Origin of the sequence: Rhodobacter capsulatus SB 1003 (assembly GCF_000021865.1) — a bacterium.
GTDB classification, from domain to species: Bacteria; Pseudomonadota; Alphaproteobacteria; order Rhodobacterales; family Rhodobacteraceae; genus Rhodobacter; species Rhodobacter capsulatus_B.
Genome location: NC_014034.1, coordinates 1280981 through 1337172 on the forward strand (window position 1 = coordinate 1280981; position 56192 = coordinate 1337172).

The window sequence follows — 56192 nt, forward strand, 5'->3', positions numbered from 1 at the left end:
GGTCGCGGGGCTTGTCGAATTCCCCGTCGCGCTGATGGGCGCGATTGCCGAGGACTTCCTGCATCTGCCGCCCGAGGTGCTGCAAACCTCGATGCGCGAACATCAGAAGTTCTTCTCGGTTCGAAGCCCTAAAACCGGCCGGATCGAGGGCTTTGTGACCGTCGCCAACCGCGAAACCGCGGATCATGGCGCGACGATCCTCAAGGGCAACCTGAAGGTGCTGTCGGCGCGGCTGTCGGACGCGCGCTTCTTCTGGGAACACGACCTGCGGGTGGTGAAGACCGAGGGGCTGGAGGGCATGGGCGCCGGGCTGGCGAACGTGACCTTCCACAACAAGCTCGGCTCGCAAAAGGCCCGGATCGACCGCATCGCTGCCCTGGCGCGCGAGATTGCGCCGCTTGTGAAGGCCGACCCGGATCAGGCCGAAAAAGCCGCGCTGGTGGTGAAATCCGATCTGCGCTCGGCCATGGTCGGGGAATTCCCGGAACTGCAGGGGCTGATGGGCAGCTATTACGCCCGCGCGCAGGGCCTGCCCGAGGAGATCGCCACGGCCTGCAAGGGCCATTACTCGCCGCTCGGTCCGTCGGACGCCGTGCCGTCGGAGCCGGTGACAGTGGCGGTGGCGCTGGCGGACAAGATCGACACGCTGACCGGCTTCTGGGCGATCGACGAGAAACCCACGGGCTCGAAAGACCCCTTCGCGCTCCGCCGCGCCGCGCTGGGCGTGATCCGGCTGGTGCTGGGGAATGGGCTGCGGATGGGGTTGGAGCGTGTAATCAGCAAGATTTTCACTCAACGAGCGAACATCGCAACGCTTGGAGATTGGGTGCGAGAAACCGAGCTGGAGCAAGAAGAGACCAAATCGGCGCTGTATGAGGCCCTTATAAATGAAGATTTGGCTTCTTACGCAGAAGGACACGAAGCGAAGCTGGCCGAGCTAGCCTCGTCGTTCTTTGGGGGTGTTAAGCCCACTCCCAGCAAGCATCATGGGCAAGCTCGTCAATCCTCGTCCGACCTCCTCTCCTTCTTCCATGACCGTCTCAAGGTCTTCCTGAAGGACGAGGGCATCCGCCACGATGTCATCGACGCCGTTCTGGCCATGCCCGGCAATGACGACCTGACGCTGGTGGTGAAACGGGCCGAGGCGCTCAGCGCCTTCCTCAAGACCGAGGACGGGACCAACCTCATTCAGGGCTTCAAGCGCGCCAACAACATCCTGACCCAGGCCGAGGCCAAGGATGGGGTCGAATACAGCTTCGGCGCCGATGTGAAATTCGCCGAAGTGGACGCGGAACGCGCCCTTTTCGCCGCGCTCGATGCCGCCGAAGCGGCGCTCGCCCCGGCGATGCAGTCCGAGGATTTCGCCACGGCCATGGCCGAAATGGCGAAGCTGCGCGCCCCCATCGACGCCTTCTTCACCGCGGTGCAGATCAACGCCGAAAACCCGATCGTGCGGCGCAACCGGCTCAACCTGCTCTCGCGCATCCGGCAGATCTGCCAAAGCGTCGCCGATCTGACGAAACTCGACGGCTGATTTCATCTTGCCCAAAATACCTCCGCCGGAGGCTCCTCCGGCGGCGACAGGCACGAAGGTCTGACAGACGCGCCCCAAGGTCACGCTTGCGCCTGTCACAATTCGGCCTATCCTGCTGACGTCAGGGAATTGCCGCAATGCAGAAAATCGCCGACTTCTCCGAGTTCGTGAAACTCTCTCCCGCCGCGCCGGTGCAGGCCACCCGGCACGGCTGGCGGGCGAAATGTCTGCAACGGCTGATCCGGCTTGACCTGCCGGTGCCCACCACCGTCGCCCTGCCGGTCGAAACCGTGCGCGCCATCGCCGCCGGGCAGATGCCCGACACCGGCCGCATCGCCGCCGTCTTCGGCAGTGATTTCCTGGTCTCCGTCCGATCCTCCCCGGAAAATCCCGAATGGGGCGGGCCGGGCACGGTGCTGAATGTCGGCATGAATGACGCGATGCATGCGCGGCTTTCCGACAGCCACGGGCGCGAGGCCGCCGATGCGCTTTATCTGCGCTTCGTGCAAAGCTACGCCACCCATGTCGCGCGGCTTGACCCCGACATGTTCCACGCCGGGCCGGGCGAAGGCGCGCTGGCCGCCGCGCTTTCGGCCTATCACGCCGAAACCGACGAGCCCTTTCCGCAGGACCCCGCCCGGCAGCTGGCCGAGGTGCTGCGCTCGATGGCGCGGGCCTGGGAAGGCACGACGGCGCGGCTCTTGCGCCAGGCCAAGGGGGCGCCGCCCGATGCGGTGCTGGGCCTTCTGGTGCAGCGCATGGCCTTGGGGATCGGGCCGGGGATTTCCGGCTCCGGCACGATGCAGTTTGTCGACAGCGTCACCGGGGCGCCGCGGATCATGGGGCGGTTTCGCGGCCAGTCACAGGGGCGCGCGATTTCCGATGACACGCTGTTTCTGACCCGCGATCCGCGCGGGCTCTCGCTCGAGGAACTCGCGCCCGAGATTTTCGCGGTGCTCTGCGGCTATGGCTCTGCCTGCCGGGCGCGGCTGCGCGAGGAAATGCAGCTGGAATTCGCCATTGAAGGCGGGCGGATTTCGGTGATCGACACGGTGCGGGTGGCGCGCTCGGCCCGGGCGACGGTGAAGATCGCGGTGGCTTTGGCCGAGGACGGGATCATCACCCGCGAAGATGCGCTCTTGCGGGTCGAACCCCGGGCGCTGACGGAACTGCTGCATTATCAGGTCGATCCGCGGGCGCCGCGCGACCGTTTTGCCCGTGGCATCGCGGCCAGCCCCGGCGCCGCCGTGGGCCGGATCGTCTTCACCGCCGCCGCCGCCCAGGCCAGCGCCGCCCGCGGCGAGCCCTGTATCCTTGTGCGCCGCGAAACCGGGCCCGAGGATATCCGCGGCATGCATGCGGCCGTGGCCGTGCTGACCGAACGCGGCGGCATGACCAGCCACGCCGCGGTGATCGCCCGCGGTCTCGGGCTGCCCTGCATCGTCGGCTGCACCGAGGTCCATATCAATTCCCGCGACCGCAGTTTGCGCGGCCCCGATGGCCGGACCTTCCTTGAGGGCGAGCTGATCACCGTCGATGGCAGCAATGGCGAGGTGCTGGCGGGCACGGCGGAAATGCTGGAACCGGCGCTGGATGACGGGTTCCGCACGCTCTTGCGCTGGGCCGAGACGGTCTGCGACATCGGCATTCGCGCCAATGCCGACACGCCCGACGATGCCCGCACGGCGCGGATGTTTGACGCCGACGGCATCGGGCTATGCCGGACCGAGCACATGTTCTTTGACGAAGACCGGCTGACGGTGATGCGCGAGATGATCTTTGCCGATACGCCGAATGACCGGCGGGTGGCGCTCGATCGTCTGCTGCCGATGCAACGCGCGGATTTCATTGCGCTTTTCGACATCATGGCGGGGCTGCCCGTCTGCATCCGGCTGTTCGATCCGCCGCTGCACGAATTCCTGCCGCATGACCGCGAGGGGATGCGCGAGCTGGCCGAGGCGCTGGACCGGCCGCTCTCCGAGGTCACGCGGCGCGTCGAGGCTTTGTCGGAATTCAACCCGATGCTGGGGATGCGCGGCGTGCGTCTGGGCGTCACCGTGCCGGAAATCTACGACATGCAGGCCCGCGCGATCTTTGAAGCCACGGTCGAGGCCAGCCGCCGCGGTGCTCCGGTGGTGCCCGAGGTGATGATCCCGCTTGTGTCCGCCGCGCGCGAGGTCGAGATCGTCAAGACCCGCATCGATGCCGTCGCCAGCGCCGTGCGCACCGAGATGAAGGCCGATTTCGCCTATCGTCTGGGGGTGATGGTGGAAACCCCGCGGGCCGCGCTGCGGGCGGGCGAGATCGCGCAACATACGCATTTCCTGTCCTTCGGCACCAACGACCTGACGCAGATGACCTATGGGCTGTCGCGCGACGATGCGGGCCGGTTCATGTCGACCTATGTCAACCAGCATGTCTATGCCGAGGACCCCTTCCACATCCTCGATGTCGAAGGGGTGGGGGAACTTCTGCTCATGGGGGCCTCGCGGGGCAGGGCGGCGCGGCATGACGTGACGATCTCGGTCTGCGGCGAACATGGCGGCAACCCCGAATCAATCGCCTTCTGCCGGGCCGCCGGATTCGATTACGTGTCCTGTTCACCTTTCAGGGTGCCGGTTGCCCGGCTGGCAGGCGCACATTTCGCGCTTCTGGCGCCGCGGAATCGATTCTGACGCAAAATGTTGCGTGAATTTAGGGTTAACAGAACAAAAGCTCTGGCGTTTTTCCTGCGTTACCTTTAGTCGCATTCAGTAACCCGAGGGGTGAGTCGTGCCCCTCTCTTGCGCGGATTTCCGCCGCTTTCGCGGTGGAACTGGTCCGCGTGCTTTCGTGTGGTGGACAAATCCTGCCCGGCTGGGCTATGCCCGTGCCGTCGCGGCCCCGGGCCGGGGCGATTGTCCTTATCGAAAGAAGATCATGTCAGTGCTGAAAAGCTGGACGGGGGGGATGCTCATCCTCCTGGCCCTCGCCGGAGGCTCGCGTGCCGAAACGACGGTAAGCCAGTCGAACGATCCCACGGCGGTTGCCGAGCAGGGGCTGATGCAGCTGCTGTTTCAGGAGCGGGTCGGTCTGCAATCGGTGCCGGCCGACCGGGTGGCGGCGATCACTGCCGCGCCGGTGCCGCGCAGCTGGCCTTGGCAACGGGAAAAGGCCGTCGTGGCCCCCGCGGCGATCAACGCAAGCTGGCTGGCGCTGCAGCCCCGCGCGCGCGGCGATGCGCAATTCGAATGTCTGGCCCAGACGATCTATCACGAGGCCCGCGGCGAGACCCTGCAGGGTCAGGTGGCGGTGGCCGAGGTGGTGCTGAACCGGCTGGACGATCCGCGGTTTCCGAAGACGATCTGCGGTGTGGTCGGGCAGGGCGGGCGCGGCGGCTGCGCCTTCAGCTGGACCTGTGACGGGCGCCCGGATCAGGCGGCCGACCGCGAGGCCTGGGATCAGGCGGCGAAAATCGCCCGGGCGATGATCGATGGCGCGCCGCGGCGGCTGACCGATGGCGCCACCTTCTTCCACACCGTCGGCGTGCGTCCGACCTGGACGCGCAGCTATCAGCGCACCGCGAAAATCGGGGCGCATACGTTCTACCGCCGCCCGCTGCAGACCGCGGCGGTCCGCTGAGGTCGCAACCGCATGCGCGCATGACGTTTCGGGGTGGGCTTCGGTTTGCCCCGTTTCTATATCTGGGGGCGAAAGGTGGCCTTCATGCACTCCGACACGTCTCTTGCCTTCGCCCATCCCGAAGAGCGCGCGCTGGCCTCGGCGCCCGCCGATCCGCGCGACCGGATCAGCCTGCGCGACCATGTCGTGCTGGCCGATATCGGCGCCTTTCAGCAGGAACGCGGCCATGGCCAGCGGCTGAATTTCAATGTCGTGGTCGAGGTGACGCCGGAAACCGGCCCGCTTGAAGACGATGTGGACCGCATCCTGTCTTATGACCGCATCACCGAGGCGATTGCCGCGGAATTGGCGGCGGAACGGCTCAACCTGCTGGAAACGCTGGCGGAACGGGTGGCAGAGCGGATCCTGGCGCAGCCCCGCGCGATGCGGGTTTTCGTGCGGATCGAGAAGCTGGACCGCGGCCCCGGGGCGCTTGGGGTGGAAATCGTGCGCGCGCGGGCCTCGGTGCCGGTGAAGGCGCTTGATGACGAGGCGACGCTGCATCCGGTCGTGGCCTTCCTCTCGAATGACGTCATCGCGGCGCCGGATCTGGCGGCGCGGCTTGACCGGCTGGCGGCCTCGGGGGCGCCGGTGATTCTGGCGGTGGGCATGCCCGCCGTGCCCCCGCCCGAGACCGGGCACCGGCCGACGCAGCGGCGCATCGATCTGCTCGCGATCGAGCAGAACGCCTGGGTGCTGGCGGCGCGCGATCCGCGCTGCGTGGTGGTGGCGACCCGAACCGAGATCGACTGGGCGATGCGGCGCGGCCAGATGCTGGTCTGGGCGCCCTCGAAGATCGTTCTGGATGCCGTCGATGGCCCCAAGGGCGCCGTGCGCGACACCGGCACGCTGATCCTGTGGCTGGCCGAACAGATGGCGGCGACCCGGCTCGAGCTTCACGGGGATGTTTCAGCCCCGGCGGGAAGTCGCGTGCCGGTTGTTGCGATCGACCGTTAAGCATCGCTTCACCTTGCCAAGCGGCGGCTCTTTGGCGAAGAGAGACGCATGAAGATCTTTTATCGCCCGATTGCCCAGACCGATGCCCTGCGTCCTGCGGGGTCGCTGCCGCTGGCAGGCGGCTGGTGCTGGTTCACCCATGCCGAGGCGCTGACGCGCGCGGGCTCGCAAGGGCTTGTGCCGGCCTCGGACATCCCGTCCGAGCTGCTGGAGCGGCTGACCGCGCCGCGCCCGGCCCTGGCCGGGGTGGGCTTTGACCGCCCCTCGGTCATGGGGATCCTGAACGTGACTCCCGACAGCTTTTCCGATGGCGGCCGGTTCGACGCGCCCGAGGCGGCGCTGGCCCAGGCGCAGGCCCTGGCGGCCGCGGGGGCCGACATTCTGGACATCGGCGGCGAGTCGACCCGCCCCGGCGCGGCGGAAGTGCCTGTCGCGGAAGAGATTTCCCGCACCGCCCCGGTGATTGCGGCGCTGCGCGCGCAGGGCTTCGCGCTGCCCGTTTCCATCGACACCCGCAAGGCCCCGGTGGCCGCGGCAGCCGTGGCGGCGGGGGCGGGGCTGGTGAACGATGTTTCCGCGATGCTTTTCGATCCGGCGATGGCCGCGACGGTGGCGGGATCGGGGGCGGCCCTGTGCCTGATGCATGCGCAGGGCACGCCCGCGACGATGCAGGCCGAGCCGCGCTATGACGATGTGCTGCTGGACGTCTACGACCATCTGGAGGCGCGCTTGCTGGCCGCCGAGGCGGCGGGGATCGACCGCGCCCGGGTGCTGCTGGACCCCGGCATCGGCTTTGGCAAGACCGTCGCGCATAATCTGGCGCTCTTGCGCGGGCTCTCGCTCTTTCACGGTCTGGGCTGCCCGATCCTGCTGGGCGTCTCGCGCAAGCGCTTCATCGGCACCATCGCGGGGGTCGATCAGGCCGATGCCCGCGCGCCCGGCACGCTCTCTGTGACGCTGGCGGGGCTGATGCAGGGGGTGCAGATGCACCGGGTGCACGATGTTGCGGAAGTTTCTCAGGGAATTCGACTTTTCGATGCCATCACAAGGGGTTATACGCCATGACGCGGAAACTTTTCGGCACTGACGGGGTGCGGGGCGAGGCCAACAGCTGGCCGATGACGGCCGAGATGGCGCTGAAACTGGGCGCGGCAGCGGGGCGGTATTTCCGCCGCGACGGCCGCAACGGGCATCGGGTGGTGATCGGCAAGGACACCCGGCTTTCGGGCTACATGCTGGAAAACGCGCTGACGGCGGGGCTGACCTCGACCGGGATGAACGTGCTGCTCCTCGGCCCGGTGCCGACGCCCGCGGTGGGCTATCTGACGCGCTCGATGCGGGCGGATCTGGGGATCATGATCTCGGCCAGCCACAACCCGGCAAAGGACAACGGAATCAAGTTCTTCGGCCCCGATGGCTTCAAGCTGTCGGACGAGGCCGAGCTGGAGATCGAGGCGCTGGTGGCGGGCGAGATCCGCCTGGCGCAGCCGATGAACATTGGCCGGGCGAAGCGGATCGACGACGGGCTGGGGCGCTATGTCGAATATGCCAAGACCACCTTTCCGGCGCGCGACCGGCTGGCCGGGCTGAAAGTGGTGATCGATTGCGCCCATGGCGCCGCCTACAAGGCTGCGCCGCAGGTGCTGTGGGAGCTGGGCTGCGAGGTGATCGAGATCGGCACCAAGCCCAACGGTCTGAACATCAACGACAAATGCGGCTCGACCCACACCCGGGCCGCGGCCGAGGCGGTGGTGGCGCATGGGGCGGATCTGGGGATCTCGCTTGATGGCGATGCCGACCGGGTGATGATCCTGGACGAGAACGGGCTGGTGGCCGATGGCGATCAGATCATGGCGCTCTTTGCGGCGCGTTGGGCCGAGGCGGGGCTTTTGCGCGGCGGCGCGCTGGTGGCCACGGTGATGTCGAACCTGGGGCTGGAGCGCTTCCTGACCGGGCGGGGGCTGGCGCTGGAGCGCACGGCCGTCGGCGATCGCTATGTGGTCGAGCGGATGCGCGCGGGCGGTTTCAACCTGGGCGGCGAGCAATCGGGCCATATCGTGATGACCGATTATGCGACGACGGGCGACGGTCTGATGGCCGGGCTGCAGTTTCTGGCGGCGATGGCCGAGACCGGAAAGCCCGCCTCGGAGCTGACGCGGCAATTCGAGACCGTGCCGCAGATGTTGAAAAACGTAAAGTTCAAGGCCGGTCAGGCGCCGCTTGACAACGAAAATGTTCGAAAAGTGATCGCCGAGGCCGAGGGCAAGATCGCCGGTCAGGGCCGGATCCTGATCCGCAAATCCGGGACCGAGCCGCTCATTCGGGTGATGGCCGAATGCGAGGATGCCGGGCTTCTGACGGAAACGGTCGAGGGGATCGTGGCGGCGGTGGAACAGGCCACCGCCTGAGGATCACAGCATGACGGCCGTGCCGAGCCCGCAAAGCGCGATCGCGGCCGTCAGCACCAGCCCCGCGACCGGATAGCCGCCGCGAACGCCGATCCGCAACAGCGCCTGCAGCACGCCCAGCGTCCAAAGCCCGTAAAGCCCGGCGACAAGGCGAAAGAGCGGCCGCAGGCCCCCGGGCGCCTGCGCGTAGATCAGCCCGCCCAGCAGCACCACGGCGGGCACGACAAACAGCATCACGCCGAAAAGCCCAAGCCAGAATGTGTCGCCAAATTCAAGCCTTGCACCGAAAAGATCGGCAAACCAGCCGGGGGTGAAGATCTTGGCGCGCTCGACCGCCAGCGCCGCAAGCTGCTTTTCGTTCAATTCGCTCATCGGGCTCTCCTTTGGCCCAAGCCTGAACGAAAAAGGGGCGCCCCGCAAGGCGCCCCCCGTGTTCCCTTGCGCAAGGCTCAGTTGCGCGAGCGATCGACCATCTTGCCCTTGGCGATCCAGGGCATCATCGCGCGCAGCTTCGCGCCGACCTGCTCGATCTGATGCTCGTCGTTGATGCGACGGGTGGCCTTGAAGAAGGGCTGGCCGACGGCGTTTTCCTGCATGAAATCCCGCACGAATTTGCCGGTCTGGATGTCGGTCAGCACGGCTTTCATCCGGGCTTTCGTCTCGTCATAGGGCAGGATGCGGGGGCCCGAAACATATTCGCCATATTCGGCGGTGTTCGAGATCGAATAGTTCATGTTCGCGATGCCGCCTTCGTAGATCAGGTCCACGATCAGCTTCACTTCGTGCAGGCATTCGAAATAGGCCATTTCCGGCTCGTAACCGGCTTCGACCAGGGTTTCAAAGCCCATGCGGATCAGCTCGACCAGACCGCCGCAGAGCACGGCTTGTTCGCCGAACAGGTCGGTTTCGCATTCCTGACGGAAGTTCGTCTCGATGATGCCCGAACGGCCGCCGCCGATGGCCGAGCAGTAGGACAGCGCGATGTCCTGCGCCTTGCCGGTCGCGTCATTGTGGACGGCAAACAGGCAGGGCACGCCGCCGCCCTTGGTGTATTCGCCGCGCACGGTGTGGCCCGGGCCTTTCGGCGCCATCATGATCACGTCGATGCCCGGCTTCGGCTCGATCAGGCCGAAATGCACGTTCAGACCGTGGGCAAAGGCGATCGCCGCGCCTTCGCGCAGGTTGTCATGCACGTATTTCTTGTAGGTCTCGGCCTGCAGCTCGTCGGGCATGGTGAACATGATCACGTCGCACCAGGCGGCGGCTTCGGCGATCCCCATCACCTTGAGGCCCTCGCCTTCGGCTTTCTTCGCCGAGGGCGAGCCCTCGCGCAGCGCGACGACGACGTTTTTCGCCCCCGAATCGCGCAGGTTCAGCGCATGGGCGTGGCCCTGCGAGCCGTAGCCCAGAATGGCAACTTTCTTGTCCTTGATCAGGTTCACATCGCAGTCGCGATCATAAAACACGCGCATGGCGTTCCTCCAGTTGTGATGGGGGCAGCATAGGCGGTTTGGGGTGATTGCGCATTCAAACTGCGGGGAATATGGATGATGTGAATAAAGATCATGCGTCATAAAATCAAAAACGGAAAAAATCATGCAGGTGGACGATATCGACCGGCGGATCTTGCGGCAGATGCAGGCCGAGCCCGGAGTGGCGCGCGCAGATCTGGCGGAACGGGCCGGGGTGACGGCGGCAAGCCTGTGGCGACGGATCGAACGCATGCGCGAGGCGGGCATCATCCGCGCCGAGGAAGCGGTGATCGACTGGCGCAAACTGGGCTGGGAGATCGAGGTCTCGGTCCGCTTCACGCTGGACAAGACCCAGCCCGGGTTTTTCGACGAATTCCTCGACGCCGCGCGCAAGGTGCCGGAAGTCATTGAAATTCAGACTTTTCTGGGGCAGGTCGATGTGCGGCTGAACGTCATCGCCCGCGACATGGCGCATTATCAGGAGATCTACCGCCAACGCATCCTGGCGCTGCCGCATATCGCCGACACCGATGCCTTGATGCTGATTTCGACGCTGAAGGATACGGCGGAGCTGCCGCTGTGATCGCGCTCGATGACATTGACCGGGCGTTTTTGCGGGCGCTTTCCGAGGATGCGACGCTGGGCGCGGGCGAGCTTGGCCGCCGCTTCGGGCTGTCGCAGCCTGCGGCCTGGCGGCGGGTGAAGCGGCTCGAGGAGGGGGGGGTGATCGCCGGGCGGCGGCTGGTGCTGGACCGCCAGGCGCTCGGTTTTGGCGTCACCGTGTTTCTGGGCATCAAGCTGGCCACCAAGGGGCGGATTTCCTTCGAGGATTTCGAGCGCGCCGTGCAGGCGATCCCTGAGGTGCAGGTGGTGCAGCATGTTCTTGGCCGCTTCGATTACCGGCTGCGGGTCGGCGCGCGCGACATTGCCGATTTCGAACGCGTGCTGCGCCGCCGCATCATGACCCTGCCCGGGGTCGGGCAGATCGAAGCCAATGTGATGCTGTCCGAGGAACGCCGTCCGGGGCCGCTGGGCTGATTTTCGAAGCGCTGAATTTGCGGGCAAGATGGCGCGGATTTGTGCGGGACCGGGCTGGCCGCGATCTTGCTGGCGCCGCGCCTCTGTCCCGACATGGACGCGCGCCCGCGCCGGGCGTTTGCTGCGGTCATGTTCGACTCTGCGACCAAGCCCCGTCTTCAACGCAGCCATGGCCAGGCGGCCGTGGCCTTCGAGGGCGCGCGTCTGAAGGGTCTTGTGCAGCGCGGCTCCGCCAAAGCGCTGCTGCCGCATGTCCGCGGCGTGCCGGAGGTGGTGTTTCTGAACACCTCGGGCGGGCTGACGGCGGGGGATACGCTGCGCTATGGGCTTGATCTGGACGCAGGCGCCAAGGTCGTGGCGACGACGCAGGCGGCCGAACGTGCCTATCGGGCCGAGGGGGAAGCTGCCCGGGTAAGCGTGGCGCATCGGGTGGGGCAGGGCGGCTGGCTGGATTGGCTGCCGCAGGAAACGATCCTGTTCGACCGCGCCCGGCTGCACCGCGAGACCACGGTGGATCTGGCCGAGGATGCCGGGTGCCTGCTGCTGGAAGCGGTGGTCCTGGGTCGGGCCGCGATGGGCGAGACCCTGCATGATTTGCATTTTTCCGACATGCGTCGGATCAACAGGTCTGGAAAGCCCGTCTTTCTTGAGCCCTTCTTGCAGAATTCGAACCTCCTTGCGAAGGGGCCGCGAGGCGCGCTGCTGGGGTCCGCGCGCGCCTTTGCGACGCTGGCTCTTTGCGCGCAGGGCGCCGAAGATGCGGTGGGCCCGGCCCGCGCCGCGCTGACGGTGCCCGGCGTTCAGGCGGCGGCCTCCGGCTTTGATGGCAAATGCGTGGTGCGTCTGCTGGCCGAGGATGGCTGGCCGCTGCGCCAACAGATCCTGCAACTGATGGGCGCTTTGCGACGGGGGGCCCCCCCGCCGCGCGTCTGGCAAACCTGAGGGGACAAGATGAACCTGAGCCCGCGTGAAAAGGAAAAGCTGCTCGTCAGCCTCGCCGCCATGGTGGCGCGCAACCGGCTGGCGCGCGGGGTGAAGCTGAACCACCCCGAAGCCATTGCGATCATTTCCGATTTCGTCGTCGAAGGCGCGCGCGAGGGGCGCAGCGTCGCCGATCTGATGGAGGCGGGCGCCCAGGTCATCACCCGCGATCAGTGCATGGAGGGGATCGCCGAAATGATCCACTCGATCCAGGTCGAGGCGACCTTCCCCGACGGCACCAAGCTTGTCACCGTCCATCACCCGATCCGCTGAGGTAAGTCCATGATTCCCGGAGAAATTTTCCCCGCCGAGGGGGACATTGAACTGAATGCGGGCGCCGCGACGATCACGCTCATGGTGGCCAATACCGGCGACCGCCCGGTGCAGGTGGGCTCGCATTATCATTTTGCCGAGACGAACCCGGGCCTGGTCTTCGACCGCACCGCCGCCCGGGGCTATCGTCTTGATATCGCAGCCGGAACCGCCGTCCGTTTCGAGCCCGGACAATCGCGCGAAGTGCAGCTTGTGCCGCTTTCCGGTGCCCGCCGTGTCTTCGGCTTCAACGCCAAAGTGATGGGAGAGCTCTGATGCCGCGCCTGATTTCCCGCGCCACCTATGCCGACATGTTCGGCCCGACGACCGGCGACAAGGTCCGGCTGGCAGATACCGACTTGATCATCGAGGTTGAAAAAGATCTCACAACCTACGGAGAAGAGGTGAAATTCGGCGGCGGCAAGGTGATCCGCGACGGCATGGGGCAATCGCAAATCCCGCGGTCGGGGGGGGCGATGGACACCGTCATCACCAATGCGCTGATCGTCGATCACACGGGCATCTACAAGGCCGATGTCGGTCTGCGCGATGGACGGATCGCGGGGATCGGCAAGGCGGGCAACCCCGACACCCAGCCGGGCGTCACGCTGATCATCGGGCCCGGCACGGAAGTCATTGCAGGCGAAGGCAAAATCCTGACCGCGGGCGGAATCGACACGCATATTCACTTCATCTGCCCGCAGCAGATCGAAGATGCCCTTGCCTCCGGCATCACCACGATGCTGGGCGGCGGCACCGGCCCGGCGCATGGGACGCTGGCCACCACCTGCACGCCGGGGCCCTGGCATATCTCGCGCATGCTGCAAAGTTTCGAGGCCTTCCCGATGAACCTCGCCCTGGCCGGCAAGGGCAATGCAAGCCTGCCCGAAGGCCTGGTCGAGCAGGTCAAGGCGGGGGCTTGTGCCTTGAAATTGCACGAGGATTGGGGCACCACCCCGGCCGCGATCGACTGCTGTCTGACGGTGGCGGAGGACATGGACGTGCAGGTGATGATCCACACCGACACGCTCAATGAATCGGGCTTCGTCGAAAACACGCTCGCGGCCTTCAAGGGGCGCACCATCCATGCCTTCCACACCGAGGGGGCGGGGGGCGGGCACGCGCCCGACATCCTGAAAGTCGTGTCTTCCCAGAATGTTATCCCGTCGTCCACGAACCCGACCCGGCCCTATACGAAGAACACGGTCGAGGAACATCTCGACATGCTGATGGTCTGCCACCACCTTGACAACAAGGTGCCCGAGGACGTGGCCTTTGCCGAAAGCCGCATCCGCAAGGAGACGATCGCGGCCGAGGACATCTTGCACGACATGGGCGCGATGGCGGTGATTTCCTCGGACAGTCAGGCCATGGGGCGGGTCGGCGAAGTCATCATCCGCTGCTGGCAAACCGCTGATAAAATGAGAAAACAGCGCGGGCGGCTGGCCGAGGAGACGGGCGCGAACGACAATTTCCGGGTGCGCCGCTACATCGCGAAATACACGATCAACCCGGCGATCACCCATGGTCTGGCCGAGCATGTCGGCTCGGTCGAGGTGGGCAAGCGCGCCGATCTGGTGCTCTGGCATCCGGCGTTTTTCGGCGCCAAGCCGGAGATGGTGCTGATGGGCGGGATGATCGTGGCGGCGCAGATGGGCGATCCGAACGGCTCGATCCCGGCGCAGCCCTTTTACACCCGGCCGATGTTCGGCGCCTTTGGCAAGGCGCTGTCAAACAGCGCCGTCACCTTTGTTTCGGCGGCCGCCGAGGCGGAGGGCGTGGCCGGGAAACTGGGCCTGTCGAAAACGGTTCTGCCGGTCAAAGGCACGCGGACGATCGGCAAGGCCTCGATGCGGCTCAACAGCGCCACCCCGCAGATCGAGGTGGACCCGGAAACCTACGAGGTGCGGGCGGATGGCGAGATCCTGACCTGCGAGCCCGCGGAAACCCTGCCGCTGGCGCAGCGCTATTTTCTGTACTGAGCGCTCAATGCGGTTGCTGACCGGCAAAAAGCCTTGCGCGCAGGGCCGCGCGGGGATCGGGCGCGGGCGGATCGGCGCTGTCGGCCGCCTGCGCGGGGCCCTTGCGGGTGGCCCGCAGCACGCGGGTCACCTTTTCCCGGGTATAGGCGGGGTCAAGCCGGATTTCCTCGGGCAGAAGCCGCGGATCGAAGATGCGCTGGCGGCTGGTCACCAGATCGACGGTGTGAAACCGGCCGATCTTCGGCATCGCCGCGTCGCGCAGCAAAATCTCGCGCAAGGCGCCCTCGCGCGCGCGCAGGCGGGCGATTTCGGCACGGATTTCGGCCAATTCATCGGCTGGGGGTTTGAGCTGCATCCGTCGCTCCCGTTCTGGGTTTCGTCCTTACCATGCTGCCAAGTCACGTTTAAAAAGCTCTGAAGAACGGAGGAAAATCATGTCGCTGATGCACCGGGCAAGCCGCGTTCTGCCTGCGGGCGGCTGGAGCGGGGCCGCCGATCACATCGCGCTGGATTACGAGGCGCGGTTTTTGCGGCGCAAGCGTCTGGTCGCGGCCTCGGGTGCCGAATTTCTGGTCGATCTGCCCGAGGTGACGAACCTGCGCGGCGGCGAGGCTTTCGCGCTGGAGGACGGGCGGCTGATCGAGGTGCGCTGCGGGCTGGAACCGGTGCTGGTCGTGACCGGCGATCTGACCCGGCTGGCCTGGCATGTCGGCAACCGCCACACGCCCTGCCAGATCGAGCCCGACCGGCTTTTGATCCGCGACGATCATGTGCTGGAAACGATGCTGCGCGGGCTTGGGGCGCGGGTCGAGCGGCGGATGGAACCGTTCCGCCCCGAAAGCGGCGCCTATGGCAGCGGCCGCACGATGGGGCATGACCACGGCCCCTTCCATGTCCACGCCTGAACTGGACTTGCTCGGCCTTGTGCAATGGTTGTCCCCGGCCTTTCCGACCGGGGCTTTCGCCTATAGCCATGGGCTGGAGCAGGCGGTTGTGGCGGGCGAGGTCCGGTCCGAGGCGGAGCTGTGCGACTGGCTTTCGGATATCCTGGAACATGGGGCGGGCTGGAACGATGCGGTGCTTCTGGCCTGCGGTCTGCGGGGCGAGGATCTGGCGGATCTGAGCGACCTTGCGCGGGCTCTGGCGGGTACGGCCGAACGGCTTCGGGAAACCGAAGAGCAGGGGGCGGCCTTTGCGCGGGCGCGGGCCGAGATGACCGGAACTTGCACAAATGCGATGCCGCTGCCCCTTGCCGTTGCGGAAAGTGCCCGGAATTTAACGAGTCCGCCCGAGCAGATGATTGCCCTTTTCCAACATGCCTTCGCCTCCAGCCTTGTTTCGGCGGGGGTGCGGTTCATCCCCCTGGGGCAGGCGGCGGGGCAGCGGGTTCTGGCGGCGCAGCATCCGCTCATCGCGCGGCTTGCCGCCCGCGCCGCCACCGCCACGACCGCCGATCTGGCGCAATCCGCCTTTCGCGCCGAGATCGCCTCGGCCGCGCATGAAACGCTTGATGTAAGGATCTTCAAGACATGACGAATGGACCTTTGCGCGTCGGCATCGGCGGCCCGGTCGGCGCGGGCAAGACGACGCTGACCGAACAGCTGTGCCGGGCGCTGGCGGGGCGGCTTTCGATGGCGGTGGTGACGAATGACATCTACACCCGCGAGGATGCCGAGGCGCTGATGCGTGCGCAGGTGCTGCCCGCCGATCGCATCCGCGGCGTCGAGACCGGCGGCTGTCCGCATACGGCAATCCGCGAAGATGCCTCGATCAACCTCGCCGCCATTGCCGATCTGACGCGGGCCCACCCGGATCTTGAGCTGATCCTGATCGAATCGGGCGGCGACAATCTGGCCGCCACCTTCAGCCCGGAACTGGCCGATCTGACGATCTATGTGATCGACACCGCCGCCGGGCAGGACATCCCGCGCAAGCGCGGCCCCGGCGTCACGCGTTCGGACCTGCTGGTGGTGAACAAGACCGATCTGGCGCCGCATGTGGGGGTGGATCCGGTGCTGCTGGAAGCGGATACGCAACGCGCCCGCGGCCCGCGCCCCTATGTGATGGCGCAGCTGCGCCATGGCGTCGGCATCGACGAGATCGTCGCTTTCCTGATCCGGGAAGGCGGTCTTGAACAAGCCTCCGCCCCGGCCTGACGCGCAAGAGTCGCGCCAAGGATATTCCCAAAACGCCCGGTTCTTGCGCAAGAGCCGGGCGTTTGCCTGTCTCGTGCACAATTCTGCGTCTTGGCGCCTTTCCTGCTGGACACATCCTTGCCGCATCGCGGCACCCCGGTTTTGCTGATCCCGCGGGCCCTGACCCGCCACGAAGCAACCCGCGCCCACCTCTCGGGCCGCGCGATCAAGGAACAGGGGAACAGATGATTACTCGGCGCAATCTGCTGATGACCGCTGCGGCGGCCGGTGCCATGTCGATGACGGGGCGCATCGCCTTTGCCGCGGGCGAGACGATCAAGGTGGGGGTGCTGCATTCGCTCTCGGGGACGATGGCGATTTCGGAAACGACGCTGAAGGACACGGTCCTGATGCTGATCGAGGCGCAGAACAAGAAGGGCGGGGTGCTGGGCAAGCAGCTGGAGGCGGTCGTGGTCGATCCGGCGTCCGACTGGCCGCTGTTTGCGGAAAAGGCGCGCGAGCTGCTGACCGTCGACAAGGTCGATGTGATGTTCGGCTGCTGGACCTCGGTCAGCCGCAAATCGGTGCTGCCGGTGATCGAGGAGCTGAACGGGCTTCTCTTCTATCCGGTGCAATACGAGGGCGAGGAAAGCTCGAAGAACGTCTTCTACACCGGCGCGGCGCCGAACCAGCAGGCGATTCCGGCGACGGATTATTTCCTGAACGAACTGGGCGTGCAGAAATTCGCGCTTCTGGGCACCGATTACGTTTACCCGCGCACCACGAACAACATTCTGGAAGCTTATCTGAAATCGAAGGGCATCTCGGCCGAGGATATTTTCGTCAACTACACGCCGTTCGGGCAGTCGGACTGGTCGAAGATCGTCGCCGACGTCAAGGCGTTGGGCGCGGACGGCAAGAAGGTCGGCGTGATTTCGACGATCAACGGCGATGCGAATATCGGGTTCTACAAGGAGCTGGCGGCTTCGGGCATCACCGCCGATGACATTCCGGTCGTCGCCTTCTCGGTCGGCGAAGAGGAGCTTTCGGGTCTGGGTGCCGGGGACCTCAAGAACCTCGTCGGCCAACTCGCCGCCTGGAACTATTTCCAAAGCGCCGACACGCCCGAAAACAAGGCCTTCATCGAGGCCTGGCACAAGTTCATCGGCAGTGACAAGCGCACCACGAACGACCCGATGGAGGCCACCTATATCGGCTTCAACATGTGGGTGAATGCGGTGACCGCGGCGGGCACGACCGAGGTGGACAAGGTTTCGGCCGCGATGATCGGGCAGAAATTCCCGAACCTGACCGGGACGATGTCGGAAATGCTGCCCAACCACCATCTGACGAAGCCGGTCCTGATCGGCGAGATCAAGGAAGACGGCCAGTTCGACATCATCAGCCAGACCGAGCCGGTGCCGGGCGATGCCTGGACCGATTTCCTGCCCGAATCCGCCGTGCTGACCTCGGATTGGAAGGATCTGAACTGCGGCATGTACAACACCGAAACGAAGACCTGCGTGCAGCTGAAATCGAACTACTGAGCTGATTTTCCACGAAAACCGAGGGGGCGAGACGCCCCCTCCCGCAGCCCGGATTTTCCCATGCGCAGCCTGTTTCTGGCGCTGGTGGCAAGCCTTGCGCTGGCCTTGCCTCTCGCCGCCCAAGACGTCGCCCCGCCCGTTTCCGCAGCCACCGTCCAGACCGGCCTTGCCGCCGTCATCGCCGCAAACGCCGCCGCCATCGCCAAGCCCTCGCGCCAGAGCATCGGCCCGGTGATTGCCGCGCTGGGGCAGGCGGGGACCGGGGCGCCCGCGTTCCTGCAGGCCTGGGCCGACAAGAAACTGGGCGCGCGCAAGGCGGATGGCGCGATCTTCCGGGTGACGAAAACGGCCGCTGGCTATGCGCTGGCCGATCCCGCGACCGGGGTCGACCGGGGCAGGGCGGCGAAAGCCGAGATCGCCGAGATCAAGCCCAATGCCGGGGTCCGGGGGCTGATTGCCTCGGCGCTCATTCAGTTCCAGCTGTCGGATCCCGATCCGAAGCAGCGCCTTGCCGCGCTGACCACACTCGCCCGCGACGGCGCGGCCGAGCATCTGGCACCCCTGGCCGCCTCGATCGAGACTGAGACCGACCCGGCGATCAAGGCGCAAAAGGACCGGCTGCTGGGACTTTTGACGATCCGGTTCGGCGCCTCCCCCGCGGCCCGCATCGCCGCGATCGAGAGCTTTGGCGCCGATCTTGGCCTCGATTTCCGCGCCGCGCTGAACCCGATCCTGGCCACCTCGCGCCAGGTCTTTGACGCCGCGCCCGGGGCCAATGTCGCTGCGCTCCTGACCCCCGGCAAACCCGGTTTCCCCGAGGCCGAGGCCTATGATCTGCTGGTCTCGCAAGGGCTTGCGCCGAAACGCCTTGCCCCGGCCGATCTGCGCGCGGCGCTTGAATCTCATCTCGAAAACGGTGCCGTCGGTGGCGTTCCCCTGGCCGATCTGTCCGACCCGGGCCAACGCGAGGCCGCCTATGCGGCGCTTGAGGCCGCGGGCAAGGTGCCCGCCGGTGCCACCCCGGCCGAGGTGAGGGCGGCGCTCGCCGCGCATCGCTTTGCCGACATCTACGCCGAACCCGACCCCGCCGTGACCGCAGCGGCGAAAGCCGCGCTGCAATCGGTTTCGCTCAAGGTTTCCGCGATGCAGGGCGCGGATCTGACACTGGATGCGCTCTCGCTCGCCTCGATCTATTTCCTGGCCGCCATCGGCCTTGCGATCACTTTCGGGGTGATGCGGGTGATCAACATGGCGCATGGCGAATTCATCACCATGGGCGCCTATACCGGCTATGTGGTGCAGCAATTCATCTCTGACTACACGATCTCGATTGCCGTCGCGCTGCCCTTGGCCTTTGCCGTCACCTTCGCCGCCGGTGTGGCGATGGAGCGGCTGGTGATCCGCCATCTGGCCCGCCGCCCGCTGGAAACGCTGCTGGCCAGCTTCGGGATCTCGATCGCGCTGCAACAGCTGTTCAAGAACATCTTCGGCACCCAGGCCCGGCCGCTGACCGCGCCGGAATGGCTGGACGGCGCCCTTGTGCTCAACGACATCGTCGCGATCAGCTATATCCGCATTGCCATCTTCGTGCTGGCGCTCGCCTTCCTTGGCCTTTTCCTTCTGGTGATGAAACGCACCCGCCTCGGCCTTGAAGTCCGCGCGGTGACGCAGAACCCCTCGATGGCCGCGTCGATGGGGATCAACCCCGACCGGATCAACATGCTGACCTTCGGGCTCGGCTCCGGCATCGCCGGGATCGCGGGCGTCGCCATCGGGCTTTTTGCCAAGGTCACCTCGGAACTTGGCGCCGATTACATCGTGCAAAGCTTCATGACGGTCGTCGTAGGCGGCGTCGGCAACATCTGGGGTACGCTGGCGGGCGCGGCGCTGGTCGGCGGGCTGCAAAAGGGGATCGAGGCGCTCAACCCCGCCAACACCCTTGCCGCGCAGACCTGGATGATCCTCTTCATCATCATCTTCATCCAGTTCCGCCCGCGCGGCATCATCGCGCTGCGCGGCCGCGCCGCCGGAGATTGAGCCGATGCCCCCCGGCGCCTTTCATCTTGCCCAAAATATCCCGCGGGGGTCCCGGGGGCGCGAAGCCCCCGGCGCCGCCAGATCCCGGAGACCCCGATGACACAGCCGATGACCCAAGGGTTCCTGTCCAAAAACCCCTCGGTGCTGATCTTCCTCGGCCTTCTCGCGCTCTTCACCCTGACCGTGACCGTGCTCTCGAATGCCTACGGGCTTGACCTCGTCTCGACCTCGATGGTGAAGACGCTCGGCAAGACGCTGTGCCTGTGTCTGATCGCCCTCGCCATGGATCTGGTCTGGGGCTACATGGGGATCCTGTCGCTCGGCCATTTCGCCTTTTTCGGGCTGGGCGGTTACATGATCGGCATGTGGCTGATGGTGGCGCGCAGCCGCGAGATCGTGCTGGCCTCGGCGCAGGGCCTGCCGATGACCCCGCAAGAGATGAGTGACGCCATCGCGGCGCAGATCTTCGGCGTCGTCGGCGCCTCGGAAATGCCCGCGATCTGGGTCCTGGCGGGATCGCTTCCGGCGCAGCTGGCGCTTGTCGTGATCGTCCCCGGGCTTCTGGCGCTCGGCTTCGGCTGGCTCGCCTTCCGCTCCCGCGTCACCGGGGTCTATCTCTCGATCCTGACCCAGGCGATGACCCTTGCCCTCGCGCTCTACCTCTTCCAGAACGACAGCGGCTTGCGCGGCAACAACGGCCTGTCGGGGCTGCAGAACATCCCGGGCCTTGACGGGGCCGGGCAGGACCGGCTCTCGGTCTGGTTCCTCTGGGCCTCGGCCCTCGCGCTCGGCCTTGGCTATCTTGCCTGCGCCGTCACCGTTTCGGGCAAGTTCGGTTCGGTGATGCGCGCGATCCGCGACGACGAGGCCCGGGTGCGCTTCCTCGGCTATCCGGTCGAGGGCTACAAGCTTTTCGTCTTCACCCTGACCGCGCTGATCGCCGCCATTGCCGGGGCGCTTTACTACCCGCAAGCGGGCATCATCAACCCGGCCGAGGTGGCACCGATCGCCTCGATCTATCTCGCCGTCTGGGTGGCGATCGGGGGGCGGGGCCGTCTTTGGGGCGCGGTGATCGGCGCGGCTTTCGTCTCGCTGGTCTCGACCTGGTTCACCGGCGGTCGCGCGCCCGACCTGCCGATGGGCTTTTACACGGTGAAATGGGTCGATTGGTGGCAGGTGCTTCTGGGCCTCTCCTTTGTCCTTGTCACGCTTTTCGCGCCGAAGGGGCTCTCGGGGCTCGTCGATCTGCTGGCCGGTCTGCGCCCGCCCCGCCGCGGCGGGGCACCGCTGGGCCCGGATGATGGCGCGCTGATGGAACAGGAGGCCCGGCAATGACCGAACTGCTGGAAGTCTCGGGCATTTCCGTCACCTTCGACGGGTTCCGGGCGATCAACAACCTCAGCTTCTCCATCGGCCCGGCCGAGCTGCGCGCGGTGATCGGCCCGAATGGCGCGGGGAAAACCACCTTCATGGACATCGTCACCGGCAAGACCCGCCCCGACGAGGGCCGGGTGCTGTGGGGCGAGCGCTCGATCGACCTTCTGAAGCTCGACGAGGCGCAGATCGCCCGGCAAGGCATTGGCCGCAAGTTCCAGCGCCCGACGGTCTTCGAGGATCAGACCGTGGCGGAAAACCTGATGATGGCGCTCAAGGCGCCGCGCAGCCCCTGGCGCGTGCTGGTCTGGAAGCCGAAAGCCGCCGATCATGCGCGGGTCGCGGCGCTGGCGGCACAGGTGGGGCTTGGGGAGGCGCTGGCGCGCAAATCCGGGGAATTGTCGCACGGGCAGAAACAATGGCTCGAAATCGGCATGCTCTTGGCGCAGGAACCGCGGCTTTTGCTCGTCGATGAACCGGCGGCGGGGATGACGCTTGCGGAACGCGAGCAGACCACCGCGCTGCTCGTCGAGCTGGCGAAAACCCATGCCGTCGTGGTGGTCGAGCATGACATGGACTTCGTGCGCCGGTTGAATTGCAAGGTCACCGTGCTGCATGAAGGCGCGGTTCTGGCCGAGGGCTCGCTTGATCACGTGACCGCGAACCAGCAGGTCATCGACGTTTATCTGGGGCGCTGAAGATGCTGAAAACCGAAGGACTTACGCTGCATTACGGCGGCTCGCAGATCCTCCATGGCGTCGATATCGCGGCGCGGGCGGGCGAGGTGACCTGCATCATGGGCACCAACGGGGTCGGCAAGACCTCGCTTCTGAAGGCGATTGCGGGGACGCATCCGCGCTCGGGCGGGGGGATCACGCTCGACGGGCAGGCGGTCGGCCGCGTGCCGCCGCAGGCGATGGCGCGGCGCGGCCTTGCCTATGTGCCGCAGGGGCGGATGATCTTTCCGCTCCTCACGGTGCGGGAAAACATGGAAACCGCCTTTGCCGTGCTGCCGCGGGCGGAACGGTTCATCCCCGACGAGATCTACGAGCTGTTTCCGATCCTGAAAGAGTTCCTGAACCGCCGCGGCGGCGATCTTTCGGGCGGGCAGCAACAGCAGCTTGCCATCGCGCGGGCGATGCTGATGAAGCCGAAACTGCTGCTTCTGGATGAACCGACCGAGGGGATCCAGCCCAACATCATTCAGCAGATTGGCCGGGTGATCAAATATCTGCGCGATACCAAGGGGATGGCGATCATTCTGGTCGAGCAGTATTTCGACTTCGCGCATGATCTGGGGGACCGCTTCTATGTGCTCAAACGCGGCGCGGTGGCGATGGAGGGCACGAAGGACAGCCTGTCCCGCGAAACCCTGCGCGCCGTGGTCAGCGTTTAGGCAAGGGGGCGCTGCCTCCGGCTTCGCCTCACCCCCGGGATATTTGGGGCAAGATAAACCCCATCCTTTCACCTTGCCGCAAATATCCCGGGGGGTGAATTGGCCGCCAAGATGGGGGGCCCCCCTTTTCGGGGCGGGCCGCAGGGCCGCACCCTGTCAGCGCATCCCCAAGCCCGCCCGCATCAGGGTCTTGCGCACCGGCTTGAACGCATAAAGCGCGCCGAGCGCCGCGGCGCGCAGATCGCGCAGCGGCCGCGGCTCCACCATCGAGGCGCGGTTGAGGAAATCGATCCCCACCTCGCGCGCCTTCACCTCGGGCCAGCGGCGGCGGTTGTAGGTCGCCAGCATCGCCGCACTGCCCAGATGCGCCGGGTCCTTTTCCGCCAGATCCAGCAGGCAGCGCAGATCGGCCAGGCTCATGTTCAGCCCCTGCGCGCCGATGGGCGGGATCACATGCGCGGCCTCGGCGATCAGCGCGACGCGTTCGGCCGAGAAGCGGCAGGCGATCTGCGTGATCATCGGCCAAAGCGCGCGCCGGGTGACCAGCGTCAGCGGCCCCAGCACCCCGGTCGAGCGTTCGGTCATCTCGCGTTCGAAATCGGCCGGGGCGAGGGCGGCGAGCCGTTCCGCCTCGGGGCCGCGTTCCATCCAGACGATCGCCGAAGAGGGCTTGCCGTCGCGGTCGGGCAGCGGGACGAGCGTGAACGGCCCGCCCGAGCGGTGCACCTCGGTCGAGACATTGCCATGCGGGCTGGGGTGGGTGACCGCGCAGACCAGCGCCTTTTGCCCGTAATGCGTTGTTTTCGTGCCGATCCCGGCGGCCTCGCGGACAAAGGAATTGCGCCCGTCGGCGCCGATCACCAGTTTCGCCGTGACCAGCGTGCCATCCGAGAGCCGCACCTCGGCGCCGCTTTCGCGGGTCACAAGACCCACCGTCGCCACGCCGGGGCGGAAATCGACGAGCGGGATCTCGGTCAGACGCGCCACCATTTCCCGGCGCAGAAGCCAGTTCGGAAAGTTCCAGCCGAAGGGCTCGTCCGAGATGTCGGCGGCGTCGAAATCGCGCACGATCCGCGCCTCGGGCCGGGCGCCGCCCGCGTCGATGATCCGCATCACCTGCAGCGGGGCCGCATGCGGCGCCAGCCGCGCCCAAAGCCCGGCCCGGTCCAGCACCGCGCGCGAGGGATGCAGAAAGGCGGTCGTGCGCATGTCGGCGCCCGCATCGCCCTCTGACGTCACCGGCGGTTCGGGATCGACGCAGATCGTGGTGAACCCGGCCGAGCCGAAGGCGGCGGCGGCCACAAGCCCCGCGACGCCCCCCCCGGAAATCAGGATGTCGGTCGAAAGACGCGGTGCGGCGGTCTCGGTCATGGCGCTCTCCCCTGAGGTCTGGCCTCAAGATGGCACAAGCTGGACCGGTTTCAACCGTCCGCGCCGCAAATCCTGTCACGCCATCGAGATGACGACGAGCATGCCCAGCATGACGAAGCTCATCAGGACGAACCAGAGGATCACCCCGCCAAGGCCGCCGAGCACGAAGCCCGCGACGGCACCGGCGATGAAGAGCGCCGCGGCGAGAAACAGGAAAAGCGTAGCGCCGACAGGGGACGTCGGGGTTGCAGTGCTCATGGTCGATCCCTCCGGATTGATTGGCCGTTGCGGAAATCAGGCCATCGACGCGGCGGATCGCCCAGACCGCATTTCGCCGCAGCGGGGATCGGGCCGGGATCGGGCCGGGGCCGCGGGATCACCGGGCCCCGGGGCGGGGGTCAGTTCCGGGCGCTGATCGCCATCGTCACCATCACGACGGCGGTCAGGCCGACGCCGCAGGTGATCAGCCCGCCAAGGCCGCCGATCAGATAGGAGGCGACGATCACCGCAAAGATCGCGACGGCGATCAGATAGAGGGTGAGGGCGGCGCCGGTGTCATTGGAGGGTTGGGTCGTGCTCATGAGGGGTCCTTTCGCCGGGGAAGGGCGGTTGCGAGTCGAACCCCGGGAAAATCTGCCCGATGCAAGCAAGAAACGAGCCAACAAATGGTCGCAGAGACAAAAGGCCCGGGCTGCGACCCGGGCCTTGGTGCGGTGCGAGTTGGAGGGGCTCAGCCACCCGCGGTCATCACGACAAGCAGTGCCAGCATGAACCAGGTCGCGCCGACGCCACACAGGATCAGCCCGCCCAGACCCATCGTCGCCACCGCAACGGCGACAATCCCGATCACCACGGCCGCGATCAGATACATGGCAAGGGTGTAATCCTTTTTCTCGGCGTGGCCGTGATCGGAACCCGAGAAAGCGCCGTCGGCGGTGGTCATGGTCATGCTGCTGTCTCCCGAGGCCATCCCCCAGGACGGCCAATTCTGCATACGCTTGTATACGAGCGCGCAGAGTCGCGTCAAGTTGTCGCGCGGGACAGGGTTAGAATTATTTTAACCCGACCTGTCCCGAGAGCGAGACAGCGGGCCCTCAGTGATGGCGCGCGGCACGCAGGCTGCGCAGGAAGCGCGGCAGGTCGGCGGTATGGTGCTGGATATGGGGGGCGGGGGCGGGGTGCTCTGCCACATGTATGGTGCGCATGCCCAGCTGATGCGGCACGGCCAGATTGCGCGGATCGTCTTCGAACATCGCGGCGCGGGCCGGATCGACCCCGGCGCGGCCGAAGACGGTGGTAAAGGCGCGGGCGGCGGGTTTCGGATGATACTCGGCATGTTCGACGCCGAAAATGCCGTCGAACAGCCCGTCAAGCCCGCGCGCCGCCAGAACCTTTTGCGCATAGGGCGCCGAGCCGTTGGTGAAGACGATCTTCTGCCCCGGCAGATCGGCGATCGCCGCGCGCAGCTCGGGATCGGGCGTCAGCGCCGAAAAGTCGATGTCATGCACCTCGTGCAGATAGGGCGCGGGATCGACGCCATGCACCTGCATCAGCCCGGCCAGCGTGGTGCCGTGACTGCGCCAGTACTGGTCGCGCAGCCGGTCGGCCTCGGCGGCGTCAACACCCAGCGCGCGCATCACATAGGCAGTCATCCGCACTTCGATCTGATCGAAGAGCCGCGCCGAGGGCGGGTACAGCGTGTGATCAAGGTCGAAGACCCAGTGACAGACGTGGGAAAACTCGGATGCGGGCATGATCTCACCAGGAAGCGTCGGGCAGGTAGGGCAAAGCGTCGGATTTGCAACTGTGGCGGCTTGTCACGGCGCAAGGCTGCGCCTAATCTGCCCCCCGCTCCGAGTCCGCATACTGCGGCATACAATGGGAGCGCGGAATTGGAAAGGTCGGGATTTCGATGCAGAAGGACGCCTATACGCTCATTCTCGAAGCGATCGATGCCGGGCTTTACCGACCGGGGGACCGGCTGGTCGAATCGGAACTGGCCGAGCGCTTCGGGGTGTCGCGCACGCCGGTGCGCGAGGCGATGCAACGGCTGGAGACCCAGGCGATGCTGGCGCGTGACGGGCGTTCGTTGATCGTCGCCTCGCTTGATCACAACCAGCTGGCCGAGCTTTACGCGGTGCGCGCGGAACTCGAGGCGCTGGCGGCGCGGCTGGCGGCGAAACATGCCGCGCCCGAGGAAATCCGGGTGCTGCAGGAGATGATCGATCTGGACCGGGCGCAACAGGACGATCCGATCGCGCTGGCCCGGGCGAACAAGCGCTTTCACCGGCAGCTGCATCTGGCTTCGCACAACCGCTATCTGGTGCAGCAGCTTGACCTTGTGCATCGCTCGATGGCGCTTCTGGCGACGACCTCTCTGGCGGCCGAGGGGCGGGGGGAAAAGGCGCTTGACGAGCATCAGGCGATTGTCGATGCGATCGGCGCGGGCGATGCCGATGCGGCGGCGGGGGCGCTGCGCCATCACATTTCGCAGGCTTTCGAGACCCGGCTGAAGCTGGATGCCGAAGCCCGGACCGAACATCCCTGAGCCGGTTCAGTCGATCAGCGGCGCCAGCGGCGTGCGCGGCGGCGGGCCGGGCGGCGGCATTTCCGTCGCCAGATCCGGGCGCAGCGCCGGGGCGGACATGTGATGCACCCCGTCAAAGACGCCATGCACGGTCTTGTCCCAGTAAAAGGGCTTGGTGATCACCTCGTAGATCGCCTTCCAGCCCGCCAGCGCGCCCAAGGGAAAATAGAGGTTCAGCGTCGGCACCCAGGGGATCAGATGGCGGTGGTCCTTGCCGCGCACCGCCCAGGCGCCGACGGTGATGTTGATGATCTCGGTCAGCACGAAGGTGAAAAGAAGCCAGTTTTCCAGCCCTTCCGACATGATCGCCGAAATCGGATGCCAGATCCCGAACAGGATCAGCCAGCAGGTCCACAGAAGCGGCGCCAGCAGATATTGCGACAGCGCGCCGAGGATCAGGATCTGCACGCCAAAGAACCGCTTCGGCCCAAGGTCGCGCCAAAGCCGCGCCGGATCGCGCATGTGCACGGCCCAGGTCATCGCATAGCCCTTGAGCCAGCGCGAGCGCTGCTTGACCCAGGGCACGGCGCGGCAATTGGCTTCCTCGTGCGTGACCGCCGGGATCAGCTCGGTCCGGTAGCCCGCCCGCGCCAGACGGATGCCCAGATCGGCGTCTTCGGTGACATTATGCGCATCCCAGCCGCCCAGGTCCTCCAGCGGGCCGCGGCGAAAGAACAGCGTCGTCCCCCCCAGCGGCACCACAAGGCCCAGCCGCGCAAGGCCGGGCAGCATGGCGCGGAACCAGGCCGCATATTCGATGGTGAAACAGCGCGCGAGCCAGTTCGTGCGCGGGTTGTAGTAATCCAGAATGCCCTGCAGGCAGGCGACCTCGGGCGGGCTTTCGGCGAAGCGGCGGGCGACGATGTGCAGCTGTTCGGGCTCGGGCATGTCCTCGGCGTCATAGACCCCGATCACCGAGCCGCGGCAGAAGTTCAGCGCATAGTTCAGCGCCCGCGGCTTGGTCTGGATCGGCCCCGCGGGCACGGTGACGACGCGCATCCAGCGCGGCAGCGTGGCCCCGGACAGCGCCTCGCGCGTGGTGCGGTCGGTCTGTTCGACGACGAGCAGGATGTCGAGCAATTCGCGCGGCCAGTTCAGCCGCGACAGCCGTTCGACCAGCCGCGTGGCGATGTCGCGTTCCTTGTAAAGCGGCACCATGATCGAGATGATCGGCAGCCGCCGCATCGGCGCGGGGCGCAGCGCCCGCTGCGCGGCCCCGGCCCGGGCGCGGCGCTGCGCCGTCATCTCGGCGATCCAGGCCACCAGCTTCAGCCCCATCGTGGCGTAAAGCGTGACCATCGCCCAGAGGAACAGCACCGCAAAGACCGCCACCGGGGCCAGGATCAGCCCCGCGACCGAGACGGCGGTGACCGCAAGCACCAGCCGGGCCGCCAGTTTCTCGTTATGGGTGCGGCAGGAGCGGTCGGGGTCGACCTTGACCTCGGCGCGGCGGATCAGGGCGGTCTGGCGCCGCGCCAGCAGCGCCCCGTGCACGTCGCGTTCGGGCGCCAGCGCCATCCGGTAGGGACCGTAGTCGGGCGGCAGGTCGGCGGCGAGCCGGGTGAAATGTTCGGGCCGGGCGGTGGCGATCAGGGTGACGCCGCCGATGCGCCGCCAGGGCACCATCGCCTCCTTGAGGCAGAGTTCGGGGCCGAGCGTGTCGATCAGGCGCGGATCGGGCGGCTCTGCCAGAAGGTCGATCACCGCCGCATGCGACTGCCGCGCCAGCGCCGCCATCAGATCGGCCTCGGTCACCCAGCCATTTGTCAGAAGGATGTCGCCCAGCCGCACGTCCTGACGGTTGCGCAGCGCCAGCGCCTTGAGCAGATCGCCCGGCTGCACCGCCCCCATCTCCAGCAGGATCTGCCCCAGTTGCCGACGATCCGGCTGCGGCCGCCGTGGCCGCCCGATCGTCACCCCCCCGGCCTCTGCCGCGTCGGGGGCCCCGTCCTGCGGGGGCGATGCGTCCGCGACCGAGGCTTTCGGCCAGGGGGCCACAGCCGCGACGCGCCTTGCATTGAGATGACTGGATCCGCGCATTTCGCCCCCGGGTAGAATACGGGGTCACAGTTTCGCCTTTTTGGTTAATCTTGGGTTAACCAAAACGCCTGTTGAAGCGGATTCTGCGAGTCATTTTTTCGGCCGCCCGAAGGCGGCCGGAACACAGCGCGAACGTCTGTGGATAACTTGCGTCAGGCCGCGCGGCGGGCGGCCATCGCAGCGGCGAAACGCTCGAAGAGATACAGGCTGTCCTGCGGTCCGGGGCTGGCTTCGGGGTGATATTGCACCGAGAAGACGGGGCGATTCTCGACCGCGATGCCGCAGTTCGACCCGTCGAACAGGCTGACATGGGTTTCCTTGACGCCCGCGGGCAGGGTCTGGGCATCGACGGCGAAGCCGTGGTTCATCGAGGTGATCTCGACCTTGCCGGTGGTGAGATCCTTGACCGGATGGTTCGCGCCGTGATGGCCGTGGTTCATCTTGATCGTCTTCGCGCCCAGCGCCAGTGCCAGCATCTGATGGCCAAGGCAGATCCCGAAGAGCGGCAGATCGGTCGCCAGAACGCCCTGGATCATCGGCACGGCATAGGCGCCGGTCGCCGCCGGATCCCCCGGGCCGTTCGACAGGAACACGCCCTCGGGGTTCAGCGCCAGGACATCCTCGGCGGTGGCAGTGGCGGGCAGAACGGTGACGTCGCAACCGGCCGAGGCAAGGCAGCGCAGGATGTTGCGTTTCGCGCCGTAATCGATCGCGACGACCTTGAAGCCGGGACCCTCGCGGCGGGTGTAGCCCTCGGGCCAGGCCCAGCGCTGTTCGTCCCAGGTGTAGCTTTGCGCGCAGGTGACGTCTTTCGCCAGGTCAAGCCCGACAAGCCCCTTCCAGTCGCGGGCCTTTTTCACCAGCGCCTCGATGTCGAAGACGCCCTCGGGGTTGTGGGCGATCGCCACATGGGGCGCGCCCTGCTGCCGGATCGCCCGGGTCAGGCGCCGCGTGTCGATGCCGCCGACGCCGATCCGGCCGCGCTTTTGCAGCCAGCCGACCAGATTTTCCACCGACCGCCAGTTCGAGGGCTCGGTCGGGTCCCATTTCACCACCAGACCGGCGGCGACGGGCTCGGCGGTCTCGTCATCCTCGGGGGTGACGCCGACATTGCCGACATGGGGGAAGGTGAAGGTGACGACCTGACCGGCGTAAGACGGGTCGGTCATGATTTCCTGATAGCCGGTCATCGCGGTGTTGAAGACCAGCTCGGCGACGGTTTCGCCGGTGGCCCCGAAGCCTCGGCCGTAGAAGAGCTGTCCGTCTGCGGTGACGATGAGCGCGGTGGGTTTTTCCGACGACTGGGGGCTCATGGGCATGGCGCGACTCTCCGGGGCAAAATTCGACCGAACCTACGGGGAGGGGCAGGATTGGTCAAGACCTGCGGGCGGGAATAAGATTGTGAGGAAAATCATGCGGTTGGCGTGCGGTCGGGCGCAGAGCGGGCCGCTGCCCCCCGTCCTTCGGACTCCCCCCGGGATATTTTCGCCAAGGTGAAAGCGCAGCCGGGCTCATGCCGTGACGGGGGTGCAGATCTCGACCAGCGTGCCTTCGGGGCTGCGGACATAGGCGGTGGTCTGGCCCCAGTCCATGCGCTCGACCCCCTGCACGAGGCTGGCGCCCGCGGCAAGGGCGCGGGCGAGGGCGGCGGCAACGTCTTCGGTCTCGAAGGCGAGTTCGAAGGAGGGCAGGGCGGGGGGCGTCGTGGCGACCTGTTTGCCGATCTGTTCCATCAGCGACACCGCGGTGAAGCAGAGCTTCGTGGCGCCGGTGACCATTTCGCCGAAAGTGCCGCTTTCGTGCAGGAAGCCGCGCTCAAGCCCGAAGGCTTCGGCATAGAAGGCCATCGTGGCGGGGACGTCGGGCACGTAAAGGATGACATAGCGCAGCTGCATCGGAAACCTCCGGTTGATCCTTGCAGGCTACGCCCTCCGGCCGTCCTGGCCAAATGAAAAGGCCCGGTCGGAGAACCGACCGGGCCCGGAACCGGATCTGCCGGATCTTATTTCACGACCGAGGCCAGATAGGCCGCGACGTCTTCGCCGCCCTTGGCGAGTTTGAACGCCATGCCGGTCTTGGCTTTCTTGTCGTCGAGTTTTTCCTTCAGGAAGGCGCCCGGGTCTTTCACATAGGTCGCGATGTCTTCCTCGGTCCAGGCGAAGCCCGAGGCGCCGAGCGCGACGATCGAGTCCTTGTATTTGAACTCCGGGTAGGTGCCGGCGGTGCGGCCGACGACGCCGTAGAGGTTCGGGCCGGTCTTCGCGCCTTTCACGATCTCGGTCCCGTCGGGCGCGATGATCGAGTGGCAGGTCTTGCACTTGTTGAATTCTTTTTCGCCCTTCGCGGCGTCGCCCGCGAAAGCGGGGGCGGCGAGCACGAGCGCGGCGACAGTGGCGGCAGTGAGGCTGATCTTCATCGCTGTATCCTTGGTCTGTTTGCTTGCCCGGTCTGGAGCCGGGGCCAAGGGGCAGATTCCTTACCCGGTCCACGCTTTACCACAAGGCAAAAGGTCGCGCATATCCCTTTGTTTCAATTCCATGACCCGCGGGGCAAGAATCCGGACGCAAAGTGAATGCCAGATGAAATGCCGCCCCTCCGGCAGGCCTTGCGGCGCGGCTCAGCCGCCGCAGCGCGGGGTGAAATCGGTCTCGAACCGGGCCCGCAGCGCCAGGTCGAGATCGGCCATCGTCACCGGCAGCCCCAGATCGACGAGCGAGGTCACGCCATGCTCGCGGATGCCGCAGGGCACGATGCCGGAAAAATGGCTCAGATCCGGGTCGACATTGATCGAGAGGCCGTGAAAGCTGATCCAGCGCCGCAGCTTCACCCCGATCGCGGCGATCTTGTCCTCGCGCGGCGTGCCATCGGGCATCGGCGGCTTCTCGGGGCGGGTCACCCAGACGCCGACGCGACCGTCGCGGATCTCGCCCTTGACGTTGAATTCGGCCAGCGCGCCGATCACCCAGGTTTCCAGCGCCTGCACGAAGCAGCGCACGTCGCGGCCGCGCTTGTTCAGATCAAGCATGACATAGACGACGCGCTGCCCGGGGCCGTGATAGGTGTATTGGCCGCCGCGCCCGGCCGCGTAGACCGGGAACCGGTCCGGGTCGGTCAGATCGGCGGCCCGCGCCGAGGTGCCCGCGGTGTAAAGGGCGGGATGTTCCAGCAGCCAGATCGCCTCGGGCGCGGTACCCGCGGCGATCGCGGCCACCCGCGCTTCCATGAAGGCCAGCGCGTCGGGGTAGGGCACGGGACGATCCGAGGTGATCCATTCAGGCATGCGCAACTCTCCTGCCCTTGGGGTAAAACAATCGCTTGCGTGTCTCAAGCCGGATTCGGGCCGGGCGGGGGCGGTCCTGCCCCGGCGTCGCGCAAGAGATTTTCCGAAACCCGCAAATTGGGGCTTTTCATTCCCTGCAGGCTCGGCTAAATCGCCCCTCACCAAGCCAGAACATGCGGTTGTGGCGGAATTGGTAGACGCGCAGCGTTGAGGTCGCTGTGGGGTAACTCCCGTGAAAGTTCGAGTCTTTTCAACCGCACCACTGGCCGGATGGCCGCAAGCCCGGGGCACCACCCCGGGCTTCGTCATTTCCGGCTGCGTCATTGCTTGCCCTCGGGCTTCGGCTTGAAAACAGGGGGATTTCCGCCCGCGTTAAGGCTGCATTGAGGAAATTGCGGCACGCTCGCGCGGATGCCCGGCCGCGACGTCGGGGGCGGGTGAGGCGGCGGAAGATGACGACCTGGACTGTTCAGGGATTGTATGGGGCCCAGTTCCAGGTCGAGGGCGGAGGCTCGACGCTCTGGCCGGGGGCGCAGTTCAAGGTCGATCCCGCCTGGGATTATTCGACCTCGCGGCGGACATTCGTCTTTACCGATGACGATACGTCCCTGTCGGGCGACAGCAATTTCATGGCCGACGAATACGGCAACGATTCGACCCAGTCCGTCGCGGTCTATGACGCGGGCGGCACGCTGCTTTACTCCGGGCGTGTCTATGTCGAATGGTCTTCGACCTTCACCGATCCCTCGGGCACGGTCGTGCACATGTATACGCTGGAAATCGGCGGCACGATCATCGGCGAGGTGGCGACAAACCCGCTGACGCCGGGGGTGACCTATCACGTCTCGGGCGTCAACGACGGGATGTACGGCGCCGATGTCTCGACCGGGCCGCTTTACAGCACGCTGGCCTCGATGAGCTTCGACCCCGATCATGTCAACACGATCCAGGGCGGGGCCTACAACGACAGCATCGCCGCCGGGGCGGGCAATGACACGATCGCCACCGAGGGCGGGGCCGACACGATCGACGGCGGCGCGGGCAATGATTCGATCACCTTCGGCACCGGCGGCGATTGCGTGCACGGCGGCCTTGGCGACGATTACATCGACGATTACGTCGGCACGACCGGATATGTCTGGAATGACACGCTGTTTGGCGATGCGGGCAATGACACGATCTGGGCCGGATCGGGCAATGATCTGGTGGATGGCGGCGCCGACAACGATTCGATCCTGGGCGAGGACGGCAATGACACGCTGCTTGGCGGCACCGGCGCCGACACGATCCAGGGCTGCGCCGGTGACGACAGTCTTGACGGTGGCGCGGGCGTCGACCTGCTGCTTGGCGGGACCGGTCAGGACACGATCCATGGCGGCGACGGCGCCGATCTGCTGGCGGGCAACAGCGGCAACGATCTGATCTATGGCGAGGCCGACGCCGACCGGATCTATTTCGAATCGGACTGGGGCAATGACACCGTCTTCGGCGGGGGGACCACCACCGCGGGCGGGGTGGATCACGACGTGCTCGACTTCAGCCATGACACGCTGGGCGGGGTTCTGGTCACCTTCACCGGTTCCGAGGACGGCACCGCCACCCAGGGCGCGAATTCGGTCAGCTTCGACAATATCGAGGGGATTACCGGCAGCAACCTCGCCGACACGGTGAACGCGGCCGGTGACGCCTCGGGGCTGAGGATCGACGGGGCGGGAGGCGATGACCGGTTGATCGGCGGCTCCGGCGCCGATGTGCTTTTGGGCGGGTCAGGGCAGGACACGCTCTCGGGCGGGGCGGGCGCCGACACGATCGTGATGGCGGATGGCACGGGCCACGATTTCATCACCGATTTCGACCTGTCGCGGACCGGCGCCCTGACCACTGACCAGCTCGATGTCTCGGGGCTGCATGACGGGTCGAATGCGCCGGTCAACATCCGCGACGTGACGGTCAGCGATGACGGGCTGGGCAATGCGGTGCTGACCTTCCCCGACGGCACTTCGGTCACGCTGCTGGGGATCGCGCCCGCCACCGTGCAGGCGCCCGGGATGCTGCATGCGATGGGCGTGCCCTGTCTGGTCGCGGGCAGCCGCGTCTCCACGCCGCGCGGCCCGGTGCCGGTCGAGGATCTGCGCCCGGAGGATCTGGTCACGGTGCGCGACGGCCCGCCGCTGCCGGTGCTCTGGATCGGCCGGCGCCGGGTCGATGCGGCGCAGCTGGCCGCCGATCCGAAGCTGCGCCCGGTCGAGATCGGGGCCGGGCGGCTGGGCAATGCGGCGCCGGTGCGGCTTTCGGCGCTGCACGGCATCGCGGTGCCGGGCGGGTTTCTGGCGCGGGCGGGGCATCTGGCGGCGACGGGCTGGGGCGGCGCGCGGGTGCGCCGGGGCCTTTCGCGGTCCGCGGGCGGGGTGCTTTATCTGCATCTGCTGCTGCCCCGGCATGCGCTGCTCTCGGTCGAGGGGCTCTGGGTCGAGAGTTTCTGGCCTGGCCCCATGGGAATCGCGGCTCTGGATCTGGCGGCAAAAGCGACGCTGATTCGGGCGCTTCCGGCCCTGGCCGGGGTGGTCTGGGCCGGAGACCCTGTCCAAAAGGCCTATGGCCCCCCCGCGGGCAAGTTTTTGCGACGCCACCAAATTGATCGGAGGCTCTGTGCGAACTGGTCGCACATCAGTCGCGATTTGACGCATTCTGACGGTTTTGTGACCGAAGCGGCGGCGACGCACACGGCTTTCACGGGAATGGGAAATCGCGGTTGAAATCCGGGGGCGGCGCTGTTTTAGTCAGCCCCACGGGAGCTAACGAACCAGAAAAACCACGGGGAGCCCGCATTGACTGCGACAACGATCGACGAAGGATTCGTCGTCTTCGACCATGTGCAGAAAAGCTATGACGGCGAGACGCTCGTCGTCAAAGACCTGAACCTGTCGATTGCGAAGGGCGAATTTCTGACCAAGCTCGGACCTTCGGGCTCCGGCAAGACCACCTGCCTGATGATGCTTGCGGGCTTCGAGACGGCGACGAACGGGCGCATCCTGCTCGATGGCACCAACATCAACGAACTGCCGCCGCACAAGCGCGGCATCGGGATGGTGTTCCAGAACTATGCGCTGTTCCCGCACATGACGGTGGCGGAAAACCTGTCCTTCCCGCTGGAAGTCCGCGGCATGGGCAAGGCCGAGCGCGAGGCCAAGGTGATGCGCGCGCTTGACATGGTGCAGATGGGCAAATTCGCCAACCGCCGTCCGGCGCAGATGTCGGGCGGGCAGCAGCAGCGCGTGGCGCTGGCCCGCGCGCTGGTCTTCGATCCGGCGCTGGTCCTGATGGACGAACCGCTCGGCGCGCTCGACAAGCAGCTGCGCGAGCACATGCAGTTCGAAATCAAGCACCTGCATGACAGCCTGGGCCTGACCGTCGTTTATGTGACGCATGATCAGGGCGAGGCGCTGACGATGTCGGACCGCGTCGCCGTGTTCAACGACGGCCGGATCCAGCAGCTGGCGCCGCCCGACGAACTTTACGAACGCCCGAAGAACAGCTTCGTCGCGGGCTTCATCGGCGAGAACAACAAGCTGCCCGGCACGGTCGAGGAGCTGGACGGCGAAAAATGCCTGGTGCGGCTCGCCACGGGCGAGATCATCGACGCGACGCCGGTCAACATCCGCCACAAGGGACAGGAGACGCTGGTCTCGATCCGTCCCGAACGGGTGGAATTCAAGCCCGAGATGATGCCGCCGGGCGCCCACATGATCGATGCCGAAGTGCTGGAAGTGATCTACATGGGCGACATCTTCCGCACCCGGATGAAGGTTGCGGGCAGCACGGATTTCGTGATGAAATCGCGCAACACGATCGGCCAGACCAAGCTGCATCCCGGTCAGCACGTGAAGATCGGCTGGCATCCGGCCGATGCGCGGGCGCTTGATCCGATGTAGGATCGGAACCGAGGGACGACATCCGATGCGGCGAGCCCGCCGCATCACCGCAAAGCGGGGGAACATCCGCAGGCGGAACCACCAACAGAGCAACCAACAAGGGAGTAACCTCATGAAGAAACTTCTGATCGTCACCACGGCGCTGGTCGGCGTCTCGGCCGCCGCGCAGGCGGGGGAACTCAACGTCGTGTCCTGGGGCGGGTCCTATACGGTCAGCCAGGTCGAGGCCTATCACAAGCCCTTCACCGCGATGACCGGCGTCAAGATCAACTCGATCGATGCCGACAACCCGGCGACGCCGCTCAAGGCGCAGGCCGAGGCGGGCAACGTCACCATCGATCTGGCCGATGTCGAGCTGTCGGATGCGATCAAGATGTGCGACGAGGGCCTGCTCGAGCCGATCGATCCGGCGATCCTGCCGCCCGCGCCCGATGGCACCCCGGCGACCGAGGATTTCGTGCCGGGCGCGATCCAGGATTGCGCCGTGGCCAGCATCGTCTGGGCGACCGTCATCGCCTATGACAAGACCAAGGTCGGCGATGTCGTGCCGACGACGGTGGCCGATTTCTTCGACACCACGAAATATCCGGGCAAGCGCGGCATGCTGAAAGCGGCCAAGCGCACGCTGGAACTGGCGCTTTATGCCGATGGCGTCGCCCCCGACCAGATCTATGAAGTGCTGGGCACCGACGAGGGCGTGAAACGCGCTCTGGCGAAGCTCGACACCATCAAGAAAGACATCGTCTGGTGGGAAGCCGGGGCGCAGCCGCCGCAACTGCTCGCCGATGGCGAGGTGGTGATGACGAACGGCTACAACGGCCGCTTCTTCGCCGCCGAAGTCGCCGAGGGCAAGCCCTTCGGCACGGTCTGGGACGGCTCCTACATGGATTATGACCTCTGGGTGATCCCGAAGGGCGCGCCGAACCTGGAAGATGCGAAGAAATTCCTCGCCTTCTCGACCGATACCCAGCGTCTGGCCGATCAGGCGAAATGGATCTCCTACGGTCCGGCGCGGAAATCCTCGAACGCGCTGGTCGGGCTTTACCAGGACGGCAAGACCGAAATGGCGCCCTACATGCCGACCAGCCCGGAAAACATGAAATCGCCGATCTGGACCGACCCGACCTTCTGGGCCGACCACGACACCGAGCTGAACGAAAAGTTCAACGCCTGGCTGGCTGGCTGATCGCCTGATCTGAGTGTTTCAGGACGGGGGCAACCCCGTCCTGTCCTGCCGCCGACCGCAGCCCGCTGCGGCGGGGCATCGTTCCATGACCGGGGAACCGAATGACCGACGCAACCGCTGACCTTTCCCATGCGCCTCTGACCACCGCCGACGGCCGCCCGCTCAAGGCGGCGCTGGCCGAATCCCTGGCCGTGCGCCGCCGCCGTGCCTTACTGCTCGTTGCGCCGCTCTTTCTGTTCATCCTGATCAGCTTCATCGTGCCGATCGGACAGATGCTGTTCAAATCCGTCTACAATGACGGCTTTTCCGCCAATGTCCCCGCGCTGAGCGCCTGGTTCGACGCCCATCCGCCCGGCAGCGCCATCGACGAGACCGCCTATGCCGCGCTGCAGGCCGATCTGGTCGGGATGAAGCGCAACAAGACCGCGGGCGTCGCGGGCACCCGGATCAATTACGACGTCGCCGGGACGCGCTCGCTCTTCACCGCGGGGGCGCGCGGCGCCGACAAGATGAAGCCGCCCTACAAGGAGGCCTTCCTCAAGCTGGACAAGAAATGGGCCGATCCGAATGTCTGGCGCGCGATGCGCTCGGCCGCCTCGCCCTTCACGATGGATTTCTATCTGGCCGCGAACGATCTCAAGCGCGACGAGGCGGGCGCGATCGTCGCGGTCCCCGAGGGGCAGGCGGTCTACAAGAAGCTGATGCTGCGCACGCTGACGCTGTCTTTGGAAATCACCGCGATCTGCCTTTTGATCGGCTTTCCGATCGCCCATCTGCTGGCCACCCTGCCGATGCGCAAGGCGATGCTGTTGATGATCTTCGTGCTCTTGCCGTTCTGGACCTCGCTTCTGGTGCGCACGACCGCCTGGATGGTGCTGTTGCAGCAACAGGGCGTGCTGAACGATCTGCTGGTCTGGCTGGGCGTGATCGATGACAAGGGCCGCATCCAGATGATCTACAACGAGATGGGGACGATCATCGCGATGACCCATATCCTGTTGCCCTTCACCATCCTGCCGCTTTATTCGGTGATGAAGACGATCCCGCCCAGCTATGTCCGCGCCGCCCGGTCGCTGGGGGCGACCTCCTGGACCGCCTTCCGCCGGGTCTATCTGCCGCAGACGCTGCCGGGCGTGGGGGCGGGGGGGCTTTTGGTCTTCATCCTGGCGATGGGCTATTACATCACCCCGGCGCTGGTCGGCGGGGCGGACGGTCAGATGATCTCGAACCTGATCGCCTTCCACATGCAGAAATCGCTGAACTGGTCGCTGGCCGCCGCCTTGGCCGCGCAGCTGCTGATCGTCGTGCTGATCTTCTTCTGGATCTACGACCGCATCGTCGGCATCGACAAGATGAAGCTCGGCTGAGAGGACGCACCCATGGCCCTTCCCGTCTACGCAAGCCCGCTCGAAAAGCTGTGGCACTACACCTATCTGGTGCTTTGCGCGCTGATCCTATTGTTCCTGATCGCGCCGATCATCATCGTGATCCCGCTCAGCTTCAACGCCGAGCCCTATTTCACCTTCACCGAGAAGATGATGACGCTCGATCCCGCGGGCTATTCGCTGCGCTGGTATGACAGCCTGATCACCTTCGGGATGCAGAACCCCGAGGCGCCGCGCGACATGGCCTTCTGGTGGGATTTCTGGCAGAATGCGACCTGGGTGCAGGTGACGAAACATTCGGTGATCATCGGGGTTTTCGCCACGCTGATCTCGGCCGGGCTGGGCACCATCGCGGCGCTGGGCCTGACGCGGCCCGAAATGCCCTGGCGCAAGCAGATCACCGCCGTCCTGATCTCGCCGATGATCGTGCCGATCATCATTTCGGCCACCGGGATGTTCTTCTTCTACTCCGGGCAATGGGTGCCGGGGATCGACGCGCAGGGCCGGTTCGAATGGGGCCGTCTGGCGGGCACCTATCCGGGCATCATCCTGGCCCATGCGGCTTTGGGCATTCCCTTCGTCATCATCACGGTGACGGCGACGCTTTCGGGCTTCGATCAGTCGCTGGTCCGGGCCGCGGCCTCGCTTGGCGCCAACCCGCGCACGGCCTTCTTCCGGGTGCAGATGCCGCTGATCATGCCGGGCGTGGTCTCGGGCGGGCTCTTCGCCTTTGTCACCTCGTTTGACGAGGTGGTGGCGGTGCTCTTCATCGCGGCCAATGACCAGCAGACGATCCCGCGGCAGATGTGGAACGGCATCCGCGAACAGATCAGCCCGGCGATCCTGGCGGTGGCGACGCTTCTGGTGATCATCTCGGTGGCGCTTTTGACCGTGGTGGAACTGCTGCGCCGCCGCTCGGAACGGCTGCGCGGCATGAGCCCGGCCTGAGACGGCCTGCCAGATCCGAACCGCAGAAAGGGGGGCTGTCTGCCCCCCTCTTTTGCTGCGCAAAATTCACCCCCCGAGGATATTTGAAGCAAGGTGAAACTGAAAGGCAGGGCTGCGCTGCCCTTCATCTTGCCACAAATATCCCGGGGGGAGTCCCGCAGGGACGGGGGCAGCGCCCCCTTGCTTACGGCAGGATCGCGAGCCAGACCCAGATCGACAGGATCGAGAGCGCGGTGGCAATCAGCACGCTCGACGCCGCCACCCTTTGCGCCGTGCCGTAAAGGTTCGCAAACAGATAGGCATTGACCCCCGGCGCCATCGCCGCCGTCAGCACCGCCGAGCGCAGACCGGCCGTCGGCACGTCAAAGACGCCATGCGCCAGCCCGTAAGCGATGCCCGGATGCACGATCAGCGACAGGCCCGTGACCATGGCGATGGCGCGCAGGTCGCCCTCGGGCCGGTAGCGCAAGAGCACTCCGCCCAGACCGAACAGCGCCGCGGGCAGCGCCGCCTTGGCGATCATCTCCATCGCCGCCATCAGCGGCCCGGGCAGCGGCTGGCCGGTCAGCGCCGAAACGGCCTGCAGCGCGAAGCCGCAGAGGATCCCGATGACGAGCGGCGTGCGCAGGATGCCAACGAGCGCGTTCCACCCCACGCGCGAGAGCCCCGCCCCGGTGCCGTGCGAGCGCACCCATTCCATCGCCACGATCCCCACCGTGTAGAAAAACGGCGAGTGAAACGAGATGATGGCGAAATTGCCCGCCAGCGCGTCGGGGCCATAGGCGCGTTCGGTGATCGGCACGCCGAGCAGCAGCGAGTTCGAGAACATGCAGGCAAAGCCGATCGCCACCGCATCCGGGCCGCTGCGTTTCAGCCAGAGCCGCGCCGCAAGGCCGCCGATGGCGAAACAGGCCAGCGCGCCCGCGTAGAAGGACAGCATCGGTCCGGGGTCGTAGCTGGCGCTCAGGTCCAGCGTCGCGATCGAGCGCGCCAGCAGCACGGGCACGGCGAAATTCTGCGCGAAACGCATCAGCCCCTCGACCGCGGGGGCGCTGAAAAGCCCTTTCCACGCCACCAGATAGCCAAAGCCGATCACCAGAAAGACCGGCAGGATGACGTCGATCAGCGCCGACATCAGCAGGGAAGTTCCAGCACCATCCCGTCAAAGGCGGCGCGGACATGGGCGGGGGTTTCGCGCTCCAGATCCGAATGGTCGAGGTCGATATGCATGTTCGTCAGCACGGCCTCGCGCGGGCGGGCGCGGGCGATCCAGTCGAGCGACAGCGCCAGATGCGCATGGCTGGGGTGGGGCTTGCGGCGCAGCGCATCCAGCACCCAGATGTCGAGATCCTGCAGGCAGTCCCAGGCGTCGTCGGGAATGGCCGATACATCGGGCAGATAGGCCAGACCGCCGATGCGGAACCCCAGCGCCGGGATGTTGCCGTGCTCGACCCGGAACGGGACCAGCGTCACCGGCCCGCCCGCGCCGGTCACGGTGAAGGGGCCCGTGATCGCCTGCAGGTCGCAGATCGGCGGATAGGCACTGCCCGCGGGCTGCACGAAGGCATAGCCGAAACGGTTGATCAGCGCCTCGGTCGTCGGTTCGTCGGCCCAGACCGGCAGCCGCGCATGCATGTTGAAGGTGATCTGGCGGATATCATCCAGCCCGTGCATGTGATCGGCATGGGGATGGGTGAAGGCCACGGCATCCAGCGTCGCAACCTCGGCGCGCAGCAGTTGCTCGCGCAGGTCGGGGGAGGTGTCGATGAGAACGCGGGTGATGCCCGCCGCGCCGATCCGCTCGATCAGCAGCGAGCAGCGCGAGCGGCGGTTTTTCGGGTTCGCCGGATCGCATTCGCCCCAATGGCCGCCGATGCGCGGCACGCCGCCCGAGGAGCCGCAGCCAAGGATGGTGAAGCGCAGCCGGTCAGCCATGGCGGGCCTTTGCGAAAAGACGGTCGAAATTCGCGGTCGTGGCGGCGGCGAAGTCGGGCAGGGACAGGCCGAACACCTCGGCGCCGATCTTCGCGGTATGGGCGGTATAGGCGGGCTCGTTGCGCCGTCCGCGGAAGGGCGGGGGGGCCAGATAGGGCGCATCGGTTTCCAAAAGGATCCGGTCCAAGGGCGCGGTCTTGAAGATGTCGCGAATTTCCTGCGATTTCGGGAAGGTGGCGACGCCGGACATGGACAGGTAGCAGCCGAGTTCGAGCGTCACCCGTGCCAGCTCCGGCCCCGAGGAAAAGCAATGCATGACGCAGCCGAAGGGTTTTCGTTTCATCCCCTCGGTCAGGATCGCGGCCATGTCGTCATCGGCGGCGCGGGAATGGATGATCAGCGGCAGGCCGGTTTCCTGCGCCGCCTCGATATGGAGCCGCAGCGAAACCTTTTGGATTTTAGCGCTTTCGGCGGTGTAGTGATAGTCGAGCCCGGTTTCGCCGATGCCGACAAACTTCGGATGCGCGGCCAGCGTCACCAGCTCCTCGATGCTGGCGAGGGGTTCTTCGGCGGCGCTCATCGGATGGGTGCCCGCGGCCCAGAAGACGCCCTCGTAGCTTTCGGAAATCGCGCGCACCTGCGGCACGTTGCGCAGCCGGGTGCAGATCGTCACCATCCGGCTCACCCCGGCGGCGCGGGCGCGGGCGACGACCTCGGGCAGTTCCTCGGCGAAGTCGGGGAAATCAAGGTGACAATGGCTGTCGACAAGAAGCGGAAGCGGCGCGGTCAAGGGACTCTCCTGCCGCCTAGGGCGCGGCGTTGATGGCAAGAACCATATCCATGACCAGCGTCGCCGGGTCAAGGTTGACCGCCTTGCCATGCCGCGCCCGCGCGCCCAGATCCTGATGCAGCCCGGCCCATTTCTGCGCCGCCGCGCCATCGGGGCAAAGGCGCGTCAGCAGCGCGGCCTCGCCCGGGGCGGCCTCGGGTTGCGGCGCCCCGGTCAGACCGGCGCGGGCCAGACGGGCCAGAAACAGATCCATCAGGCCGAGCATCAGATCGAACCGCGCCTCGTTGCCGCGCCCGGTCATGCCCTCGGCCAGCGCCCAGGCCTTTTGCCGGTCGATCCGCGGCAGGCCGGTCATCAGGCCCACCAGCGCCCGGTAAGCCTCGAGCCCGTCGAGATTGATCAGCCGGATCGCCTCGCCGACCGACCCGCCCGCAAGGGCCGAGAGGGCGAGCGTGTCCTCGGTCTCGGCCCCCGCGCCCTGCAGCGCCTGCGCCAGATCCTCGGGGGCCAGCGCCGCAAGCCGCAATTCGCGGCAGCGCGAGCGGATGGTGGGCAAAAGCCGCGCGGGCTGGTGCGTGACCAGCAGGAAGGTGACCAGAGGCGGCGGCTCTTCCAGAAGTTTCAGCAGCGCATTCGCCCCGGCCGTGGCCAGTTCGTCGGCGGCATCGACAATCACCACGCGCCGTCCGCCATCGGCCGCGGACAGATGCAGGAACGAGGTCAGCTTGCGCACCTCGACCACGCGGATGTCTTCCGACAGCGCGGTTTCCTTGTCATTCGGGCCGCGCTTGAGATGGAACAGCCGCGGCTCGGCCCCCGCCATGATCCGGCGGCAGACCGGGTGCTCGGGGTCAGACTCCAGATTGCGCACCGGCTCGGGGGCGCCGAAAAGCCCGCCGCCGTCTTCCAGCGGCTGGCTCAGCAGGAACCGCGCCAGCCGCCAGGCCAGCGTCGCCTTGCCCACGCCGCGCGGGCCGGTCAGCATCCAGGCATGGTGCAGCCGGTGCGAGGTGAAGGCGGTCAGGAAATCGGCCTCGGCCTTTTCCTGGCCGTAAAGATGCAGGGTCTGGCGCGGATGCGGGGCGCCTTCGACCTGGGTCGGATCGGGCAGCTCGTCGCGGCTCATGCCCGGGCCCGAAGCGCGGCAAGGGTCACATCCAGCACCTCGGCGGCGACGGCATCAGGCCTGCGGTCGCCCTCGATCACCTTGAAACGGCTGGAAAATTCCTGCGACAGGGCCAGAAAGCCCGCGCGCATGCGGACCTGCATCGCCAGCCCCATATCCTCGAACCGTTCCTCGTGGCCCTGCCGCCCCTTGGCGCGGGCAAGGCCCACCGCGGGGTCGATGTCGATCAGGAAGGTCAGGTCCGGTTCCCGCCCGATCATCAGCCGGTGCAGATCGTCGACAAGCCCGCGCAGATCCCCGCGCGAGAGCCCCTGATACATCCGCGTGCTGTCGGCAAAGCGGTCGCAGATCACCACCTGGCCCGCCGCCAGCGCGGGCGCGATCGTGCGTTCCAGATGGTCGCGCCGGGCGGCGGTGAAGAGCAGGATCTCGGTCTTCGCCGACCAGCGGTCGGGATCGCCCTGCAGCACCAGCGCCCGGATTTCCTCGGCCCCCGGGCTGCCGCCCGGCTCGCGGGTGCGGATGACATCGCGGCCAAGCCCCGCCAAAGCCTCGGCCAAAAGCCGCGCCTGGGTGGATTTGCCCGAGCCGTCGATGCCCTCGAAGGTGATGAACATCGGCTCAGCCGGCCACCATCTGACGGGTCTGCGCCAGAAGCCGGCCCGCGGCGGCGGTGAAGCGGACCAGGAAGCCGCCCTCGGCCACGTCGGTTTCCGCCACCAGCGGCACGGGGCGCAGCCCCAGCCCCGGCACGGTGATTTCCAGCCGCCCCAGCTCGGTGCCCGCCGTCACCGGCGCGGTGACCGGGCCGTCAAAGACCGCCTCGGCCTTCACCCCCTCGGCCGCGCCCGCCGGGATCAGCATGGCGACATCACTCGCAGGCACCAGCCCGACGCTGGCCTCGGTGCCCAGCCAGACCGGCGCCTCGGCCAGCCGGGTGCCCTTTTGCGCCACCGTCTTCATCACGAATTGCCGAAACGCCCAGTTCGCCACCGCCTCGGCCTCCGACGCGCGGTCGGCCTCCGACGCCAGACCCGAGATCACGAAGACGATGCGCCGATCCCCCATCACCGCCGAGCCGACAAGGCCGTAGCCCGCCTCCTCGGTATGGCCGGTCTTCAGCCCGTCGGCATGCCAGTCGGCGGCCGGGATCTTCAACAGCGGGTTGCGGTTGTGCGCATTGGCCGGGGCGCGGTTCTTGTAGTTGAACTGCGTTTCCGAAAACAGCGGGTAATATTGCGGGAATTGCGTGATCAGCCGCACCGCCAGAATGCCCAGATCATGCATCGACATGCGCTGGTCGGGATGCGGCCAGCCCGAGGCATTGGCAAAGGTCGAGCGCGTCATGCCCAGCATCTTCGCCCGTTCGGTCATGCCCGCGGCAAAGGCGCCTTCCGAGCCCGCCAGCCCCTCGGCCACCACCACGCAGGCGTCATTGCCCGAATTGATCACCACGCCCTGCATCAGCTCGCGCACGCTCGGCCGGTCCATCTCATTGAGGAACATCGTCGAGCCGCCCATCTGCTTGGCCTTGGTCGAGACGGCAAAGGTGGTGTCCAGCGTCACCCGGCCTTCGGACAGCGCCTCGAACAGCATGTTCAGCGTCATCAGCTTCGACATCGAGGCGGGCGGCACCGCGACATCGGCATCCTTTTCCAAAAGCACGGTCTGCGTCGTCAGATCATAGACCCAGGCGGTGCGGGCGCGGGTGTCGAAGGCGGCGGCAGGCAGGGCGGTCAGCGCCGCAAGCGCGGCAAGGGCAAGCAGTCGAAGGGGCGACATGGCGGTGGCGTCCTTATCTGGAGACGGCATAGGCGTCGGGGAAGCCGAGGCCCTTGATCTTGGTCAGCAGCGCGGTCCTGTCGGCGGCCGATCCGGCCGGGCCCGCGACGACGCGCCAGAAGGTCTTGCCCTTGGCGGTTTCGGTGCGGATCGTGCTGGCGATGCCGGATTTCTTCAGCTGGTCGGCGGCGCGCTTGGCATTCGCCTCCTGCGAGAAGATGCCGATCTGCACCAGGCCCTTGCCCGCCGCGGCAGGCTTGGCCGGGGTCGCGGCGGGTTTTTGCGGCGCGGCTTCGGCGGCGGCGATGGCCGCCCCGGCGGCGGCGGCGATCTCGGCGCCCGGTTTTCCTGCGCCCGGTTTTCCCGCGCCCTTGGGCGGCGCGGCGGCGGGTTTCGCGCCCGGCCGGGGCGGCGCGCTGGCCAGCGGCGTGGCCGCGATGTTCTCGGCCGGGGGCAGGGCGTCCTTGACCGGGGCGGTGGCGGCGGCCGGATCGGCCTGTTCCTCGCGGCGCAGCGCCACGACCGAAAGCTTCGTCGGCGCCCCCGCCAGCATGTCGAGCGCGGCTGCGGCATCCGAGGAGACCTGCAGCTTCGGCCCCGGATTTTCGCGCTCGCGGCGGAACAGCGCGCCGATGACGAATTTGCCATTGGCCGGGTTGCGGATGATCACCCGTTCGGGGTCTTTCACCGTCGGATGCGCGACCCAGACGCCGCCAAGCGAGGGGCGCCCGTCCCAAAGCCCGGTGTCATTGGCCGAGAAGACTTCGGGGGCTTCGACATCGCGCTCGACGATGCGGGCGGAGGTGGCGGCGGGTGTCGCGCCCTCTTTCGGGGCGTCGGCGGGGTCTGCGCCGTCCCCCGTCAACTGGCATCCCGCCATTGTCAGCGCCGCTCCCAGCGCGAAGACCCACCGCATCGATCCTGTCATGCCCGTCTGCCCCTGCCGTTCGTTCCGCCAGACCGGGCCGCGGGCCGTCCCGGCCCGTCGTCCGGCCCCGGCCGTTGTTGCCGCAGCCCCTTGGCGGGACCGTTCCGAACCGGGGTCAGCCGCCGCCGCCCCGGCGTTTCGCGCCGACTGTAGCGGGTTCGGCGCGGCAAGAAAAGCGCGCGTGGGCGGCGGTTGCGGATTTCGTTTGCCGGAAGCTTTCAGAATCGCGTGAGAGCGGTTAGGGCAGGGGCGACGGAAGTGTGGCCGAGTGGTTTAAGGCTCTGGTCTTGAAAACCAGCGAGGGGGAGACCCCTCCGTGGGTTCGAATCCCACCGCTTCCGCCACCAAAATCCCCTTAAGTTGTTGAAATAAAAGGGCATATATGCCACCCTTGACCTTATCCCGCCATTTCTGCATGACATTGTGCGTGACATTTCGCATGACGGGGTTAGTGATGCTGGTGATGCGGGGAAGCGTGTGGCACCTTATTCGGCGGGTTCCGAAGCGCTATGCGGGGGTTTCCGAACAGGGGCGGCAAGTGTCGTTGAGCTTGCGGACGGACAGCCGGATCGAGGCCGAGGCCAAAGCCAAAGCGGCTTGGGATGCCTTGTTGATGGCATGGGAAGCACGGTTGCGGGGCGATACGACCGACGCCCGCGCACGATATGACGCGGCATTGAATATCTGCGCGCAGCACGGCTATCGCTACCAGTCGCTCAAGAAGATCATGGCGATGCCGGTGGAGGACCAAGTCGAGCGCATCAATCGCATCCCACAGCGCATGGGAGAGCCGAACAAGGTCGTCGCGGACGCCCTGCTTGGTGTGACCGAGCCACCGAAGATGACGCTGAGCGAGACGCTGGCCGAGTTTCGCAAGTCGGTCGAGCCGATCAAGACGCTCAAGATGACCCCGGACCAGTTGCGCAAGTATCGCAATCCCCGCGACAAGGCGTTTCGGAACCTCATCGCGGTCGTGGGGGATATCCCGCTGGCCGACCTGACCCGCACGAATCTGATCGAGTTTCGGTCGTGGTGGCTGACGAAGATACAAGAGGAAGACCTGCAGACCGACTCCGCAAACAAGGACCTCACGCACCTCAAGTCCGTCATCGAGGCCGTGATCGATACGCTGGCCCTTCCGTTTCCCTCACCTTTCGTGGGCAAGTCGATCAAGTTCCCCAAGTCCGAAGCCGAGACCCGCCCCGAGTTCTCCACCGATTGGATCAAGCAGAAGTTGCTTGCCCCCAAGGCGTTGGACGGGCTCAACGACGAGGCCCGGGGAATCCTGCTCGCCATGATCAACACCGGAGCCCGCCCGAGCGAACTCTGCGCTCTGCGCCCCGAGGACATCAAGCTGACCGACAACATCCCTCACATCTGCATCAGTGCCGCGCACCGTCGCACCAAGACGCGCAATTCTGTGCGGCAAATCCCTTTGGTCGGGGTCAGTCTGGAGGCGATGCAGCGTTTCCCGAACGGCTTTCCGCGTTATGACGACAAGGCCGCCACCCTGTCGGCGACGGTCAACAAGTATTTGCGGGAGGCGGGGCTGATGGAAACCGAAAACCACACCCTCTACTGCCTTCGGCACAGGCTGGAGGGTGTGCTCCGGCGCGCAGGTGCCGACGGGCGGGTGCGGCGCATGATCTTCGGACATGCTCGCAACGCCGATGTCGAGGAGCGCGACCGGCCCGATTACGGACAGGTCCATCTTGTCGAGTTGCAGGATGCCTTGCGGTTGGTGGCGATCTAGGCCGCCACCAACCAGAACGACACGACACCGGGCGGGCCACGGCGATGCGTCGCCGCCAGCCTGCGGGCTCTGGACAGCAGGTCGTCGTTCGCCTTGCGGCGCTCGTGTTCGGCTTCCAGCAACGCGTAGAGCGGCAGGTAACGGCGGTCCTTGGTTGCTAGCTTGGCGACCGTCACCAGCGCCTTTTTCAGGTCGTCGTCTGTCATTTGCCCGGTTCAAGACATCTTCTACGTGATGGGCGCGCAGCAGGTAGCCTTCCGCGCATCGAATCCCGCCTGCTACCTCTCGACGATGGGCAACAGGGGGGCTTTGTGGCTCGCCCCGAGCGGGGGCGAGCCGTGATTACACGTGCGGGCGGTGATGGGAGCCCAGTGCGTGGGCGATGGAGAGCCGTGTGGAGCATGACCCGCCGAAGAGCGGGCGGCTGCAGCCACTGAAGATCGCTCTCACCACCAAGCCCAATAGAGCACCATGTCGCCGCGCGCGATGGCAGCGCGCGCCCGCTCGACAAACGCAAGGTCTTCGTTTCGCTGTGCACGTCCTTTCGACGAGGACCCAAAGAAGAGGCCCTCCGTCTTGGGCAGACGCTTCGCGCGGATATCTCGTTCCATCGCGTCCAAGTCCTGGAGGCCGAGCGGTGCGAAGGCGCGGTTAATATTGCCGATCACGCCGTAGCGGCGGGCGCGATCCTCCACCCAGCCATGCAGGTCGGGGTGCTTGCGCCAGACCGCGAGTGTCTCGGTCACGACATTGGGGCGATTGCGGGCGACAGCAATGGCGCGCATATCCAACCCCATTACCGCGCCTCTTCAATCAGGTCGGCCCAAACCGAGATGACAGCCGCCCATTTCGCAAAGTCTTCGGCGATGGCCGCATCGCAGATTTTGGTCGTGTCGTCGTCGAGTTCAATGAACTCAACTCCGATCCCGGCGAGGGCATGTCGGATGTGATCGAACTTTTCGTCAGTCGTCATGCTGGCACCCGCCCCGCTTCATCGACTGAAAGCCCTCACGGGGCGCGCGGATGACCGCGTTCGTTTGTTTCATGTTTGCTCCTATTTGCAATCTTCATCCGAAGCTCGGCGATGACGCCGAGCCGTTGAGACCGAGCCGTCATCAGACAGCGCCGGTCGATTAACCCCGCGTGGGGTTCTTGAGCGGAGACAGGCTCCGAAATGGATGAAAATAGAGAGCAGCCGATCCAGCCGTTCCGGCGTGGAGCAGGCTGCGCGGGCGAAGTGCCCCGCTACAGCAAGACCTTCAATAGTTCATGGATGCGATATCGGCATGCCGTTCCTCATGCGGCGTCCTACGCTCGTTCCGCTGCTCCAGTGCGACTCGTTTCGCACGTCCTCGTCCGCGAGTCAAGTGGAAACTTTTGTAACTCATTGTATTCAATGCTAAATTTTCGCTGATGTGCGCTTTGCCGCCGCCTGCTTCTGGGGCGGATGACGCAGTTCGTGGTCACGGACGCCTCGCGCATCGGCATTGAGACGCCGGTGCTGCGCATCGTCATACTAAGCGGGCGGCCAACCTCTTCAGGTCGTTCAGGGCTTATATCGAGCCCCTGATCCTGCAGACCATCTCAGCGGGGACGAAGGTCGGTTTCGTTGTGCCGATTTTGCCGTGGATGCCCGCGCGCACGCCGATGCCGAGGGCACGGATTGGCGCGAGGATCGCGTCGGTCTCGGGCCGCAGGACGACGAGCGCTCCAACAGGGAGCAGGTGTCACGGAATCGTGGTGATTCCGCCGGTTGGGTTGATGTTAGCGGCGAATCCCCTGATCTGGCAGGATCGGAAGGACCCGAGCGCGCCTTGCTCGCCGAACAAAAAGCATAACAGTGGGGTGCTGCGTTTTTGTGGCGAGTCGCGGCTTAACGTCGGCCCGTTTCCGCGCAACGTGAGGCGTGTCCCGAGCGAGCACGGTGACCCGCCCCTCCCAACCGTCACACGGGTAGGGACGGTCTTCGTTGATCTCTGCAGGACATCAGGCGGCGTCCTGAACGAGCGGGTAGTCGAACCCGCTGCCATCGTAGCCTGCCCCATCGTATTTCCAGTGCGTCGCGGCACGCCGTTTCCTCGCCGACCGCCTCATGCTTCGGCGCTCTTCGGCGTCCATGCTGAGGTCGATCGCGTAGCGCAGGTGGACGCGGGCGGGCGACGACTGGATCAGGCTCCACAGGTGCCGGTTGATCAGCAGGTAGTGCTCGGCCTTTCCGTCCCATCGGAAGCCGAGGTTGCGCCCACAGGTCTGGTTGATCGTGTCGATGTGGTCGAGGATCACGCAGTCGTCGCGGCCGAGGTAGTCGTTCAGCGCGCAGAGTTGCTCGTGGCGGTAGGGGGCCGAGAACATCGCGGTCTGGAGGAGGCTCGTCCCGATGAACGCGTCGCTCCCGCGCGCCGCCATGTGCGTCGTGACGCCCTCGATGCAGTTCGTGATCGTGCGATAGCCGGACGCGCGCTGCCGCATGATCCGCTCGTCGGCATCGTTCAACGCTTCTTGCAGGCGGTCCCGGTTCAGGCTGCGATGCTGGATCAGCTTGAAGGCGTGCTTCGGCACGAAAGGCATCGTGAACCGCGCCACCCCGAAGTCGTCGGGGCAGCAGGCGGTCGGCAGTTCCTCGGTGGTCAGGATCACGATGCGGTCGGCGACGAATTCCTCCTCCCGCCGATACCAGCCGTTCCGCGCGATCATCCAGTCCCGCACCGCGTTTGGCGAATCCGGCGCATAGAGCGAAAGGTAGCCGTCCTGCCTGTGCGGGTTGATCTCGCGGCAGAGGTCCGAGTAGGAGCCGCGCCCACTGACAGTCACAGGCTCGTAGTCGGAGAGATGCCACGCGATGCGGCGGACCTCGTCGAACGAGGGCTTGTTCGCGCCGCGCCACGTCATGAGCGCGGCGAGGTAGGCGTTGAACATCTCGTCCGGCTTCCGTGCCCTGGCCTTGATGCGCTCCGCGAACCGGAAGAGCGTCGCCGGGATGATCGAAAGGAAGGTGTCGACCGACGCCTCGTCGTGGACCAGCAGTGACAGTTTCGTCTCGGCCAGCGCGGCGGCGTTGCGCAGGTTCATCCCGTTCTGCCAGAAGGCGGGCGACCAGATCAGCCGCGTCGGCGAATGCTGCTGCCAGAGATGGGCGGTGTCGTGGACGGCAAAGAAGACGGGAACGTTCGAGCCCACGCCGTCCAGGACCTCCTGGCAGTAGCCGCCCATCACTTCCAGGACGTCGGGCTGGCGGACCCGCACCATCTCGAACAGGCTCGGGAACCCGCCCTGGGCGGCATCCGCCGACGACAGAACCGGCACGCCGCGCTGGTCCGCGCAGAGCGCATAAAGCCTCGACCACGACTCGATCCAGACCGCGCGGTATCCGCTCCCCTTGTGCATCTGGTTGAACTTGTTGACCTTCTCCTTTGCCAAGTCGTAGGTGGCAAATGCGTACATCGACGGCTGGCCGCCCGCGAAGGCGTGATGGTGCGCCATGACCGAGGTGGTCTTGCTCGCGCCCTCCGGTGCTTGCACCAGCACGCGCGGCAGGTCCGCCGCCGCAAGGTCGCCGATGACGTCGGCGAGCATCTGGCGCGCCTCGTCGTGGGTGGTGGCCGAGCAGGCGGCGGCGGTGGTCGTCAGTTCCGCCACCCAGATGTCCATCATGCGCCCCAACCGCGCGGGCAGCACCGGCGCGTCGTCGATGGTGTCGCTGTCCGTGCCCACGAGGGCGACGAAGCGGTGGCTTTCCCGCATGTAGGACGACGGCGTGTCATCGCGGTCGGAGTTGGAGAACAGCGCGCGGTAGCCGGTGCCGTCCGCCTCCAGCCGCTCGAAGCGGGGCCAGCCCGGGAAGTGCTCGCGCAAGCGAAGCGCGATGTGGTCCAGTTCCGCTTGGCTGAAGCCGCCGGTGCCGCTGTCCTTGCGCGTCCTTGCGCTGCGGGCCACGGGCGGCGGCGCGAGGAACAGGTCCGGCTGGAACAGGCTGGCCGAGACTTTCTTCGCCGCCCGCTTGCGGTAGGCTTCCCAGATCACGACCTGCGGGTTGCCGTTGCGGTGCGTGCCCCAGGGCAGACGGCGGAACTGCGAGGGTCCGGCGCACGCCGCGTCCGGCCGGTCGTGCCCGGTATGCTCGGCCACGATGGCGCGGAGCCGTCGCCAGTGCGCCTTGAACCCCTCCTGCAGGTTAGCGTCGTCGGGCAGCGCGGGGATGAGGTCAGTCTTGAACACGAGGTGGATGTGCAGCGACTTGTTGCCGGACCACGCCACCGTCAGGCCGAGGTAGTCGGCAAAGCGGTGACCGAGGTCGGCGTGCAGCTTCCCCATGAGGCTTTGCGCGGCATCGTTGCCGGGCGAACGGCACCAGCCGAACTGGACGGACGGCGGGATGTTGACCGGATCGTCATACTCGAAGGTGAAGACGTGGTGCTTCCCCAGCGCCACCCGCGCCGAGGGCGACCTGTAGGTGTCGTCGTCACGGCCAACCGGGACGAGCGGGTTGGTGAAGTAGGCGTAGAGCCCCGGGTCGATGTCGTCGCCACGGGCGGCCCGCTCCTGAAGGGCACGCGAGATCGCATGGTCGCGCGACGTCTCTGCGCTCGGCTGGATCACGATCTCAGGCAGGTTGGGGAGGAGCACCCGCTCGATGAACTCCGTGCGGGGAGCCGCAAGGGCCTTTTCCAGTTGCTTCTGGGCTTTCTTGCTGCGCGCGAGGTCCGCCCGCGCCATGGGGTTTTCGATGGCGTCGAGCCATCGCTGAATCAGGTTCGTCATATCAATCTCTTCAAGGCAGCCTGCGCCGACAGGCCGGGAGCGAAATTGCTCCTGCTCCTACTTATACCAGCGCGCCCGTCGCGGCGTCGATATTCGCGGAAACGGCAACCCCGCCGAAGGCTGGACCTTGGCGGGGGAGATTCGGGGCGGAAGAGAAACGCGGAATCGTCGCGGACCAAGGGACCGCTGCCGCGCCAGTTGGCGCTGGCCTGCAGAGATTTATCATAGGTCTGGATACTCGATGAGCAATCTGTGTCCTGCGCGCCCCATTCCTAACCCTTCAAGGCAACGGGTGTTTGCGTTATGGCAGGAGAAAACCCCCTGATAAGGGGTGGCCCGATATATATAATAAGGTTGCCGCTTACGAGGGGGTTTCTTTCCAAACAAAAGGACGACGAACGCCGTTGCCGTGAAAGGTGAGGCAAGGCGTGCTCTCCGAGCCGTCGCGGGAGCGACCCATGCCCCGCCATGGCCCAGTTCCGACGTCGCCTTACCTCTGGTGCTCCATCCTTTTCGCGTTATCCACGGACCCGGCTTCCCGCGCCTTACTCTTGGCGGAACCACAGGAAGCCGACCGGATCAATGTCAGCGAGACGCTGCACCGCCACCGGCTCCACGCAGTCCCGATGAGCGAGCGCGAGAGACCGGATACCCCGCTGCCGCAGATGCGCCCGGATCGCGCGCTGCACGGTGACGGGCGCGGGCTCGTTGGCCACGCCATAAATCCCGTCGCAGACCCAGAACGTCTCCGCGCCGTCGTGCAGGCGGACCAGTTCGACCACCACCGGGGCGGCGCGCCACTCGGCGTAAGCGGTCACCCCGAGCGCGGCATTGGTGATCTTGCCCGCACGCTCATCGTCGAGGCAGTTGCGATACCGCTGGCCGCAGGCGCGGAAATCGTCGCCGGTGCGCAAGAAGGACAGGTCGGCGTCATCCTCCAGATCGCAGAGCGCGTAGCCGTAGCGCAGCAGCATCCGCGTCACCCAGGCGCGCAGGTCATCCGCGCCCCGCTGCTCCAGCGATTGGGCGAGCACATGGTCGGGCAGGCCCAGACAGGCGCGCGTCAGGACCTCCGACGCCTGCTCGACCTGACGGGCCATCGCGGCCCCGCCAATTGCCGCGACGACGCTGGGGCGCAGATAGGCGTCGCGCAGCAGATCGAGGCTGCGCAGGTAATCCGACGTGATCCGGCGCGATTGGCGCAGGCATGTCGCCTGCCGCCGCGCCCGCCGGGTCGTGCCGGTCAAGATGGAGACGATGCGGCCATAATCAGCGGGGGCATCAAGTGGGCTGCTGCCGGTCTTGGCGACCGTGGCGGCCAGCGCCGGGATTGCGCCGTGGCAGGTTTCCACGATCTCGCGCGGGGTCGCCGTGAGCAGCCACTCGACAAGCACCTCGGGCGCGAGGCTTCGGATGGTGGCCGGGGTTTCGGCCTGATCTCGGTCTTGCAGTTTGGCCAGCGCCGCGAAAACAGCGGAGCGGCGCTCCGCGCTCGCAACAGCCAGAGGGCCGATCAAGCGGCGATCTGCCGTGTTTTCGATGTCCATGAGCATGGGCAGCGCCCAGCCGCGCGGCACATCCGGGCTGCGGCCGAGGTCAGCGCGCCGGTTGGTGGGGGGATTTTTGGTCATAGTCGTCTCCCTTGATGCGTAATCGCTCTGGGAGACGGCGGGAGACGAAAAGGGTGATCGGCGGGGGCATGGTGTCACCTGTGCTGGCGCGGTTTGATGCACAGATCGGGGGCCGATCCTCGGTGCCTCTTATACACCACCACCAAGAGCAGGACAGCCGTGAATGAGGCGGGCCAAGGGAATTGCAGGGCGATAACGGCCGCCGATCTCGTTGCGCCAAGACTGTCGTCGGGACGATTTGCACCTTGCCGGTGGACCGTATGGTCTGGTCTAAAGGGCGTAGCAGTTGGCGGGGGTATTGCGATGACGGAGCTTGTGTTCAAGGGCAAGGAATTTGTTTGGAACCATCACCTTGCGGTGCCGTTCCGGCCCTTGGTCGTGCAGGCGGAGAAGGGGATCGGCGAGGCTCGGCTCGACGGCAACCTGATCATCCAGGGCGACAATCTGCACGCGCTCAAGGCGTTGATGCCGATGTATGCGGGCAAAGTTGACTGCATCTTTATCGACCCGCCCTATAACACCGGGAACGAAGGCTGGGCCTACAACGACAACGTGAATGCCCCGATGATCAAGGAGTGGCTGAACTCCAACCCCATCGGCATCGAAGACGGGCTGCGCCACGACAAATGGTGCGCGATGATGTGGCCCCGACTGCGTCTGCTACATGAGTTGCTGGCAGAATGGGGAAGTATCTGGATTACGCTTGACGACAACGAGGCGCATCGCGCGAAAATCCTGCTGGATGAGATATTTGGGGAAGATGCTTTTGTCGCAAATATGGTGTGGCAGAAGCGGTATGTTGCAAACGTGACTGCGCTTCATCTTTCCGACATGCACGACCACGTTCTTGTCTATGCTAAGAACCCGTCTGAATTCGCTTTGGGGAAAATCGGCAGAACTGAAGCACAGGCTGCTGATTACAAAAACCCCGACAATGACCCGCGCGGCCCTTGGCGCGCTCAAGACCTGTCCGCCAGTAAGCAATATCAAGCAGGCATTTTCACAATAACCGGTCCCGATGGAGCTACGTTTGATCCTCCACCGAACCGCTATTGGCGGATGAACCGCGCGCAATACGACAAATGGCTTGCGGAGGGGCGCATCAGCTTTGGTGTGACGGGGAAAGGCAGGCCGATGTTGAAGCGGTTCCTGACAGAAGCACAAGACGGCCTCACGCCTGTAACATGGTGGAGCCATGATTTCGCTGGTCACAATAAAGAAGCAACACTGGAAATGAAGGACATCTTCGATGGTGCGTCCCCCTTCGACACGCCAAAGCCGAAGCGTTTAATTTCTCGCATACTCGAATTGATTGGCGACGACGATGCGCTTGTTCTCGATTCCTTCGCGGGTTCCGGCACGACCGCCCATGCCGTCCTTGAAGCCAACAAGCGCGACGGCGGTAGCCGCCGTTTCATCCTCTGTGAAATGGAAGACTATGCCGACCGTCTGACCGCCGAACGGGTGCGGCGCGTGATCAATGGCTATGCTTTCACCGGCACTCAGAAAACCGAACTTGCCCGCGAAAGGCTGAACTGGCGCTCCATCGAGAAGGCCGCCGATCTGGTCCACAAGGTGCAGGCCATCGAAAACCTGCACGGGCACGAATACGATCGGATCAAGAAGGAGGTGAAGGACGGGGAGCTTGTGGTGACGGGCGAAAAGGCCGTGAGCGAACAGGCCGAGGGACTGGGTGGCACATTCACCTATTGCACGCTGGGCGACCCGGTCGAGCTTGACCGCATCCTGACAGGCGAAGACCTGCCCACCTTCGAGGCGCTTGGCCCCGTGCTTTACCACATGGCCACTGCCGAAGTGGCAGACCCCGCCGTGCTGAACGCAGTCGATTTCTACCTTGGCGAGGCCAGCGCCTACATCCTCTGGCTCATCTACAAGCCTGATCTGGAATGGCTCAAGTCAGCCGACG

Annotated in this window: 53 protein-coding genes and 2 tRNA genes (2 of these 55 running past the window's edge); 30 read left to right on the plus strand and 25 right to left on the minus strand. The window is 66.0% G+C overall.

All coding sequences use genetic code 11. The features are described from left to right. The 6 genes from glyS to glmM all read left to right on the plus strand — a co-directional run. Positions 1-1534, plus strand: partial view of a glycine--tRNA ligase subunit beta gene (glyS, locus tag RCAP_RS06030; RefSeq protein ID WP_013066943.1) — the 3' portion only. The gene continues 731 nt to the left of window position 1, outside the view; only the last 1534 of its 2265 coding nucleotides appear in the window; its start codon lies beyond the left edge, outside the window; the stop codon is at positions 1532-1534. 137 nt (positions 1535-1671) lie between these two features. Next, complete coding sequence (locus RCAP_RS06035; protein ID WP_013066944.1) at positions 1672-4209, plus strand: putative PEP-binding protein; 2538 nt, start codon at positions 1672-1674, stop codon at positions 4207-4209. Positions 4210-4453: 244 nt separating this feature from the next. Next, positions 4454-5155, plus strand: coding sequence for a cell wall hydrolase (locus RCAP_RS06040; protein WP_013066945.1), 702 nt, complete (start codon positions 4454-4456; stop codon positions 5153-5155). Positions 5156-5239: 84 nt separating this feature from the next. Further along, positions 5240-6151, plus strand: coding sequence for a dihydroneopterin aldolase (locus RCAP_RS06045; protein ID WP_013066946.1), 912 nt, complete (start codon positions 5240-5242; stop codon positions 6149-6151). A 48-nt stretch (positions 6152-6199) separates the two neighbouring features. After that, complete coding sequence (gene folP, locus RCAP_RS06050; protein ID WP_013066947.1) at positions 6200-7216, plus strand: dihydropteroate synthase; 1017 nt, start codon at positions 6200-6202, stop codon at positions 7214-7216. Continuing rightward, positions 7213-8559 (plus strand): phosphoglucosamine mutase, encoded by a 1347-nt coding sequence (gene glmM / locus RCAP_RS06055; RefSeq protein WP_013066948.1) that lies wholly within the window; start codon positions 7213-7215, stop codon positions 8557-8559. Before folP ends, glmM begins: the two co-directional genes overlap by 4 nt. 3 nt (positions 8560-8562) lie before the next feature. Here glmM and RCAP_RS06060 read toward each other — a convergent pair whose 3' ends face one another. After that, positions 8563-8931, minus strand: a complete 369-nt coding sequence (locus RCAP_RS06060; protein ID WP_013066949.1) for a hypothetical protein — start codon at positions 8929-8931, stop codon at positions 8563-8565. A gap of 77 nt (positions 8932-9008) precedes the next feature. Further along, positions 9009-10031: a ketol-acid reductoisomerase gene (gene ilvC, locus RCAP_RS06065; RefSeq protein WP_013066950.1), complete on the minus strand. Its 1023-nt coding sequence runs from the start codon at positions 10029-10031 to the stop codon at positions 9009-9011. 124 nt (positions 10032-10155) lie between these two features. Between ilvC and RCAP_RS06070 the strand changes: the two genes are divergently transcribed. From RCAP_RS06070 to ureC, 6 genes are all read left to right on the plus strand, one after another. Further along, a complete protein-coding gene (locus RCAP_RS06070) occupies positions 10156-10614 on the plus strand; it encodes an Lrp/AsnC family transcriptional regulator (RefSeq protein ID WP_013066951.1) in 459 nt (152 codons plus the stop codon). Then, complete coding sequence (locus tag RCAP_RS06075) at positions 10611-11069, plus strand: Lrp/AsnC family transcriptional regulator (RefSeq protein WP_013066952.1); 459 nt, start codon at positions 10611-10613, stop codon at positions 11067-11069. Before RCAP_RS06070 ends, RCAP_RS06075 begins: the two co-directional genes overlap by 4 nt. Positions 11070-11198: 129 nt before the next feature. Next, positions 11199-12011 (plus strand): urease accessory protein UreD, encoded by an 813-nt coding sequence (locus tag RCAP_RS06080; RefSeq protein ID WP_013066953.1) that lies wholly within the window; start codon positions 11199-11201, stop codon positions 12009-12011. 9 nt (positions 12012-12020) lie between these two features. Further along, positions 12021-12323 (plus strand): urease subunit gamma, encoded by a 303-nt coding sequence (locus tag RCAP_RS06085; protein WP_013066954.1) that lies wholly within the window; start codon positions 12021-12023, stop codon positions 12321-12323. A 9-nt stretch (positions 12324-12332) separates the two neighbouring features. Next, positions 12333-12638 (plus strand): urease subunit beta, encoded by a 306-nt coding sequence (locus RCAP_RS06090; protein WP_013066955.1) that lies wholly within the window; start codon positions 12333-12335, stop codon positions 12636-12638. Further along, positions 12638-14344 (plus strand): urease subunit alpha, encoded by a 1707-nt coding sequence (gene ureC, locus RCAP_RS06095; RefSeq protein WP_013066956.1) that lies wholly within the window; start codon positions 12638-12640, stop codon positions 14342-14344. Before RCAP_RS06090 ends, ureC begins: the two co-directional genes overlap by 1 nt. Before the next feature lie 4 nt (positions 14345-14348). On the opposite strand, the gene RCAP_RS06100 is transcribed toward ureC, so the two are convergent. After that, on the minus strand, positions 14349-14699 hold the full coding sequence (locus RCAP_RS06100; RefSeq protein ID WP_013066957.1) for a hypothetical protein: 351 nt from the start codon (positions 14697-14699) through the stop codon (positions 14349-14351). A 79-nt stretch (positions 14700-14778) separates the two neighbouring features. Here RCAP_RS06100 and RCAP_RS06105 point away from each other — a divergent pair, with 79 nt between their 5' ends. The 8 genes from RCAP_RS06105 to urtE all read left to right on the plus strand — a co-directional run bounded on the left by RCAP_RS06105 (position 14779) and on the right by urtE (position 22833). Next, the gene (locus RCAP_RS06105; protein WP_013066958.1) at positions 14779-15249 is read left to right on the plus strand and encodes an urease accessory protein UreE; all 471 of its coding nucleotides are present in this window, start codon (positions 14779-14781) and stop codon (positions 15247-15249) included. Beyond that, positions 15236-15877, plus strand: a complete 642-nt coding sequence (locus tag RCAP_RS06110) for an urease accessory protein UreF (protein WP_013066959.1) — start codon at positions 15236-15238, stop codon at positions 15875-15877. Before RCAP_RS06105 ends, RCAP_RS06110 begins: the two co-directional genes overlap by 14 nt. After that, positions 15874-16500, plus strand: coding sequence for an urease accessory protein UreG (ureG, locus tag RCAP_RS06115; RefSeq protein ID WP_013066960.1), 627 nt, complete (start codon positions 15874-15876; stop codon positions 16498-16500). Before RCAP_RS06110 ends, ureG begins: the two co-directional genes overlap by 4 nt. Positions 16501-16772: 272 nt before the next feature. Beyond that, positions 16773-18026, plus strand: coding sequence for an urea ABC transporter substrate-binding protein (gene urtA, locus RCAP_RS06120; RefSeq protein ID WP_238530245.1), 1254 nt, complete (start codon positions 16773-16775; stop codon positions 18024-18026). 60 nt (positions 18027-18086) lie between these two features. Further along, positions 18087-20063 (plus strand): urea ABC transporter permease subunit UrtB, encoded by a 1977-nt coding sequence (gene urtB / locus RCAP_RS06125; protein WP_013066963.1) that lies wholly within the window; start codon positions 18087-18089, stop codon positions 20061-20063. A 108-nt stretch (positions 20064-20171) separates the two neighbouring features. Next, positions 20172-21398, plus strand: coding sequence for an urea ABC transporter permease subunit UrtC (urtC, locus tag RCAP_RS06130; RefSeq protein WP_013066964.1), 1227 nt, complete (start codon positions 20172-20174; stop codon positions 21396-21398). Further along, positions 21395-22135, plus strand: coding sequence for an urea ABC transporter ATP-binding protein UrtD (gene urtD, locus RCAP_RS06135; RefSeq protein WP_013066965.1), 741 nt, complete (start codon positions 21395-21397; stop codon positions 22133-22135). Before urtC ends, urtD begins: the two co-directional genes overlap by 4 nt. A 2-nt stretch (positions 22136-22137) precedes the next feature. After that, a complete protein-coding gene (urtE, locus tag RCAP_RS06140) occupies positions 22138-22833 on the plus strand; it encodes an urea ABC transporter ATP-binding subunit UrtE (RefSeq protein ID WP_013066966.1) in 696 nt (231 codons plus the stop codon). A gap of 156 nt (positions 22834-22989) precedes the next feature. Here urtE and RCAP_RS06145 read toward each other — a convergent pair whose 3' ends face one another. The 5 genes from RCAP_RS06145 to RCAP_RS06165 form a co-directional block, all read right to left on the minus strand. Beyond that, positions 22990-24204 (minus strand): UbiH/UbiF family hydroxylase, encoded by a 1215-nt coding sequence (locus RCAP_RS06145; RefSeq protein ID WP_013066967.1) that lies wholly within the window; start codon positions 24202-24204, stop codon positions 22990-22992. Positions 24205-24279: 75 nt separating this feature from the next. Then, on the minus strand, positions 24280-24462 hold the full coding sequence (locus tag RCAP_RS06150; RefSeq protein ID WP_013066968.1) for a hypothetical protein: 183 nt from the start codon (positions 24460-24462) through the stop codon (positions 24280-24282). A gap of 140 nt (positions 24463-24602) precedes the next feature. Then, entirely contained in the window at positions 24603-24785 is a 183-nt protein-coding gene (locus RCAP_RS06155; protein ID WP_013066969.1) for a hypothetical protein, read from the minus strand. Between the two features lie 149 nt (positions 24786-24934). Beyond that, entirely contained in the window at positions 24935-25153 is a 219-nt protein-coding gene (locus RCAP_RS06160) for a hypothetical protein (protein ID WP_013066970.1), read from the minus strand. 145 nt (positions 25154-25298) lie between these two features. After that, positions 25299-25958: a pyrimidine 5'-nucleotidase gene (locus RCAP_RS06165; protein WP_013066971.1), complete on the minus strand. Its 660-nt coding sequence runs from the start codon at positions 25956-25958 to the stop codon at positions 25299-25301. A 158-nt stretch (positions 25959-26116) separates the two neighbouring features. On the opposite strand from RCAP_RS06165, the gene RCAP_RS06170 reads away from it, so the two are divergent. Beyond that, the gene (locus RCAP_RS06170; protein WP_013066972.1) at positions 26117-26752 is read left to right on the plus strand and encodes a GntR family transcriptional regulator; all 636 of its coding nucleotides are present in this window, start codon (positions 26117-26119) and stop codon (positions 26750-26752) included. A 6-nt stretch (positions 26753-26758) separates the two neighbouring features. Here the strand turns inward: RCAP_RS06170 and RCAP_RS06175 are convergent, their stop codons facing one another. The 5 genes from RCAP_RS06175 to lipB all read right to left on the minus strand — a co-directional run bounded on the left by RCAP_RS06175 (position 26759) and on the right by lipB (position 32111). Beyond that, complete coding sequence (locus tag RCAP_RS06175; protein ID WP_115503931.1) at positions 26759-28831, minus strand: glycosyltransferase family 2 protein; 2073 nt, start codon at positions 28829-28831, stop codon at positions 26759-26761. Positions 28832-28983: 152 nt separating this feature from the next. Next, positions 28984-30150, minus strand: a complete 1167-nt coding sequence (gene carA, locus RCAP_RS06180) for a glutamine-hydrolyzing carbamoyl-phosphate synthase small subunit (protein ID WP_013066974.1) — start codon at positions 30148-30150, stop codon at positions 28984-28986. A 192-nt stretch (positions 30151-30342) separates the two neighbouring features. After that, positions 30343-30726, minus strand: a complete 384-nt coding sequence (locus RCAP_RS06185) for a VOC family protein (RefSeq protein WP_013066975.1) — start codon at positions 30724-30726, stop codon at positions 30343-30345. 107 nt (positions 30727-30833) lie between these two features. Further along, the gene (locus RCAP_RS06190; protein ID WP_013066976.1) at positions 30834-31247 is read right to left on the minus strand and encodes a c-type cytochrome; all 414 of its coding nucleotides are present in this window, start codon (positions 31245-31247) and stop codon (positions 30834-30836) included. A gap of 201 nt (positions 31248-31448) precedes the next feature. Continuing rightward, complete coding sequence (lipB, locus tag RCAP_RS06195) at positions 31449-32111, minus strand: lipoyl(octanoyl) transferase LipB (protein WP_013066977.1); 663 nt, start codon at positions 32109-32111, stop codon at positions 31449-31451. Positions 32112-32286: 175 nt separating this feature from the next. Here lipB and RCAP_RS06200 point away from each other — a divergent pair. The 6 genes from RCAP_RS06200 (at position 32287) to RCAP_RS06225 (ending at position 39562) form a co-directional block, all read left to right on the plus strand. Beyond that, positions 32287-32373: transfer RNA gene (locus tag RCAP_RS06200), tRNA-Leu, on the plus strand. A 190-nt stretch (positions 32374-32563) separates the two neighbouring features. After that, positions 32564-34867: a Hint domain-containing protein gene (locus tag RCAP_RS06205; protein WP_013066978.1), complete on the plus strand. Its 2304-nt coding sequence runs from the start codon at positions 32564-32566 to the stop codon at positions 34865-34867. Between the two features lie 72 nt (positions 34868-34939). Next, on the plus strand, positions 34940-36043 hold the full coding sequence (locus tag RCAP_RS06210) for an ABC transporter ATP-binding protein (protein WP_013066979.1): 1104 nt from the start codon (positions 34940-34942) through the stop codon (positions 36041-36043). Positions 36044-36155: 112 nt separating this feature from the next. Continuing rightward, a complete protein-coding gene (locus tag RCAP_RS06215; RefSeq protein WP_013066980.1) occupies positions 36156-37229 on the plus strand; it encodes an ABC transporter substrate-binding protein in 1074 nt (357 codons plus the stop codon). A 101-nt stretch (positions 37230-37330) separates the two neighbouring features. Further along, the gene (locus RCAP_RS06220) at positions 37331-38596 is read left to right on the plus strand and encodes an ABC transporter permease (protein ID WP_013066981.1); all 1266 of its coding nucleotides are present in this window, start codon (positions 37331-37333) and stop codon (positions 38594-38596) included. Positions 38597-38608: 12 nt separating this feature from the next. Then, positions 38609-39562, plus strand: coding sequence for an ABC transporter permease (locus tag RCAP_RS06225; protein ID WP_013066982.1), 954 nt, complete (start codon positions 38609-38611; stop codon positions 39560-39562). Between the two features lie 184 nt (positions 39563-39746). On the opposite strand, the gene RCAP_RS06230 is transcribed toward RCAP_RS06225, so the two are convergent. Genes RCAP_RS06230 through RCAP_RS06260 form a run of 7 tightly spaced genes read right to left on the minus strand, consistent with a single transcriptional unit; the run spans position 39747 to position 46111 of the window. Beyond that, positions 39747-40697, minus strand: coding sequence for an AEC family transporter (locus RCAP_RS06230; protein WP_013066983.1), 951 nt, complete (start codon positions 40695-40697; stop codon positions 39747-39749). Then, positions 40697-41497 (minus strand): MBL fold metallo-hydrolase, encoded by an 801-nt coding sequence (locus RCAP_RS06235; protein WP_013066984.1) that lies wholly within the window; start codon positions 41495-41497, stop codon positions 40697-40699. The genes RCAP_RS06230 and RCAP_RS06235 overlap by 1 nt, the downstream gene beginning before the upstream one ends. Then, positions 41490-42287: a TatD family hydrolase gene (locus RCAP_RS06240; RefSeq protein WP_013066985.1), complete on the minus strand. Its 798-nt coding sequence runs from the start codon at positions 42285-42287 to the stop codon at positions 41490-41492. The genes RCAP_RS06235 and RCAP_RS06240 overlap by 8 nt, the downstream gene beginning before the upstream one ends. 16 nt (positions 42288-42303) lie before the next feature. Further along, the gene (locus RCAP_RS06245) at positions 42304-43413 is read right to left on the minus strand and encodes a DNA polymerase III subunit delta' (protein ID WP_013066986.1); all 1110 of its coding nucleotides are present in this window, start codon (positions 43411-43413) and stop codon (positions 42304-42306) included. After that, positions 43410-44030, minus strand: coding sequence for a dTMP kinase (gene tmk / locus RCAP_RS06250; protein WP_013066987.1), 621 nt, complete (start codon positions 44028-44030; stop codon positions 43410-43412). The genes RCAP_RS06245 and tmk overlap by 4 nt, the downstream gene beginning before the upstream one ends. 4 nt (positions 44031-44034) lie before the next feature. Continuing rightward, positions 44035-45195 (minus strand): D-alanyl-D-alanine carboxypeptidase family protein, encoded by a 1161-nt coding sequence (locus tag RCAP_RS06255; RefSeq protein ID WP_013066988.1) that lies wholly within the window; start codon positions 45193-45195, stop codon positions 44035-44037. A gap of 13 nt (positions 45196-45208) precedes the next feature. Beyond that, positions 45209-46111, minus strand: a complete 903-nt coding sequence (locus RCAP_RS06260) for an SPOR domain-containing protein (RefSeq protein ID WP_023911218.1) — start codon at positions 46109-46111, stop codon at positions 45209-45211. A gap of 266 nt (positions 46112-46377) precedes the next feature. Between RCAP_RS06260 and RCAP_RS06265 the strand changes: the two genes are divergently transcribed. Together RCAP_RS06265 and RCAP_RS06270 are read left to right on the plus strand one after the other, a co-directional pair. Beyond that, positions 46378-46467 (plus strand) — tRNA-Ser (locus RCAP_RS06265). Between the two features lie 110 nt (positions 46468-46577). After that, positions 46578-47876, plus strand: a complete 1299-nt coding sequence (locus RCAP_RS06270) for a tyrosine-type recombinase/integrase (protein ID WP_013066990.1) — start codon at positions 46578-46580, stop codon at positions 47874-47876. Here the strand turns inward: RCAP_RS06270 and RCAP_RS06275 are convergent. From RCAP_RS06275 to RCAP_RS06290, 5 genes are all read right to left on the minus strand, one after another. After that, positions 47873-48082 carry a hypothetical protein gene (locus tag RCAP_RS06275; protein ID WP_013066991.1) on the minus strand — a complete coding sequence of 70 codons (210 nt, stop codon included), beginning with the start codon at positions 48080-48082 and terminating at the stop codon, positions 47873-47875. The two genes, RCAP_RS06270 and RCAP_RS06275, sit on opposite strands and share 4 nt — an antisense overlap. A 240-nt stretch (positions 48083-48322) precedes the next feature. Continuing rightward, a complete protein-coding gene (locus tag RCAP_RS06280; RefSeq protein ID WP_023911223.1) occupies positions 48323-48673 on the minus strand; it encodes a hypothetical protein in 351 nt (116 codons plus the stop codon). Further along, a complete protein-coding gene (locus RCAP_RS19545; RefSeq protein ID WP_013066993.1) occupies positions 48673-48849 on the minus strand; it encodes a hypothetical protein in 177 nt (58 codons plus the stop codon). Before RCAP_RS19545 ends, RCAP_RS06280 begins: the two co-directional genes overlap by 1 nt. Before the next feature lie 1013 nt (positions 48850-49862). Then, the gene (locus RCAP_RS18370) at positions 49863-52634 is read right to left on the minus strand and encodes a hypothetical protein (RefSeq protein ID WP_013066994.1); all 2772 of its coding nucleotides are present in this window, start codon (positions 52632-52634) and stop codon (positions 49863-49865) included. A gap of 545 nt (positions 52635-53179) precedes the next feature. After that, the gene (locus tag RCAP_RS06290; protein ID WP_013066995.1) at positions 53180-54265 is read right to left on the minus strand and encodes a hypothetical protein; all 1086 of its coding nucleotides are present in this window, start codon (positions 54263-54265) and stop codon (positions 53180-53182) included. Between the two features lie 303 nt (positions 54266-54568). On the opposite strand from RCAP_RS06290, the gene RCAP_RS06295 reads away from it, so the two are divergent. Then, positions 54569-56192 carry the 5' portion of a site-specific DNA-methyltransferase gene (locus RCAP_RS06295; RefSeq protein WP_013066996.1) on the plus strand. Its footprint extends 170 nt past the window's final position, so only the first 1624 of its 1794 coding nucleotides appear in the window; its start codon is at positions 54569-54571; the stop codon falls past the right edge of the window.

Excerpts from the sequence above, each read along its gene's own strand:
- RCAP_RS06035 (WP_013066944.1), top strand. The coding sequence starts at position 1,672 with ATGCAGAAAATCGCCGACTTCTCCGAGTTCGTGAAACTCTCTCCCGCC.
- RCAP_RS06040 (WP_013066945.1), top strand. The coding sequence starts at position 4,454 with ATGTCAGTGCTGAAAAGCTGGACGGGGGGGATGCTCATCCTCCTGGCC.
- RCAP_RS06045 (WP_013066946.1), top strand. The coding sequence starts at position 5,240 with ATGCACTCCGACACGTCTCTTGCCTTCGCCCATCCCGAAGAGCGCGCG.
- folP (WP_013066947.1), top strand. The coding sequence starts at position 6,200 with ATGAAGATCTTTTATCGCCCGATTGCCCAGACCGATGCCCTGCGTCCT.
- glmM (WP_013066948.1), top strand. The coding sequence starts at position 7,213 with ATGACGCGGAAACTTTTCGGCACTGACGGGGTGCGGGGCGAGGCCAAC.
- RCAP_RS06060 (WP_013066949.1), bottom strand. The coding sequence starts at position 8,931 with ATGAGCGAATTGAACGAAAAGCAGCTTGCGGCGCTGGCGGTCGAGCGC.
- ilvC (WP_013066950.1), bottom strand. The coding sequence starts at position 10,031 with ATGCGCGTGTTTTATGATCGCGACTGCGATGTGAACCTGATCAAGGAC.
- RCAP_RS06070 (WP_013066951.1), top strand. The coding sequence starts at position 10,156 with ATGCAGGTGGACGATATCGACCGGCGGATCTTGCGGCAGATGCAGGCC.
- RCAP_RS06080 (WP_013066953.1), top strand. The coding sequence starts at position 11,199 with ATGTTCGACTCTGCGACCAAGCCCCGTCTTCAACGCAGCCATGGCCAG.
- RCAP_RS06085 (WP_013066954.1), top strand. The coding sequence starts at position 12,021 with ATGAACCTGAGCCCGCGTGAAAAGGAAAAGCTGCTCGTCAGCCTCGCC.
- RCAP_RS06090 (WP_013066955.1), top strand. The coding sequence starts at position 12,333 with ATGATTCCCGGAGAAATTTTCCCCGCCGAGGGGGACATTGAACTGAAT.
- ureC (WP_013066956.1), top strand. The coding sequence starts at position 12,638 with ATGCCGCGCCTGATTTCCCGCGCCACCTATGCCGACATGTTCGGCCCG.
- RCAP_RS06100 (WP_013066957.1), bottom strand. The coding sequence starts at position 14,699 with ATGCAGCTCAAACCCCCAGCCGATGAATTGGCCGAAATCCGTGCCGAA.
- RCAP_RS06105 (WP_013066958.1), top strand. The coding sequence starts at position 14,779 with ATGTCGCTGATGCACCGGGCAAGCCGCGTTCTGCCTGCGGGCGGCTGG.
- RCAP_RS06110 (WP_013066959.1), top strand. The coding sequence starts at position 15,236 with ATGTCCACGCCTGAACTGGACTTGCTCGGCCTTGTGCAATGGTTGTCC.
- ureG (WP_013066960.1), top strand. The coding sequence starts at position 15,874 with ATGACGAATGGACCTTTGCGCGTCGGCATCGGCGGCCCGGTCGGCGCG.
- urtA (WP_238530245.1), top strand. The coding sequence starts at position 16,773 with ATGTCGATGACGGGGCGCATCGCCTTTGCCGCGGGCGAGACGATCAAG.
- urtB (WP_013066963.1), top strand. The coding sequence starts at position 18,087 with ATGCGCAGCCTGTTTCTGGCGCTGGTGGCAAGCCTTGCGCTGGCCTTG.
- urtC (WP_013066964.1), top strand. The coding sequence starts at position 20,172 with ATGACCCAAGGGTTCCTGTCCAAAAACCCCTCGGTGCTGATCTTCCTC.
- urtD (WP_013066965.1), top strand. The coding sequence starts at position 21,395 with ATGACCGAACTGCTGGAAGTCTCGGGCATTTCCGTCACCTTCGACGGG.
- urtE (WP_013066966.1), top strand. The coding sequence starts at position 22,138 with ATGCTGAAAACCGAAGGACTTACGCTGCATTACGGCGGCTCGCAGATC.
- RCAP_RS06145 (WP_013066967.1), bottom strand. The coding sequence starts at position 24,204 with ATGACCGAGACCGCCGCACCGCGTCTTTCGACCGACATCCTGATTTCC.
- RCAP_RS06150 (WP_013066968.1), bottom strand. The coding sequence starts at position 24,462 with ATGAGCACTGCAACCCCGACGTCCCCTGTCGGCGCTACGCTTTTCCTG.
- RCAP_RS06155 (WP_013066969.1), bottom strand. The coding sequence starts at position 24,785 with ATGAGCACGACCCAACCCTCCAATGACACCGGCGCCGCCCTCACCCTC.
- RCAP_RS06160 (WP_013066970.1), bottom strand. The coding sequence starts at position 25,153 with ATGACCATGACCACCGCCGACGGCGCTTTCTCGGGTTCCGATCACGGC.
- RCAP_RS06165 (WP_013066971.1), bottom strand. The coding sequence starts at position 25,958 with ATGCCCGCATCCGAGTTTTCCCACGTCTGTCACTGGGTCTTCGACCTT.
- RCAP_RS06170 (WP_013066972.1), top strand. The coding sequence starts at position 26,117 with ATGCAGAAGGACGCCTATACGCTCATTCTCGAAGCGATCGATGCCGGG.
- RCAP_RS06175 (WP_115503931.1), bottom strand. The coding sequence starts at position 28,831 with ATGCGCGGATCCAGTCATCTCAATGCAAGGCGCGTCGCGGCTGTGGCC.
- carA (WP_013066974.1), bottom strand. The coding sequence starts at position 30,150 with ATGCCCATGAGCCCCCAGTCGTCGGAAAAACCCACCGCGCTCATCGTC.
- RCAP_RS06185 (WP_013066975.1), bottom strand. The coding sequence starts at position 30,726 with ATGCAGCTGCGCTATGTCATCCTTTACGTGCCCGACGTCCCCGCCACG.
- RCAP_RS06190 (WP_013066976.1), bottom strand. The coding sequence starts at position 31,247 with ATGAAGATCAGCCTCACTGCCGCCACTGTCGCCGCGCTCGTGCTCGCC.
- lipB (WP_013066977.1), bottom strand. The coding sequence starts at position 32,111 with ATGCCTGAATGGATCACCTCGGATCGTCCCGTGCCCTACCCCGACGCG.
- RCAP_RS06205 (WP_013066978.1), top strand. The coding sequence starts at position 32,564 with ATGACGACCTGGACTGTTCAGGGATTGTATGGGGCCCAGTTCCAGGTC.
- RCAP_RS06215 (WP_013066980.1), top strand. The coding sequence starts at position 36,156 with ATGAAGAAACTTCTGATCGTCACCACGGCGCTGGTCGGCGTCTCGGCC.
- RCAP_RS06220 (WP_013066981.1), top strand. The coding sequence starts at position 37,331 with ATGACCGACGCAACCGCTGACCTTTCCCATGCGCCTCTGACCACCGCC.
- RCAP_RS06225 (WP_013066982.1), top strand. The coding sequence starts at position 38,609 with ATGGCCCTTCCCGTCTACGCAAGCCCGCTCGAAAAGCTGTGGCACTAC.
- RCAP_RS06230 (WP_013066983.1), bottom strand. The coding sequence starts at position 40,697 with ATGTCGGCGCTGATCGACGTCATCCTGCCGGTCTTTCTGGTGATCGGC.
- RCAP_RS06235 (WP_013066984.1), bottom strand. The coding sequence starts at position 41,497 with ATGGCTGACCGGCTGCGCTTCACCATCCTTGGCTGCGGCTCCTCGGGC.
- RCAP_RS06245 (WP_013066986.1), bottom strand. The coding sequence starts at position 43,413 with ATGAGCCGCGACGAGCTGCCCGATCCGACCCAGGTCGAAGGCGCCCCG.
- tmk (WP_013066987.1), bottom strand. The coding sequence starts at position 44,030 with ATGTTCATCACCTTCGAGGGCATCGACGGCTCGGGCAAATCCACCCAG.
- RCAP_RS06255 (WP_013066988.1), bottom strand. The coding sequence starts at position 45,195 with ATGTCGCCCCTTCGACTGCTTGCCCTTGCCGCGCTTGCGGCGCTGACC.
- RCAP_RS06260 (WP_023911218.1), bottom strand. The coding sequence starts at position 46,111 with ATGCGGTGGGTCTTCGCGCTGGGAGCGGCGCTGACAATGGCGGGATGC.
- RCAP_RS06270 (WP_013066990.1), top strand. The coding sequence starts at position 46,578 with ATGCTGGTGATGCGGGGAAGCGTGTGGCACCTTATTCGGCGGGTTCCG.
- RCAP_RS06275 (WP_013066991.1), bottom strand. The coding sequence starts at position 48,082 with ATGACAGACGACGACCTGAAAAAGGCGCTGGTGACGGTCGCCAAGCTA.
- RCAP_RS06280 (WP_023911223.1), bottom strand. The coding sequence starts at position 48,673 with ATGGGGTTGGATATGCGCGCCATTGCTGTCGCCCGCAATCGCCCCAAT.
- RCAP_RS19545 (WP_013066993.1), bottom strand. The coding sequence starts at position 48,849 with ATGACGACTGACGAAAAGTTCGATCACATCCGACATGCCCTCGCCGGG.
- RCAP_RS18370 (WP_013066994.1), bottom strand. The coding sequence starts at position 52,634 with ATGACGAACCTGATTCAGCGATGGCTCGACGCCATCGAAAACCCCATG.
- RCAP_RS06290 (WP_013066995.1), bottom strand. The coding sequence starts at position 54,265 with ATGACCAAAAATCCCCCCACCAACCGGCGCGCTGACCTCGGCCGCAGC.